The organism is Streptomyces sp. NPDC007856 (assembly GCF_042868225.1).
Lineage (GTDB): Bacteria > Actinomycetota > Actinomycetes > Streptomycetales > Streptomycetaceae > Streptomyces.
In genome coordinates this window covers 109,603-165,769 of the sequence record NZ_JBIAEC010000015.1, presented here as the reverse complement: position 1 = coordinate 165,769, position 56,167 = coordinate 109,603, and the positions used below count along the sequence as shown (strand labels likewise).

Annotated in this window: 52 protein-coding genes, 3 pseudogenes and 1 riboswitch (2 of these 56 running past the window's edge); of the genes and pseudogenes, 31 read left to right on the top strand and 24 right to left on the bottom strand. The window is 71.5% G+C overall.

Translation table 11 applies throughout. The features are described from left to right. From ACFYOH_RS31930 to ACFYOH_RS31895, 8 genes are all read right to left on the bottom strand, one after another. Nucleotides 1-1,374, bottom strand: the 5' portion of a protein-coding gene (locus tag ACFYOH_RS31930) for an alpha/beta hydrolase (RefSeq protein ID WP_388632770.1). Its footprint begins 225 nt before the window's first position; 1,374 of the gene's 1,599 nt are visible here — the first part of the coding sequence; its start codon is at nt 1,372-1,374; its stop codon lies beyond the left edge, outside the window. Nucleotides 1,375-1,520: 146 nt separating this feature from the next. Next, a complete protein-coding gene (locus ACFYOH_RS31925; RefSeq protein ID WP_388632767.1) occupies nt 1,521-2,279 on the bottom strand; it encodes an urease accessory protein UreD in 759 nt (252 codons plus the stop codon). Next, entirely contained in the window at nt 2,276-2,953 is a 678-nt protein-coding gene (ureG, locus tag ACFYOH_RS31920; RefSeq protein WP_388632764.1) for an urease accessory protein UreG, read from the bottom strand. Before ureG ends, ACFYOH_RS31925 begins: the two co-directional genes overlap by 4 nt. A 46-nt stretch (nt 2,954-2,999) precedes the next feature. Beyond that, nucleotides 3,000-3,674 carry an urease accessory protein UreF gene (locus tag ACFYOH_RS31915; RefSeq protein WP_388632761.1) on the bottom strand — a complete coding sequence of 225 codons (675 nt, stop codon included), beginning with the start codon at nt 3,672-3,674 and terminating at the stop codon, nt 3,000-3,002. Nucleotides 3,675-3,684: 10 nt separating this feature from the next. Next, a complete protein-coding gene (locus ACFYOH_RS31910; protein WP_388632759.1) occupies nt 3,685-5,406 on the bottom strand; it encodes an urease subunit alpha in 1,722 nt (573 codons plus the stop codon). Further along, on the bottom strand, nt 5,399-5,710 hold the full coding sequence (locus ACFYOH_RS31905) for an urease subunit beta (RefSeq protein WP_388632756.1): 312 nt from the start codon (nt 5,708-5,710) through the stop codon (nt 5,399-5,401). Before ACFYOH_RS31905 ends, ACFYOH_RS31910 begins: the two co-directional genes overlap by 8 nt. 11 nt (nt 5,711-5,721) lie before the next feature. Beyond that, entirely contained in the window at nt 5,722-6,024 is a 303-nt protein-coding gene (locus ACFYOH_RS31900) for an urease subunit gamma (RefSeq protein WP_388632753.1), read from the bottom strand. A gap of 226 nt (nt 6,025-6,250) precedes the next feature. Beyond that, a complete protein-coding gene (locus ACFYOH_RS31895; protein WP_388632750.1) occupies nt 6,251-6,556 on the bottom strand; it encodes a type II toxin-antitoxin system Phd/YefM family antitoxin in 306 nt (101 codons plus the stop codon). An 88-nt stretch (nt 6,557-6,644) separates the two neighbouring features. Between ACFYOH_RS31895 and ACFYOH_RS31890 the strand changes: the two genes are divergently transcribed. The 3 genes from ACFYOH_RS31890 (at nt 6,645) to ACFYOH_RS31880 (ending at nt 8,642) form a co-directional block, all read left to right on the top strand. Next, nucleotides 6,645-7,280: an ATP-dependent Clp protease proteolytic subunit gene (locus ACFYOH_RS31890; protein ID WP_388632747.1), complete on the top strand. Its 636-nt coding sequence runs from the start codon at nt 6,645-6,647 to the stop codon at nt 7,278-7,280. 7 nt (nt 7,281-7,287) lie between these two features. After that, complete coding sequence (locus ACFYOH_RS31885; RefSeq protein ID WP_388632744.1) at nt 7,288-7,593, top strand: hypothetical protein; 306 nt, start codon at nt 7,288-7,290, stop codon at nt 7,591-7,593. Between the two features lie 340 nt (nt 7,594-7,933). Beyond that, a riboswitch (cyclic di-AMP (ydaO/yuaA leader) is annotated at nt 7,934-8,165 on the top strand. 3 nt (nt 8,166-8,168) lie between these two features. After that, nucleotides 8,169-8,642, top strand: coding sequence for a C40 family peptidase (locus ACFYOH_RS31880; RefSeq protein ID WP_388632742.1), 474 nt, complete (start codon nt 8,169-8,171; stop codon nt 8,640-8,642). A 222-nt stretch (nt 8,643-8,864) separates the two neighbouring features. Here the strand turns inward: ACFYOH_RS31880 and ACFYOH_RS31875 are convergent, their stop codons facing one another. Continuing rightward, nucleotides 8,865-9,320 carry an ATP-binding protein gene (locus ACFYOH_RS31875; RefSeq protein WP_388632739.1) on the bottom strand — a complete coding sequence of 152 codons (456 nt, stop codon included), beginning with the start codon at nt 9,318-9,320 and terminating at the stop codon, nt 8,865-8,867. A gap of 214 nt (nt 9,321-9,534) precedes the next feature. Here ACFYOH_RS31875 and ACFYOH_RS31870 point away from each other — a divergent pair, with 214 nt between their 5' ends. Together ACFYOH_RS31870 and ACFYOH_RS31865 are read left to right on the top strand one after the other, a co-directional pair. Beyond that, nucleotides 9,535-10,395 (top strand): helix-turn-helix domain-containing protein, encoded by an 861-nt coding sequence (locus ACFYOH_RS31870; protein ID WP_388632737.1) that lies wholly within the window; start codon nt 9,535-9,537, stop codon nt 10,393-10,395. A 9-nt stretch (nt 10,396-10,404) separates the two neighbouring features. Next, nucleotides 10,405-10,626 (top strand): DUF397 domain-containing protein, encoded by a 222-nt coding sequence (locus ACFYOH_RS31865; RefSeq protein ID WP_388632734.1) that lies wholly within the window; start codon nt 10,405-10,407, stop codon nt 10,624-10,626. Nucleotides 10,627-10,736: 110 nt separating this feature from the next. Here ACFYOH_RS31865 and ACFYOH_RS31860 read toward each other — a convergent pair whose 3' ends face one another. Further along, the gene (locus tag ACFYOH_RS31860) at nt 10,737-11,864 is read right to left on the bottom strand and encodes an 8-amino-7-oxononanoate synthase (RefSeq protein WP_388632731.1); all 1,128 of its coding nucleotides are present in this window, start codon (nt 11,862-11,864) and stop codon (nt 10,737-10,739) included. Nucleotides 11,865-12,011: 147 nt separating this feature from the next. Between ACFYOH_RS31860 and bioB the strand changes: the two genes are divergently transcribed. The 4 genes from bioB (at nt 12,012) to ACFYOH_RS31840 (ending at nt 16,208) form a co-directional block, all read left to right on the top strand. Further along, nucleotides 12,012-13,187, top strand: a complete 1,176-nt coding sequence (gene bioB, locus ACFYOH_RS31855; protein WP_388632728.1) for a biotin synthase BioB — start codon at nt 12,012-12,014, stop codon at nt 13,185-13,187. Continuing rightward, nucleotides 13,180-14,478, top strand: coding sequence for an adenosylmethionine--8-amino-7-oxononanoate transaminase (locus tag ACFYOH_RS31850; protein ID WP_388632726.1), 1,299 nt, complete (start codon nt 13,180-13,182; stop codon nt 14,476-14,478). Before bioB ends, ACFYOH_RS31850 begins: the two co-directional genes overlap by 8 nt. 1 nt (nt 14,479) lies before the next feature. Beyond that, nucleotides 14,480-15,205 carry a dethiobiotin synthase gene (gene bioD, locus ACFYOH_RS31845; RefSeq protein ID WP_388632723.1) on the top strand — a complete coding sequence of 242 codons (726 nt, stop codon included), beginning with the start codon at nt 14,480-14,482 and terminating at the stop codon, nt 15,203-15,205. Nucleotides 15,206-15,515: 310 nt separating this feature from the next. Further along, nucleotides 15,516-16,208, top strand: coding sequence for a class I SAM-dependent methyltransferase (locus ACFYOH_RS31840; protein WP_388632720.1), 693 nt, complete (start codon nt 15,516-15,518; stop codon nt 16,206-16,208). A 6-nt stretch (nt 16,209-16,214) separates the two neighbouring features. On the opposite strand, the gene ACFYOH_RS31835 is transcribed toward ACFYOH_RS31840, so the two are convergent. After that, nucleotides 16,215-16,589 (bottom strand): fic family toxin-antitoxin system, toxin component, encoded by a 375-nt coding sequence (locus ACFYOH_RS31835; protein WP_388632717.1) that lies wholly within the window; start codon nt 16,587-16,589, stop codon nt 16,215-16,217. 4 nt (nt 16,590-16,593) lie between these two features. Further along, on the bottom strand, nt 16,594-16,833 hold the full coding sequence (locus tag ACFYOH_RS31830; protein WP_388632714.1) for a toxin-antitoxin system HicB family antitoxin: 240 nt from the start codon (nt 16,831-16,833) through the stop codon (nt 16,594-16,596). A 117-nt stretch (nt 16,834-16,950) separates the two neighbouring features. Here ACFYOH_RS31830 and ACFYOH_RS31825 point away from each other — a divergent pair, with 117 nt between their 5' ends. From ACFYOH_RS31825 to ACFYOH_RS31785, 9 genes are all read left to right on the top strand, one after another. Further along, a complete protein-coding gene (locus ACFYOH_RS31825) occupies nt 16,951-17,763 on the top strand; it encodes an ABC transporter ATP-binding protein (protein ID WP_388632711.1) in 813 nt (270 codons plus the stop codon). Between the two features lie 4 nt (nt 17,764-17,767). Then, a complete protein-coding gene (locus tag ACFYOH_RS31820; RefSeq protein ID WP_388632708.1) occupies nt 17,768-20,338 on the top strand; it encodes an ABC transporter permease in 2,571 nt (856 codons plus the stop codon). Between the two features lie 46 nt (nt 20,339-20,384). Beyond that, nucleotides 20,385-21,260, top strand: a complete 876-nt coding sequence (locus tag ACFYOH_RS31815) for an LLM class F420-dependent oxidoreductase (RefSeq protein WP_388632706.1) — start codon at nt 20,385-20,387, stop codon at nt 21,258-21,260. A 45-nt stretch (nt 21,261-21,305) separates the two neighbouring features. Continuing rightward, complete coding sequence (locus tag ACFYOH_RS31810) at nt 21,306-21,731, top strand: GNAT family N-acetyltransferase (protein ID WP_388632703.1); 426 nt, start codon at nt 21,306-21,308, stop codon at nt 21,729-21,731. Nucleotides 21,732-21,883: 152 nt separating this feature from the next. Then, entirely contained in the window at nt 21,884-23,227 is a 1,344-nt protein-coding gene (locus ACFYOH_RS31805) for a hemolysin family protein (protein WP_388632701.1), read from the top strand. Next, entirely contained in the window at nt 23,224-24,237 is a 1,014-nt protein-coding gene (locus ACFYOH_RS31800; RefSeq protein WP_388632699.1) for a hemolysin family protein, read from the top strand. Before ACFYOH_RS31805 ends, ACFYOH_RS31800 begins: the two co-directional genes overlap by 4 nt. Nucleotides 24,238-24,506: 269 nt before the next feature. Continuing rightward, nucleotides 24,507-25,355, top strand: coding sequence for an SGNH/GDSL hydrolase family protein (locus ACFYOH_RS31795; RefSeq protein WP_388632696.1), 849 nt, complete (start codon nt 24,507-24,509; stop codon nt 25,353-25,355). Nucleotides 25,356-25,971: 616 nt separating this feature from the next. Next, nucleotides 25,972-27,516 carry an FMN-binding glutamate synthase family protein gene (locus ACFYOH_RS31790; RefSeq protein WP_388632693.1) on the top strand — a complete coding sequence of 515 codons (1,545 nt, stop codon included), beginning with the start codon at nt 25,972-25,974 and terminating at the stop codon, nt 27,514-27,516. Nucleotides 27,517-27,535: 19 nt separating this feature from the next. Then, nucleotides 27,536-28,315, top strand: a complete 780-nt coding sequence (locus ACFYOH_RS31785) for an alpha/beta hydrolase family protein (RefSeq protein WP_388632690.1) — start codon at nt 27,536-27,538, stop codon at nt 28,313-28,315. 182 nt (nt 28,316-28,497) lie between these two features. Here the strand turns inward: ACFYOH_RS31785 and ACFYOH_RS31780 are convergent, their stop codons facing one another. From ACFYOH_RS31780 to ACFYOH_RS31765, 4 genes and pseudogenes are all read right to left on the bottom strand, one after another. Next, on the bottom strand, nt 28,498-29,190 hold the full coding sequence (locus ACFYOH_RS31780; protein WP_388632687.1) for a hypothetical protein: 693 nt from the start codon (nt 29,188-29,190) through the stop codon (nt 28,498-28,500). Continuing rightward, a complete protein-coding gene (locus tag ACFYOH_RS31775; RefSeq protein ID WP_388632997.1) occupies nt 29,190-29,507 on the bottom strand; it encodes a hypothetical protein in 318 nt (105 codons plus the stop codon). Before ACFYOH_RS31775 ends, ACFYOH_RS31780 begins: the two co-directional genes overlap by 1 nt. A 227-nt stretch (nt 29,508-29,734) precedes the next feature. Beyond that, a pseudogene (locus ACFYOH_RS31770) lies at nt 29,735-30,146 on the bottom strand (aminotransferase class V-fold PLP-dependent enzyme); the annotation flags it as partial. A gap of 395 nt (nt 30,147-30,541) precedes the next feature. Next, complete coding sequence (locus tag ACFYOH_RS31765; RefSeq protein ID WP_388632685.1) at nt 30,542-34,681, bottom strand: hypothetical protein; 4,140 nt, start codon at nt 34,679-34,681, stop codon at nt 30,542-30,544. 228 nt (nt 34,682-34,909) lie between these two features. Between ACFYOH_RS31765 and ACFYOH_RS31760 the strand changes: the two genes are divergently transcribed. Then, nucleotides 34,910-35,884, top strand: coding sequence for a helix-turn-helix domain-containing protein (locus ACFYOH_RS31760; protein ID WP_388632682.1), 975 nt, complete (start codon nt 34,910-34,912; stop codon nt 35,882-35,884). A 74-nt stretch (nt 35,885-35,958) separates the two neighbouring features. Here ACFYOH_RS31760 and ACFYOH_RS31755 read toward each other — a convergent pair whose 3' ends face one another. Then, a complete protein-coding gene (locus tag ACFYOH_RS31755; protein WP_388632680.1) occupies nt 35,959-36,237 on the bottom strand; it encodes a hypothetical protein in 279 nt (92 codons plus the stop codon). Nucleotides 36,238-36,597: 360 nt separating this feature from the next. Here ACFYOH_RS31755 and ACFYOH_RS31750 point away from each other — a divergent pair. Then, nucleotides 36,598-36,726 (top strand): annotated as a pseudogene (locus ACFYOH_RS31750) (SGNH/GDSL hydrolase family protein); the annotation flags it as partial. Between the two features lie 282 nt (nt 36,727-37,008). Here ACFYOH_RS31750 and ACFYOH_RS31745 read toward each other — a convergent pair. After that, on the bottom strand, nt 37,009-37,569 hold the full coding sequence (locus tag ACFYOH_RS31745; RefSeq protein ID WP_388632677.1) for a TetR family transcriptional regulator: 561 nt from the start codon (nt 37,567-37,569) through the stop codon (nt 37,009-37,011). Further along, a complete protein-coding gene (locus tag ACFYOH_RS31740; protein WP_388632675.1) occupies nt 37,566-39,092 on the bottom strand; it encodes an MFS transporter in 1,527 nt (508 codons plus the stop codon). Before ACFYOH_RS31740 ends, ACFYOH_RS31745 begins: the two co-directional genes overlap by 4 nt. Nucleotides 39,093-39,595: 503 nt before the next feature. Here ACFYOH_RS31740 and purB point away from each other — a divergent pair. The 3 genes from purB to ACFYOH_RS31725 all read left to right on the top strand — a co-directional run bounded on the left by purB (nt 39,596) and on the right by ACFYOH_RS31725 (nt 41,951). After that, on the top strand, nt 39,596-41,041 hold the full coding sequence (purB, locus tag ACFYOH_RS31735; RefSeq protein ID WP_388632672.1) for an adenylosuccinate lyase: 1,446 nt from the start codon (nt 39,596-39,598) through the stop codon (nt 41,039-41,041). After that, on the top strand, nt 41,038-41,583 hold the full coding sequence (gene mug / locus ACFYOH_RS31730; RefSeq protein WP_388632981.1) for a G/U mismatch-specific DNA glycosylase: 546 nt from the start codon (nt 41,038-41,040) through the stop codon (nt 41,581-41,583). The genes purB and mug overlap by 4 nt, the downstream gene beginning before the upstream one ends. Nucleotides 41,584-41,657: 74 nt before the next feature. Next, the gene (locus ACFYOH_RS31725; RefSeq protein ID WP_388632670.1) at nt 41,658-41,951 is read left to right on the top strand and encodes a hypothetical protein; all 294 of its coding nucleotides are present in this window, start codon (nt 41,658-41,660) and stop codon (nt 41,949-41,951) included. A 463-nt stretch (nt 41,952-42,414) separates the two neighbouring features. Here ACFYOH_RS31725 and ACFYOH_RS31720 read toward each other — a convergent pair whose 3' ends face one another. Next, nucleotides 42,415-42,858, bottom strand: coding sequence for a hypothetical protein (locus ACFYOH_RS31720; RefSeq protein ID WP_388632667.1), 444 nt, complete (start codon nt 42,856-42,858; stop codon nt 42,415-42,417). 64 nt (nt 42,859-42,922) lie between these two features. On the opposite strand from ACFYOH_RS31720, the pseudogene ACFYOH_RS31715 reads away from it, so the two are divergent. After that, a pseudogene (locus ACFYOH_RS31715) lies at nt 42,923-43,075 on the top strand (LuxR C-terminal-related transcriptional regulator); the annotation flags it as partial. 92 nt (nt 43,076-43,167) lie between these two features. Beyond that, the gene (locus ACFYOH_RS31710) at nt 43,168-44,322 is read left to right on the top strand and encodes an ROK family transcriptional regulator (RefSeq protein ID WP_388632664.1); all 1,155 of its coding nucleotides are present in this window, start codon (nt 43,168-43,170) and stop codon (nt 44,320-44,322) included. A 100-nt stretch (nt 44,323-44,422) separates the two neighbouring features. On the opposite strand, the gene ACFYOH_RS31705 is transcribed toward ACFYOH_RS31710, so the two are convergent. The 3 genes from ACFYOH_RS31705 to ACFYOH_RS31695 all read right to left on the bottom strand — a co-directional run bounded on the left by ACFYOH_RS31705 (nt 44,423) and on the right by ACFYOH_RS31695 (nt 47,666). Continuing rightward, nucleotides 44,423-45,184, bottom strand: coding sequence for a GntR family transcriptional regulator (locus tag ACFYOH_RS31705; protein ID WP_388632661.1), 762 nt, complete (start codon nt 45,182-45,184; stop codon nt 44,423-44,425). A 246-nt stretch (nt 45,185-45,430) separates the two neighbouring features. Next, entirely contained in the window at nt 45,431-46,717 is a 1,287-nt protein-coding gene (locus ACFYOH_RS31700) for an IS30 family transposase (RefSeq protein ID WP_388632658.1), read from the bottom strand. Between the two features lie 64 nt (nt 46,718-46,781). Next, nucleotides 46,782-47,666 carry an RNA polymerase sigma-70 factor gene (locus ACFYOH_RS31695; RefSeq protein WP_388632656.1) on the bottom strand — a complete coding sequence of 295 codons (885 nt, stop codon included), beginning with the start codon at nt 47,664-47,666 and terminating at the stop codon, nt 46,782-46,784. 122 nt (nt 47,667-47,788) lie between these two features. Between ACFYOH_RS31695 and ACFYOH_RS31690 the strand changes: the two genes are divergently transcribed. From ACFYOH_RS31690 to ACFYOH_RS31675, 4 genes are all read left to right on the top strand, one after another. Beyond that, nucleotides 47,789-48,442, top strand: a complete 654-nt coding sequence (locus ACFYOH_RS31690; RefSeq protein WP_388632653.1) for an NADPH-dependent F420 reductase — start codon at nt 47,789-47,791, stop codon at nt 48,440-48,442. 104 nt (nt 48,443-48,546) lie between these two features. Beyond that, nucleotides 48,547-49,377: an alpha/beta fold hydrolase gene (locus tag ACFYOH_RS31685; RefSeq protein ID WP_388632650.1), complete on the top strand. Its 831-nt coding sequence runs from the start codon at nt 48,547-48,549 to the stop codon at nt 49,375-49,377. A 375-nt stretch (nt 49,378-49,752) separates the two neighbouring features. Beyond that, complete coding sequence (locus tag ACFYOH_RS31680) at nt 49,753-51,336, top strand: alkaline phosphatase D family protein (RefSeq protein ID WP_388632647.1); 1,584 nt, start codon at nt 49,753-49,755, stop codon at nt 51,334-51,336. Between the two features lie 304 nt (nt 51,337-51,640). Beyond that, a complete protein-coding gene (locus ACFYOH_RS31675; RefSeq protein WP_388632645.1) occupies nt 51,641-53,104 on the top strand; it encodes a GNAT family N-acetyltransferase in 1,464 nt (487 codons plus the stop codon). 267 nt (nt 53,105-53,371) lie between these two features. Here the strand turns inward: ACFYOH_RS31675 and ACFYOH_RS31670 are convergent, their stop codons facing one another. Beyond that, nucleotides 53,372-54,574, bottom strand: coding sequence for a trans-sulfuration enzyme family protein (locus ACFYOH_RS31670; RefSeq protein ID WP_388632642.1), 1,203 nt, complete (start codon nt 54,572-54,574; stop codon nt 53,372-53,374). A 60-nt stretch (nt 54,575-54,634) separates the two neighbouring features. Here ACFYOH_RS31670 and ACFYOH_RS31665 point away from each other — a divergent pair, with 60 nt between their 5' ends. Together ACFYOH_RS31665 and ACFYOH_RS31660 are read left to right on the top strand one after the other, a co-directional pair. Next, nucleotides 54,635-55,120 (top strand): Lrp/AsnC family transcriptional regulator, encoded by a 486-nt coding sequence (locus tag ACFYOH_RS31665; RefSeq protein WP_351807920.1) that lies wholly within the window; start codon nt 54,635-54,637, stop codon nt 55,118-55,120. Nucleotides 55,121-55,172: 52 nt separating this feature from the next. Further along, a protein-coding gene (locus ACFYOH_RS31660) for a DUF885 domain-containing protein (RefSeq protein ID WP_388632639.1) crosses the window boundary here: on the top strand, nt 55,173-56,167 show its 5' portion. 697 nt of this gene lie beyond the right edge of the window; the window shows 995 of its 1,692 coding nt (coding positions 1-995); its start codon is at nt 55,173-55,175; its stop codon lies beyond the right edge, outside the window.

The window sequence follows — 56,167 nt, the reverse complement described above, 5'->3', positions numbered from 1 at the left end:
CAGCACCTGCGGCAGATCCTTGTGGGTCCGCACGTCGACCGGGGTCCGCTGCCTGACCGGCCAGGTGGCGCAGGGCAGGTTCATCCAGGCGTTGGCCCAGGTCATGAACGGGTAGCTCTTGTTGAGCTCGGTGTTGTCCCGGTCCCACCTCTGCCAGCTGGTGGGCCACTTGGCGTCGGTGCACTCGACGGCCGTGTAGACGGCGTTGCCGTTCTCGGCGGAGATGTTGCCGGCCGTGTTCGACATGTCGGGGGCGGCGGCGTCGACCAGTGCCTGGGTGTCACCGGCGACGTACTTGCTGAACACCGTGGCGACCGGCACCCACGAGGAGTCGTAGTACGGCGCGCTCTGGAAGAAGGAGATCAGCTCGGCCGGGCCGACGACCCCGCCGATGGGGTTCTTCTTGGCGGTGGCGCGCAGTTGGAGCCACTTGGCCTGGACGGCGTCGCGGGTGGTGCCGAGGTGGAAGGCGGCGTCGTTCGCGGCGACCCAGTCCTCCCAGTCCTTCCAGCGGCCCTCGAAGGCGATGTCCTGGCCCAGGTTGGCCTGGTACCAGATGTTCTCCCGGGCGGGGTTGACCACACTGTCCACGATCATGCGGCGCAGGTGGCCCGGGAAGAGGGTGCCGTAGACGGCGCCGAGGTAGGTGCCGTAGGACACGCCGAGGTAGTTGAGCTTCTTCTCGCCCAGGGCGGCGCGGATGACGTCCAGGTCGCGGGCGGTGTTCGGCGTGGTCATCTGCTGGAGCATCGCCCGGCCGGTGCGCTCCAGGCAGCCGTCCGCGTACTCACGGGCCAGTTTGCGCTGCGCGGTCTTGTCCGCCTCGGTGTCCGGCACCGGGTCCATCTTCGGCGCCTTCACGAACTCCTGCGGGTCCTCGCAGGAGATGGGCGCGGAGTGGCCGACGCCGCGCGGGTCGAAGCCCACGAAGTCGTAGGCCTTGGCGACGTTCGCCCAGACGGGGTTCTTGGTGGTGACCCGGCGCGGGAAGCGCAGGCCGGAGCCACCGGGACCGCCCGGGTTGTAGACGAGGGCGCCCTGGCGCTCCTCCTTGGTCCCCGTGTTGCCGATGCGGTCGACGGCGAGCTTGATCTGCTTGCCGTACGGGTGCGCGTAGTCGAGCGGCACGCTCACCCAGCCGCACTGGATGGGCTTCTCCAGCCCCCATCCCGCCGGGCAGTCCTGCCAGTCGATGCCGGCCTTGGCGGCGCGGGCGGCGGCAATCTCGGCGCCCTTGGCCTCCCGGTCCGGGCCGGGCCGGCCGGCGGCGCTGGCCGCGGGCGCCGAGACGGCACCGGCGATCAGGGTGGCGGTGACGAGCGCTCCCGCCGAACCGAGTGCCAGCAGGCGGCTCTTCGGTCTGTTGTCCCTCAAGTGGGCCCCTCCCCCTACATCAGGATCGCTGCGAGTGGTCAGTTCGGGGGATCCTCTCGGCTGTGAGCCGCCTGAGAACAGGGGGCGCCTGCCATCTTTACCAATCCGATAAACGGAAGGTCATGTTCGGTTGGGGGCCGCGTACTTCAGCCGAGGTAGGTCAGCGCCTCGTCCAGGACCCGCCGCAGGCGCAGTGCGTCCGGTGCCAGGGCACTGACCAGTGCCGCCGGACCGGCCAGCGGTATCAGGGCCGCGCACTCGTCCAGCATCCGCGGCTCGGCTGGCCGCCGGGCGAACTCCGGTCGCACGACGACAAGTTGGCCCACCGCGCGATGCCCCGCCAGCACCGCCGGTCCGTCCCAGCCGCCGGGCGCGCCGGGCCCGCAGGACAGCTGTTGGTCCAGCACCGCGCGGCCCGCGATCCGTACGGTGAGCCTGCTGGTGAGCCGCCCGGGTTCCTCTCCCGTCCGCCCGAGCACCTGCTCCTCGCGCAGCACGAGCCGGGCACCGGCGGCGAGTTCGGCGCGGGTGGTGATGCGCAGGTCGCTGCCGCGGGCCGAGATCAACTGCTCGGGGAGCCAGTGCAGTTCGGCGTCGTCGGCCACGTCCAGCCGTACGTCGTAGCGGGCCCCGCCCTTGGCCTGGCCGGGGAGGGCGAGGGTGGCGGCGGCCGAGCCGACGTGCAGCCGGGCGCCCTCCGCCACGCTCGCCGTGAGCGAGAAGCGGTCGCCGCCGAGCGGGCCGCTCATCGCGCCGACGACCATGACCCTCGCCTCGCGGCCGCTGGACCGGGTGCGGCGCAGGGCAAGCGGGCCGTCGCTGTCCAGTACGGGCAGCGCGGTGCCGCCGCGGCCGTCGGCGCGGGCCACGATCCGCGCGTCCGCCCGGACCCCGGTGGCCGTCACGCCGTCCACGCGGCGAGCCGCTCGCGCACCCAGGCGGCCACCTCGGCGACGCCTCGATCGCCGCGCAACGACTGGAACACGACGGGGAGTTCGGCCCGCTGGACCTTGGCGTCGGCGGCCATCCGGGCGAGGTCGGAGCCGACGTGCGGGGCGAGGTCGGTCTTGTTGACGACGAGCAGGTCCGCGGTGGTGACACCGGGGCCGCCCTTGCGCGGGATGTCGTCGCCGCCGGCCACGTCGATCACGAAGATCTGCGCGTCCACGAGCCCCTTGGAGAAGGTCGCGGTGAGGTTGTCGCCGCCGGACTCGACGAGGATCAGGTCCAGCGGGCCGACCGCGTCCTCCAGGTCCTCCACCGCTTCGAGGTTGGCGGAGATGTCGTCGCGGATCGCGGTGTGCGGGCAGGCGCCCGTCTCCACGGCCGTGATCCGCTCGGGCGGCAGCACGGCCTCCCGGAGCAGGAACTCGGCGTCCTCACGGGTGTAGATGTCGTTGGTGACGACGGCCAGCGACAGCTCGTCGCGCAGGGCCCGGCAGAGCGCGGCGACGGTCGCGGTCTTCCCGGACCCGACGGGCCCGCCGAGGCCGATGCGCAGGGCACGGCGCGAACCGTCGGGACGGCGCGCGTCCGCACCGAGGGCGGCGGGGCCGGAGTGGGTGTGGTCGAGGTGCATGTACGGCTCCAATGTCTGCCACGTTGTGTGGGGTGCGGCGCCGGGCTCAGGAGGCGAACAGCCGAACCGGCCAGGCCGCGTGCCATTCCGCACCGACCTCCAGCAAGGGACCCGACGCGGCCGGCAGCGCGTCGGCGCCCTCGTCGAACACCTTCCGCGCCGCCTCCACCGCCGCGTCCGCGACGCGGTCCAGCTCCGGCGCGAGCCGGGCCAGCACACCGGTCGCATCGAACGGGTCGAGGCTCAAGAGCCGTACCGTGGCCGTCGCCGGCCCGCTCACGCTCTCGTACGCCGCGCAGTACGCCGCGTCGGCAGGCCCCAGCCCGGCCGACCGCGCGGCAACGCCGAGGACCACCGGCTGGTGCGCGCCCTTCGGGAACTGCCCGGCCAGCGCGTCGAGTTCGGCCGACGGCCAGCTGGCCCGTGCCGCCCGCATCAATTGCCGCCCGAGCCTTCGCGCGGCGGTCCGCAGGGCGGGCGACGGTGTCCGGGCGTCCGCCGCCGCGTCCAGCTCCCCGGGATCCGCGCCGAGTACGGCGGCGGCCGCAAGCGCACCGGCGACCAGCCCTGCGGTGTGCAGCCGGCCCCGGCAGAAGTCCTCCAGGCCCGCGGCGGAGGTGATCCGGCCCGCCTTGACGGCGGCCTCCGCCCCGCCGGAGTGCGCGTGCCCTCCGGCGGGGAAACGGCCGTCAGCCAGGACGAGAAGTGCTGCCCGTGACATCACGACACCATCAGAAGAGGAAGTAGCGCTGGGCCATGGGCAGTTCGGCCGCCGGGGTGGCCTCCACCAGTTCGCCGTCGATGTGCACGGCGAAGCTGTCGGGGTCGATCCGGACATCGGGCCGGGCGTCGTTCTCGCGCATGTCGGCCTTGGTCACCGCGCGCGTGGACGCGATCGCCACGAACCGCTTGCCGAGCCCGAGCCGCTCCGGCAGCCCGTCCTCGATCGCCAACGGGGCCACGAAGTTCACCGAGTTGGCGGCCGGAGCCCGGCCGATCGCGCCGTACATCGGGCGGGGCAGGATCGGCTGCGGGGTGGGGATGGACGCGTTGGCGTCACCCATCTGCGCGTAGGCGATCTGCCCGCCCTTGAGCACGAGCTGCGGCTTGACCCCGAAGAACGCCGGCTCCCACAGCACGAGGTCGGCGAGCTTGCCGGTCTCCACGGAACCGATCTCGGTGGCGAGGCCCTGGGCGAGGGCCGGGTTGATCGTGTACTTGGCGACATATCGACGCACGCGGTGGTTGTCCGCGCGACCGTCACCGGGCAGTGCCCCGCGCCTGCGCTTCATCACATGGGCGGTCTGCCAGGTACGCAGAACGACCTCGCCGACCCGGCCCATGGCCTGGGAGTCGGAGGAGATGATGGAGATCGCGCCGAGGTCGTGCAGGACGTCCTCCGCGCCGATGGTGGACGGCCGGATCCGGGACTCGGCGAACGCCAGGTCCTCGGGGACGGTGGGGTTGAGGTGGTGGCACACCATCAGCATGTCGAGGTGTTCCTCGGCGGTGTTGACGGTGTAGGGGCGGGTCGGGTTGGTGGAGCTGGGCAGCACGTTGGGCTGTGAGACCACGGTCATGATGTCGGGCGCGTGCCCGCCGCCGGCGCCCTCGGTGTGGTACGAGTGGATGCCCCGGCCCGCGATCGCGGCCAGGGTGTCGCCCACGAAACCGGCCTCGTTCAGGGTGTCCGTGTGGATGGCGACCTGAATGCCGGTCCGGTCCGCCACGGTCAGCGCGGCGTCGATGACGGCCGGGGTCGAGCCCCAGTCCTCGTGCAGCTTCAGGCCGGCCGCGCCGCCCCGGATCTGGGAGAGCATCGCCTCGTGCGAGACGGTGTTGCCCTTGCCGAGGAAGCCGATGTTGACCGGGTAGGCCTCCATCGCCTCGAACATCCGGGCGAGGTGCCAAGGTCCGGGCGTGACGGTGGTGGCCTTGGAGCCCTCGGCGGGGCCGGTGCCGCCGCCCACCAGGGTGGTGATGCCGGAGGCCAGCGCCTCGTCGGCGATCTGGGGGCAGATGAAGTGGACGTGCGCGTCGATGGCACCGGCGGTGAGGATCCGCCCGTTGCCCGCGATGATCTCGGTCTCGGGACCGACGACCAGGTCGGGGTGGACGCCGTCCATGGTGTCCGGGTTGCCCGCCTTGCCGATCGCGGCGATCCGGCCGTCGCGGATGCCGACGTCCGCCTTGACGATGCCCCAGTGGTCGACGATGACGGCGCCGGTGATCACGGTGTCGGGGGTGCCGTCGGCCCGGGTGGCGCGGGACTGGCCCATGGACTCGCGGATGACCTTGCCGCCGCCGAACACCGCCTCGTCGCCGGAGCCGCCGGGTCCGCCGCAGCGGTCCTCCTCGATCTCGATCAGCAGGTCGGTGTCGGCGAGCCGGATACGGTCACCGGCGGTGGGGCCGAACAGGTCGGCGTAGGCGCCGCGCGAGATCTCAGGCATCGAGGGCACCTCCGGTCTCCCCGCGCAGCCCCGGCACGATCCGGGCGCCGGCGAGGGGGACGAGCTCGACGTCGACGGGGATGCCCGGCTCGAAGCGCACGGCGGTGCCGGCGGAGACGTTCAGGCGTTTGCCGCGGGCCGCGGCACGGTCGAACTCCAGGCCGGGGTTGGCCTCGGCGAAGTGGTAGTGGGAGCCGACCTGGACCGGCCGGTCGGCGGCGTTGAGGACGGTGAGTCGGGTGACCTCACGGCCCTCGTTGAAGACGACCGGGTCGTCCGCGAACAGGATCTCTCCGGGAATCATCGTGGGCCCCTTCAGATGATCGGGTCGTGGACGGTGACGAGCTTGGTGCCGTCCGGGAAGGTGGCCTCGACCTGGACGTCATGGATCATCTCGGGGACCCCCTCCATGACGTCGTCCCTGGTGAGGAGCTTGCGACCGGAGGACATGAGTTCGGCGACCGTACGGCCGTCACGCGCGCCTTCGAGGATGTGCGACGTGATGAGGGCGACCGCCTCCGGGTGGTTGAGCTTGAGCCCGCGGGCCCTGCGCTTCTCGGCCACATCGGCTGCCACATGGATCAGCAGCCTCTCTTGCTCGTGCGGGGTCAGTTGCACGTCCCACCTCACAGTCCTTGCTCCGGACCGTGCGGGGTCCGGTTTCCGCAGCCATCGCGACGGGGATAGGTGTAACACGCAGACAAATCCCCGGATCGTCCTCAATCCGGGCAGAAAAACCCCTGATGGCGTGGATCGGCAGGCTAGAACGCCGGAGTTTCAGCGACGTTAACCAGACCTTGATCCACAGCTGACCGTGCGATGGGGTCCCCGATACCCGCCCGGGTCAGGACCCGCCCGGGCCGCGGTGCTCGGCGGCCGTGCCGGGACCACGATGTTCGGCGGCGATCCCGAACCGCTGCTGTTCGCGCGCGGCGGAACCGACCTCGCGGACACCCGAGACCGAGCTGACGACCTGCTCCCCGGCCGGCTCCGCCAGGGCGTCCAGCCGCTCCAGATCGGCGGCCGACACCAGCGCGACCAGCGGCTTGCCGTGCCGCGTCACGACGACGCGCTCACCGCCGTACACCACGCGGTTGATCAGGTCGGCGAGCTCAGCCCTGGCTTGTGTCACCGGAATCTCGTACGCCATACCCCAACCTTACGTCACGTACGTCCTGTACATTTTTTACAGAAGCCGAGCCCGCGTCGGAGGCCCGTGCGATGAGAAGGGGTGTCCCATGTCCCGAGCGTTCGCCCGTCATGTCCTGCCCGAGTTCACCGAGCGCACCAGCAGCGGCGCCCGCACGCTCGATCCCTACGGCAAGTTGTTCGAGGACCGGATCGTCTTCCTCGGGACCGCGCTGGACGACGTGGCCGCGAACGACGTGATGGCGCAGTTCATGTACCTCGAACACGCGGCCCCGGACCGCGACATCACGCTGTACGTCAACTCGCCCGGCGGTTCGTCCAGTGCGCTGACGGCGGTCTACGACACGATGCGCTACGTCAGTTGCGACGTGGCCACGTACTGCCTGGGCCAGGCCGCCTCCCACGCCGCCCTGCTGCTCGCGGCCGGCACGCCGGGCAAGCGGTTCACCCTGCCCGGCGCCCGCATGGTCCTCTCCCAGCCCCAGCTCGCCGAACCGGTGCAGGGCCAGCCCAGCGACCTGCTCATCCAGGCCGAGGAGTTGGCCCGGGTCCGCGCGCTCACGGAGGAGATCCTGGTACGGCACACCGGGCGCACGGCCGAAGAGGTACACCGCGACCTGGAGCGGGACCTGGTCCTGGACGCCCCCGCGGCGGTGGCTTACGGGCTGGTGGACGCCGTCGTGCCCAGTCGGCGGCGCACCCCCGGCGCACCGGACGCGAGGTGAGCCGCCGATGCTGCCGGACCTGCCGCCGCTGCCCGCACTGACGCGAGCCGAGGGAGAGCTGATCGACCGTTACCTGGAAGCCGCCGACCTGCTGGGCCGCGTCAACCCGGCGCACGGCGGGGACACCTATCGCGGGCTGCGCGCCGCACAGGCCCTGGTACGCAAGGCCGCAGAGCTGCGTGACGCCCTCGCGTCGATGCACCGGCGGGGCGAGGCGGAGCTGCACGGGGACACGCTGGCACGGGCTTTGCGGGTGCTGGACGGTGAACGCCGTACCGCGCGCGTCGCGCTCCCGACCGACGGCGTCGGCTGATCCGGACGCCGGACCAGCCGGACGGGATCCGGTCGTCGACCGGCGCCGCGCGGGCGGGACTTGAAACGGGCCGAACGACGGACCGCCGACCGGTGTATATCCGGATCGTTCCCCGGGCCTCCCGACTTGCGTTCCACGCCGGTTCGTGGCTCGCGGAAAAGCGCATAGCCCCAGGTCGGGCGGTACGCACGGGATCTGACGATGTCTCGAACATCCCACGCTCCACCCGAACGGGTGAGTGGTGAGTAACGCCACAAATCCACGGATGCATTGGGATTTTCGGACCGGTGTGAGCGAAGATCCCGTCCGACGACAAGCCCCCGCCACCGCGGCGGGGCGGTCCGGGCGGACGCCGAGTCCTGCCGCCGCCCGGACGACCGGTCGACAGGAGTGGATCGGCAGGAGTGGAGGACCCAAGCAAGACGGGTCGCCGGTACGGATGTTCGTCTGCTCGTCGCAGACGGTCTGAGGTTCCGGGCAGCCCTTGGGGTGAAGCCGCGGCAACGCGGCCGGGCAACTTCGCCAGCCCGAATCCGACAGGTCATCCTTCACAGGCGGCTGACGAAGGGTTGCGCATGACTGCGCTCAATCGTGTCCCGTCGCTCATGGCCCGGGCCGGTACGGCCTCGGCCCTCACCCTCGCCGCCGTCGGCGGCTCGATCGCGGTCCCCGGCCTCGCCCCCGATGCCTCGGCCGCGACTCTCGCGGCGAAAGCACTGCAGGTCGCGGCCTCCAAGGAGGGGGCCCCGTACCAGTACGGGGCCACCGGGCCGCGCAGGTTCGACTGCTCGGGGCTGACGCTCTATGCGTTCAAGAAGGCGGGCAAGACCCTGCCGCGTACCGCCGCCCAGCAGTACAACAAGACGCACCACATCTCCGCCGGCCGTCGCCAGGCCGGTGACCTGGTGTTCTTCCACTATGGTTCCTACGTCTACCACGTCGGCATCTACGCCGGGCACGGCAAGATCTGGCACGCACCGAGGACCGGGGACGTGGTACGGCTCCAGAAGCTCTGGACCAAGAGCGTCTGGTACGGCCGGGTCAGCTGACCCGCCGTCAGGGCGGGAGCGGCTCCAGCAGCAGGGCCGCTCCCAGCTCCGTCAACGCCACCCCGGTGCCGCCTGGAGCCCACGGGCGTGCCCGGGGCCGGCGCGGTGATGTACCCAGGCGGTCCGCCTCGAGGCCCTGCACCCGTCGCAGCCCCCGCGCCCCCTCGCCCCCGCCCCCTCGTCACCCCATGTTCCCCCCTCACGGCACCCCCGCCCGGAGGGCTACGGCTCCTGTGGGCCCGCCGGGACCGGCTCGGCCGGGATGATCCAGGGGAGTTCGATGGAGACCGTCTTGCCGCCCTCTCGGGTGGGGCGGACGCGGAGTTTGCCGCCGCACTCCGCGGTGAGCCAGCGGATGATGACCATGCCGCGGCCGTTGTCCTGCTGGACGGCGGCGGGCAGTCTCTTCGGAAAGCGCGGATGACTGTCGGTGACACCGATGCGAAGGTGTTCGTCACGGTCCAGGGCGATGTCAACCGTGAAGGTGGGTGATTGACCGAAGGTGTGCTGTACGGCATTTGTGGCGAGTTCGGAGACGATGAGCCGCACGGTGTCAGCCGCGTCGGTGTCCGACGGCAGGCCCCACTCCGCGAGCGTGCCCACGACATACGTGCGGGCGGCGGAGACCGAAGCGGGATCGCTCGGCAGAGTGACGGATGCTTCCAGATGGTCTGCCATGGCGACGTCGTCCCTTTCCCACGGGACCGCGGTCCGACACGGAGCCGGATGGTTCGAGTACGGTCCCGGACTGGTGCTTGCTCGTCAGCCTGCCACCACGGGGCCGGTCACGGGGAGCCATCCACCAAGAAGTGCATATATCTGTCGCTCGAAGCGGTGAACTCTACGACGCGAAACCGTATTTGGGCGGCCCGGAAGGAGTAAGGAGGAGCCCATGCAGAACGGGCCGGCAGTGCGCCGCCGCAAACTGGGCGCCGAACTGCGCACGCTGCGCGCCGGTGCTGGGCTCACGAGCGGTGAGGCGGCCCGGCTGGTCGGCTGGCACCAGTCGAAGGTCAGCCGTATCGAGACCGGTGCCAGTGGTGTGAAACCAGCCGATGTGCGCTTACTGCTCGACGCCTACGAGGTGCGGGACGGGCAACTGCGCGAGCTGCTGCTGATACTGGCGGGCTCCGAGGACACGGGCGACCGGCACCGCTGGTGGCACGCCTACCGCGGGGTGCTCCCACCCGCGTACCGGGACTTCATCAGCCTGGAGTCGCAGGCGAGCACGATGCGCACCCTGGAAACCACGGTCGTACCCGGCCTGCTGCAGACGCCCGAGTACGCCCGCGCGGTGACCCGGGCGGCCGTCGCGGACCTGGACGAGGAAGGCCTGGACGCGCTGGTGGAGGTACGGCTGGCCAGGCAGGACGTGCTCCGCGCCGACCCGCCGCTGGAGCTGAGCGCGGTGCTGGACGAATCGGTACTACGGCGCGAGGTCGGCGGCCCCGAGGTGATGGCCCGGCAGCTTCGGCGGCTGATGCAGGCGGCCCGGTTGCCCCAAGTCCGGCTCCAGGTGCTGCCGTTCGGCGCCGGAGCGCATGTCGGCGTCAACGGAGCTTTCGTTATTTTCTCATTTCCGAGCACTTCTGATCTGGACGTGGTTGTTCTCGACCAGTTGACGAGTAGCCTCTACCTGGAGCGGAAAGAAGACCTCATGGCCTATGCGGAGGCCTTCGACACCCTTCGGATGCACGCCCTTTCCCCTGAGGACACGTTGGATTACATCGCCGGGATAGGTGACGGCGCGTAAGGAGGCACCATGTCAGCCATGCCTCGGAACGTCCCTGCCAGTACCGACCTGCACGACGTGCGCTGGCTGCGCAGCAGCTACAGCACGGGAGCCAACAACTGCGTGGAGACGGCCCGGCCGCGCTCCGGCCCCGGGGCCGGACTGCTCGCCGTGCGCGACTCCAAGAACCCGGCCGGACCCGCGCTGCTCTTCTCCGCCGAGAGCTGGGCCGGTTTCCTCACCGCCCTCTGACCCGAAGACGACCCCGGTCCGAAGACGACCCCGGTCCGAAGACGACCCCGACCCGTAGACGACCCCGACGCGAGGACGACTCGCGCGAAGCACGGCCGTGTCACGCCGACTCATGGTCGCGTTTCGCCGATCACCCGTACAGCGCGTTCGATCTCGGCCCCGGACAGGTCCGCGCGGGCGGTCAGCCGCAGCCGCGAGATGCCGTCGGGCACGGAAGGAGGACGGAAGCAGCCCACGGCCAGCCCCGCGGTACGGCAGTCGGCCGCCCAGCGCACCGCCTGCTCCGGGGACGGAGCCCGTACGGAGACCACCGCGGCGTCCGGACGCACCGCTTCCAGACCCGCGGCCGTCAGCCGTGCGTGCAGTTCCGCGGCCACCGCACGGGCGCGCGCCGCGCGCTCCGGTTCGCGGACGAGCAGCCGCAGTGCGGCGAGCGCCGCACCGGCCGCCGCCGGGGCCAGGCCCGTGTCGAAGATGAAGGTCCGGGCGGCGTTGACCAGATGGTCGATCACCCGCGCCGGGCCGAGCACCACTCCGCCCTGGCTGCCCAGCGACTTGGACAGGGTGGCCGTGACCACCACGTCCGCGGCGCCCGCGAGACCGGCCGCATACGGCGCGCCCCGGCCGCCGTCGCCCAGCACCCCGAGCCCGTGCGCGTCGTCCACGACCAGTCCCGCCCCGTGCTCCCGGCACGCCTGCGCCAGCTCGGCCAGCGGCGCCCGGTCGCCGTCCACCGAGAACACGGTGTCGGACACGACGATCGCCGGCCCCTGATGAGTGGCCAGCGCCTTGCGCACCGCTTCGGGGTCGGCGTGTCCGACGACCTGCCGCTCGCCCCGGGCGAGCCGGCAGCCGTCGATGAGGGAGGCGTGGTTGCCGGCGTCGGAGACGATCAGCGAGCCGTGCGGCCCGAGCGCGGTGACCGCGGCCAGGTTGGCGGCGTACCCGGAGGAGAAGACGAGCGCCGCCTCGAAACCGCAGAATTCGGCCAGCTCGCGCTCCAGCTCGGTGTGCAGCTCGGTGGTGCCGGTGACGAGCCGGGAGCCGGTGGACCCGCCGCCCCAGGTCCGGGCCGCCCGGGCGGCCCCTGCGGTGACCTCGGGGTGGTGTGCGAGGCCGAGGTAGTCGTTGCTCGCCAGGTCCAGCAGGGGCGAGTCGGCGGGGCGCGGACGCAGGGTGCGGACGAGTCCGGCGCGGCGGCGCGCCTCGGCCTGCTCGTCGATCCAGCCGAACGCCATGGGTCCTCCGGGGCTTTTGTAGGTAGCGGACAGACCCTAGCGGCACGAGCAGCCGCCCAGGGTGTGGCAATACCCACACGGTGAACCGTCTCCGTTGTGCAAACTCTCCTTGGCCCCAGGCGGTCCCGTAGGACAGGATCAGGCCTCATGGACCTGCTGAACACGCTGGTGGACAAGGGGCTTCGGCGCGAGCTGCCGACCCGCGAGGAAGCGCTCGCCGTTCTGGCCACCTCCGACGACGACGTACTCGATGTGGTGGCCGCGGCCGGAAAGGTGCGCCGGCACTGGTTCGGGCGACGGGTGAAACTCAACTATCTGGTGAACCTCAAGTCGGGCCTGTGTCCGGAGGACTGCTCCTACTGCTCCCAGCGGCTCGGCTCCAAGGCCGACATCCTGAAGTACACCTGGCTCAAGCCCGACGAGGCCTCTCAGGCGGCCGCCGCGGGCCTCGCGGGAGGCGCCAAGCGGGTCTGTCTGGTGGCCAGCGGGCGCGGCCCGACGGACCGTGACGTGGACCGGGTCTCGGAGACCATCCGGACCATCAAGGAGCAGAACGAGCACGTCGAGGTGTGCGCCTGCCTCGGTCTGCTCTCCGACGGACAGGCCGAGCGGCTGCGCGAGGCGGGCGCGGACGCCTACAACCACAATCTCAACACGTCCGAGGGGACCTACGCGGACATCACGACCACGCACACGTACGCCGACCGGGTGGACACGGTGCAGAAGGCGCACGCGGCCGGTCTGTCCGCCTGCTCCGGTCTGATCGCGGGCATGGGCGAGAGCGACGAGGACCTGGTCGACGTGGTCTTCTCGCTGCGCGAACTGGATCCGGACTCGGTGCCGGTGAACTTCCTCATCCCGTTCGAGGGCACCCCGCTGGCCAAGGAGTGGAACCTCACCCCGCAGCGCTGTCTGCGGATCCTCGCGATGGTCCGGTTCGTCTGCCCGGACGTGGAGGTCCGGATCGCGGGCGGCCGCGAGGTCCATCTGCGCTCGATGCAGCCGCTCGCGCTGCACCTGGCCAACTCCATCTTCCTCGGCGACTACCTGACCAGCGAGGGCCAGGCCGGCAAGGCCGACCTGGAGATGATCGCGGACGCCGGGTTCGAGGTGGAGGGCGCCGGCGAGGTGACACTGCCCGAGCACCGGGTCGAGGCCGGGTCCGGCTGCGGCTCGGTGTGCGGCTCGCACGAGGGCTGCGGCTCGCACGAGAGCGGCGACGCGTGCGGTACGGCGGCCGCGCCGACCGCGCAGGAGGCGCGCACCGACCTCGTCGCCGTGCGCCGCCGTGGCGCCGGAACGGACCTCGCGCCCAATGTCTGATCTGCCCGACCTGACCGACCTGACCGTGCCCGAGCTGCTGGAGCTGGACCGACGGCATGTGTGGCATCCGTACGGTCCGATGCCCGGCCGTGTCGAACCGCTCGTCGTGGAGTCGGCGAGCGGGGTCCGGCTGCGGCCGGCCGACGGCTCGGGCGAGTTGGTGGACGGCATGTCGTCGTGGTGGTCGGCGATCCACGGCTACAACCACCCGGTCCTCAACGAGGCGGCGCACGACCAGCTCGGCCGGATGAGCCATGTGATGTTCGGCGGGCTGACGCACGAGCCGGCGGTACGGCTGGCGAAGCACCTTGTCGACATGTCACCTGATGGCCTGGAACACGTCTTCCTCGCCGACTCCGGCTCGGTGTCGGTCGAGGTCGCGGTGAAGATGTGCCTGCAGTACTGGCGCTCGCTCGGCCGGCCCGGCAAGCAGCGGCTGCTGACCTGGCGGGGCGGCTACCACGGCGACACCTGGAACCCGATGTCGGTGTGCGACCCGGAGGGCGGGATGCACGCGCTCTGGTCGGGTGTGCTGCCGCGCCAGATCTTCGCGGACGCACCGCCGGCGGAGTACGAGGAGTCGTACGCAGTCCATCTGCGCGAACTGATCGCCCGGCACGCGGACGAGCTGGCCGCGGTGATCGTGGAGCCGGTCGTGCAGGGCGCGGGCGGCATGCGCTTCCACTCCCCCGCCTATCTGCGGGTGCTGCGCGAGGCGTGCGACGCACACGACGTCCTGCTGGTGTTCGACGAGATCGCCACCGGCTTCGGCCGTACCGGCGCGCTGTTCGCGGCGGAGCACGCGGGCGTCACCCCGGATGTCATGTGCGTGGGCAAGGCGCTGACCGGCGGCTATCTGACGCTGGCGGCCACGCTGTGCACCCCGCGGATCGCCGACGGCATCTCGCGGGGCGAGGTGCCCGTGCTGGCGCACGGCCCGACGTTCATGGGCAACCCGCTGGCCGCGGCCGTGGCCTGCGCCTCCATCGAACTGCTCCTGGCACAGGACTGGCGGGCGGAGGTCAAACGGATCGAGGCGGGCCTGTGGGAAGGCCTCACGCCCGCTCGTGAGCTGGCGGGCGTCCGCGATGTCCGCGTCCTCGGGGCGATCGGCGTCGTCCAGCTCGACCACGAGGTGGACATGGCCGCGGCGACCGCGGCCGCCGTCCGGGAGGGTGTCTGGCTGCGCCCCTTCCGCGACCTGATCTACACGATGCCGCCGTACATCACCTCGAACGAGGACGTGGCGAGGATCGCACGCGCGGTGTGCGCCGCGGCGCGGGAGGGATGACATGCCGGTACTGGTGATCACGGGCACGGGCACGGAGGTCGGCAAGACCGTCACCACCGCCGCCGTCGCCGCCACGGCGCTCGCGGCCGGGCGCTCGGTGGCCGTGCTGAAGGCCGCGCAGACGGGCCTACGGCCGGACGAGCGCGGGGACGCCGATGAGGTCGCGCGGCTGGCAGGCCCGGTCACGACCGCCGAACTGGCCCGCTACCCCGAGCCGTTGGCGCCGGGCACGGCGGCCCGACGGGCGGGCATGGCTCCCGTCAGCCCGCGCGAGGTGGCCGACCGGGCGGCCAAGCTGGCCGCCGAGCACGATCTGGTGCTGGTCGAGGGGGCGGGCGGACTGCTCGTCCGCTTCGACGCGGCCGGCGGCACCCTGGCCGACGCGGCCGGGTTGCTCGGCGCACCGGTGCTGGTGGTCGCCCACGCGGGTCTGGGCACCCTCAACACCACCGAGCTGACGGCGCTCGAAGTACGGCGCCGGGACCTGGAGTTGGCCGGCGTGGTGATCGGCAGCTGGCCCGACTCCCCCGACCTCGCGTCCCGCTGCAACGTGGCCGACCTCCCGGAGGTCGCGGAAGCCCCCCTCCTCGGCGCAATCCCCTCCGGAGCGGGCGCCCTGCCACCGGCCGACTTCCGCAAGACGGCACCGACGTGGCTGGCACCCCGCCTGGACGGGACCTGGGACAGGGAGGCGTTCCAGGTCCGGGAGGGACCGCAGCCGGGGTGACGTCCGGGGGTGGACCCGGGGCTGGGAGGCACCGCAGCCGGGCTCATCAACGGGGGTGGGCCCGGGTAGCACCGCGGCCGGACTGACGTACGCGGATGGGCCCGGGTCCGGGAGACACCGCAGTCGGGCTGACGTTCAGGGGTGGGACCGGGTGCGGGAAGCGCCGCAGCCGGGCTGGGCGAGGGAGGGGCAGGGGCGGAACCCTGGCGGAGTTCGGGGCGGAGCCCCGTGGTGTGGGCTGTCGCCGAGGGTGCGACAGGCGTCGTACGGGGGAAGCTCCTCCTAGGTCGTCCAGTTCCGGGAGGTCGCCATGCGGCTGCTGTCCTCCGGCTCCGACACCCTGACGCGGAGTCCCGTCCACCATCCCCTGTTCGCCCGTTACTACGCCCGCTTCAGCGTGAGCGCCGAGACCCGGCTGGGCATGGCCGGGATACGGGAGCGGCTGCTCGCCGGGCTGTCCGGGCGGGTGATCGAGATCGGCGCGGGCAATGGACTGAACTTCGCGCACTACCCCGGTACCGTCGCCGAGGTCGTCGCGATCGAACCGGAGCCGCTGCTCAGGCAGTTGGCACTGGAATCGGCCCTGCGTGCCGAGATTCCGGTCGACGTGGTGCCGGGCGCGGCGGAGGCGCTGCCGGTCAAGAGCGAAGCCTTCGACGCGGCCGTGCTGTCGCTGGTCCTGTGCAGCGTGCGGGACGTGCCACGGGCGCTGAGCGAGGTACGGCGCGTGCTCAAGCCGGGCGGCCAGGTCCGGTTCTTCGAGCACGGCCAGGGCGGCGGCCGGGTGATGCGACTGAGCCAGCGCACGCTGGACCGGACCCTGTGGCCGGCGCTGACCGGTGGCTGCCATCTGTCCCGGCGGCCGGTGGCCGCGCTGCGCGAGGCCGGGTTCACGCTCGGCCCGCAGCGTCGGGTGACGATGCCGGAGAAGGGTCCGGCACTGCCGTCGTCGTACTGCGCGCTCGGCGTCGCCTGGCGGCCGGACGAGCCCGATACGCGCTGACCGGCCTCACAGGCTCCAGCCGCGCAGCTCGCGCGCGATGTCGTCGACGCCGGCCGCGCCCTCCTTCACCAGTCGGGCGAGGTCCCGCACCTGCTCGGCCGTGGTGACCACCTTCACCCCGCTGGCGACCAGGTACGCATAGGCGACCGCCGAGGCGAACAGCGCGTTGGAGCGTTCCAGCGCCGGCACGTGGATCAGCAGCTGGAGCAGGGAGGCGGCACGGGCGTGCGGGTCGTCGTAGACGGGCACGCCGAATATGTCGGCGCGGTGCCGCGCGACAGCGGCGATGAGCGCGCCCCAGTCGGCGACCTGCGGGTCCCCGGGGGTGCGCTGTTCGGCGAGCATGAGCAGCCAGGCGAGGTCGATGCTGAGTTCGTTCAAGGGATCAGCGGCCGTCCCCGACGCCGGTGCCGCGGGTCTCGGTGAACTCCTCGGCGAACACGGACTCGTACTGCTTCATGAAGTCGGCGGCGGCCTCGACGAACGTACGGCCGGCCTCCCCGGTGTCCTGTCTGACCAGCTCTTCGATGTAGCGGTTGACGCTGATACCGCGGGCCAGGGCGCGTTCGCGGGCCGCGCGGGCGGTGCCCTCGTCCACGCGCACGTTCAGCTGGGTCTTCGCCATGCTTCGACGCTAGCGCCGGGATGCTAGCAAAGCAAGGGCGTGCGGAACCGGTGCGCCGGGTCGGCTTGTCGCCTACGCTCGCCCGGGACGGGCGGTTCAGGCGACCGGGAGGCGGTCTTGTCCACACCCACACCTGCTGCGCAGCACGCGCCGGACGGCGCCGTCGCGGCCCGCGCCCGCGGGCTGACCAAGGCCTACGGCTCCGGCGAGACGGCCGTCATCGCCCTGGACTCGGTGGACGTGGACATCGCGCGCGGCCGTTTCACCGCCGTGATGGGGCCCTCGGGGTCCGGGAAGTCCACGCTGATGCACTGTCTGGCGGGGCTCGACACGGTGTCGGCGGGTCAGGTGTGGCTCGGCGGCACCGAGATCACCGGGCTGCGGGACCGGGAGCTGACCCAGCTCAGACGGGACCGGATCGGATTCATGTTCCAGTCGTTCAACCTCATTCCGACGCTGACCGCCGCCGAGAACATCACCCTGCCCATGGACATCGCGGGCCGGAAGCCCGACCCGCGGTGGCTGGACCAGGTCATCGACACACTCGGGCTGCGCGACCGCCTCACGCACCGGCCCGCCCAGCTCTCCGGCGGTCAGCAGCAACGCGTCGCGTGTGCGCGGGCGCTGGCCTCCCGGCCGGAGCTGATCTTCGCCGACGAGCCGACCGGCAACCTCGACTCGCGGGCCGGGCTCGAGGTGCTGGGCTTTCTGCGCGGCGCGGTGGACGATCTCGGGCAGACGGTCGTCATGGTCACCCACGACCCCGGCGCCGCCGCCCACTCCGACCTGGTGCTGTTCCTGGCCGACGGACGCATCGTGGACGACATGGAACGGCCGACGGCGGACGCCGTACTCGAACGCATGAAGCGGTTCGACGTGGTCCGGGAGCGGCTCGGCGACGGCGACGACGACACCGTCCGAGAGGACTGACCGGGTGCTCAAGGCGACCCTGAGGAGTTTCCTCGCGCACAAGGGGCGGCTCGCGCTGTCCGCGCTGGCCGTGATCCTGTCCGTGGCGTTCGTCGCGGGCAGTCTGATCTTCTCCGACACCGTCACGCGTACGTTCGACCGGCTGTTCGCCTCCACCGCCGCCGATGTGACGGTCCAGCCGAAACAGCTGGATCTCAGGTCGGCCCGGGTGAGCGGTTCGGTGCAGACGCTGCCTGCCGCGCTGCGGGACCGCGTGGCGCGGGTCGACGGGGTCGCGGCGGCACGCGCCGAGGTGTCGGTGCAGAACGCCGTCGTGGTCGACGGCCACAACAAGTCCGTCGGCCCGACCACCGGCGCCCCGACCATCGCGATGGGCTGGTACGTCACCCACCGCAGTCCTGTGAAGCTCACCTCCGGCCATGCCCCGCGCGGGGCGGGTGAGGCGCTGCTGGACGCCGACACGGCGCACAAGAAGCACGTGGGCATCGGCGACACGCTGACCGTGCAGGCACAGCCGGGCATGTTCCGGGTGCGGGTCGTCGGCATCGCCACGTTCACCACCACCAACCCCGGCGCGGCCCTGGTCTTCCTGGACCCGGCGGTGGCGGGCCGCGAACTGCTCGGTTCCCCCGCCCGGGCGACCAGCATCGCGGTGGACGCGGCCAAGGGGGTGTCCGACCCGGAGCTCAAGCAGCGGGTCGGACGGGCGATCGGCACCGGCACGTACGACCTCAAGACCGCGAACGAGCAGGCCAAGTCGGCGGCGGCCAGCCTCGGCACGTTCCTCGACGTCATCAAGTACGTGATGCTGGGCTTCGCCGGTGTCGCCCTGCTCGTCGGCGTGTTCCTCATCGTCAACACCTTCTCCATGCTGATCGCCCAGCGCACCCGCGAACTGGGCCTGCTGCGGGCCCTCGGCGCGGACCGGCGCCAGGTGCGGCGCTCGGTGCTCACGGAGGCGCTGCTGCTCGGGCTGGTCGGTTCCACGCTCGGCCTCGCGGCCGGGATCGGACTGGCACTGGGACTGATCCGGCTGATGAGCGCGTTCGGGATGAACCTGAAGGCCACGGAGATGGTCATCGGCTGGGGCACGCCCGTCGCGGCGTACGTCGTCGGTCTCGGCGTCACGTTCGTGGCCGCCTATCTGCCCGCGCGGCGTGCGGCGGCCGTCTCGCCGATGGCGGCGCTGGCGGACGCCGAAGTCGCGGGTGTGGGCAAGCCGTTGCGGACGCGGGCGGTCGTCGGTGCGGTGATCGGGGCGGTCGGCGCGGCGGCGCTGGCCGGGTGTGCGGCGGCCACGAAGACCGCGCAGGCGGCCTCGCTGCTCGGTCTCGGCGTGGCCCTGACCCTGATCGCGACCGTCGTCGCCGGTCCGCTGCTGGTGCGGCCGGTGATCCGGGTGCTGGGCGCGGCCTTCCCCGCGCTGTTCGGCCCGGTCGGCCTGATGAGCCAGCGCAACGCCCTGCGCAACCCGCGTCGTACGGGCGCCACCGCCGCGGCGCTCATGGTGGGCCTGGCCCTGGTCGGCGGGATGTCGGTGGCGAGCGCCTCGATGTCCGCGTCCTTCGACCGGCAGATCGACAGGACGCTCGGCGCCGACTTCATCGTGCAGAACTCCAACTTCACCCCGTTCACCAAGCAGGTGCGGGACACCGTGGCCCACACCCGCGGCGTCGGGCTCGTCGTACAGCAGCGGCTCACCCAGGTCGCCGTACGGCTGCCGAACGGCGACCGGGTCACGACGGCCGCCGCCGCGTACGACTCCCGGCTCGACGACGTCGTGCACATCACCTACGCACAGGGCGGTTCACGGGCCGCCCTGGCGGACGGGCACCTCGCCATGGACGCCGACTTCGCCCGGGACCACGGGGTGCGCCTCGGCAGCGTCCTCCCGGTCGACTTCCCAGGCGGGCGGCACACCGGGCTGACCGTCTCCGCACTCACCAAACAGGAGACGGCCGACGGTTTCGGCGCCCAGGGCGGCCTCTACTTCGGCCTCGCCACCCTGGAGAGGTACGCGCCGGACGCGCAGGACTCCGCGCTCTACGTCAACGCGGCCAAGGGCACCGAACCCCAGGACCTGCGCCCCCGGCTGGAACAGGCGCTGAAGCAGTTCCCGCAGGTCCAGGTGCGCAACCAGACCGACTACAAGCAGCTCGTCCACGACCAGATCGCGGTCCTGCTCTACCTGGTGTACGCGCTGCTCGGGCTGGCGATCGTCATCGCCGTGCTCGGTGTGGTCAACACCCTCGCGCTGTCGGTGGTGGAGCGCACCCGGGAGATCGGGCTGTTGCGGGCGATCGGGCTGGGGCGGCGGCAGTTGCGCCGGATGATCCGGCTGGAGTCGGTGGTGATCGCGGTGTTCGGCGCGGTCCTCGGGCTGGCGCTGGGGCTCGTGTGGGGCGTGTGCATGCAGCAGGTGCTGGCCCTGCGCGGGCTGACGGCGCTGGCGTTCCCCTGGAGCACGATCGTCGCCGTCGTGATCGGCTCGGCGGTGGTGGGTGTGGTGGCGGCCCTGCTGCCTGCGCTGCGCGCGTCGCGATTGAACGTGCTGGCGGCGATCGCCCACGAGTGATGGAATCGCGGGGGTAGCCCAAGCCACCCGCCGGCGGGGAGAGTTGATGTCCCGTCCGTTCCGCTTCGGGGTCAATCTGCTCACGCCCGCGCCCGCCGCCGAGTGGCGCGCGAAGTGCCGGCGCGCCGAGGAGCTGGGCTACGACGTGATCCTCGTCCCCGATCACCTCGGGATGCCCGCTCCGTTCCCGGCCCTGGTCGCGGCGGCAGAGGCGACGCGCAGGCCCCGGCTCGGCACGTTCGTGCTCAACGCGGGGTTCTACAACCCGGCCCTGCTGGCCCGCGAGGTGGCGACCACGGACGCGCTCACCGGCGGGCGCCTCGAACTCGGACTGGGCACCGGGTATGTGCCGGCCGAACACGAGACGGCGGGGCTGCCGTACGGCTCACCGGGCGAGCGCGTGGACCACCTCCGGCACACCGTGGCGGAACTCGGCCGGCTGCTGGCCTCCGGCGAACTCCCCCGGTCCCGGGTGCCGCTGCTGATCGGTGCCAACGGCGACCGGATGCTGCGGCTGACCGCCGAGCACGCGGACATCGCGGCCTTCACCGGAGCCCGGCCGGGCTCCGCCCCGGGATCGCTGGAACCGCTCACCGCCGAAGAGCTGGACGAGCGGGTGGCGCGCTACCAGCGGCTTGCGGCGGGCCGGGCGGAACCGGCGGAGCTGAATCTGCTCATCCAGCTCGTGGCGGTCACCGACGATCCGCAGCCCGTGCTGAAGCCGCTGCTGGAACGGCAGCCGCAGCTGACCCTGGACGCCGCACTCGCCCTGCCCATCGTGCTGGCCGGCCCGCTGGAGGAACTCGTGGCGCGGGTGCGGGCGCAGCGCGAGCGGTTCGGCTTCTCCTATCTGACCGTGCTGGAGCCGTACATGGAGGCCTTCGCACCGGTGATGGAACGGCTGCGCGAGGAGTCCGCATGATGGAAATCCCCGCGCCGGACCGATCTCCCGTGATGCGATCAGCACATGACCGACCTGCGGACACGTCCTGCTCTTCATGACGATCTCGACGCCGTGCTCGCCTTCTGGAAGACGGCCGCCGAGGGCACCAGCATCAGCGACGACCGGGACGGGGTGGAGCGGCTGGTGGCCCGCGACCCCGAGGCGCTGATCCTCGCCGAGCTGGGCGGCGAGTTGGTGGGCACGGTGATCGCCGGCTTCGACGGCTGGCGCTGTCATCTGTACCGGCTCGCGGTGCATCCGGAGTGGCGCCGGCAGGGCATCGCCTCGGCGCTGCTGGCCGCGGCCGAGGAGCGGTTCGTACGGCTCGGCGGGCGGCGCGCGGACGCGATGGTGCTGGTCCGCAACGAGACCGCGCACCACGCCTGGGGCGCCGCCGGTTACGGCCCCCAGGAGCACTGGCGCCGCTGGGTGAAGCCGCTCACCGACTGAGGCACCGAACTCTCTTTGCCCATCCTTTACCATGGAGGGAGCACTCGGCCCTCTATGAAAGGTAGTGAGCGTCCGCCCATGGGCGAGCCTCCCGGTCCGCGCCACCGCGCATCCCGTCGCGCCCTGTCCGATCATGGGACGGGGGTGACCCGATGACCGAAGTGCTGCTCCTTCTGGTGGCCATCCTGCTGTCACTGGCCTGCGGCGCCTTCGTGGCGGCGGAGTTCTCGCTGACCACGGTGGAGCGCGGCGAGCTGGAGCGGGCCGCCGAGCGCGGCGAGCGCGGCGCCCCGGGTGCCCTGAAGGCCGCACGGAACCTGACCTTCCAGCTCTCCGGCGCCCAGCTGGGCATCACCGTCACCAACCTGGTCGTCGGTATGCTCGCCGAGCCGTCGATCGCCAAACTGCTGGCCGGCCCGTTCCGGGCGATGGGCCTCTCCGCCGGTACGGCGAGTTCGGTGGCGCTGGTGCTCGGTACGGCTCTGTCGACGGTGTTCCTGATGGTCGTCGGCGAGCTGGTGCCGAAGAACTGGGCGATCTCCGCGCCGCTGACCATGGCCAAGCGGGTCGGCAACCCGCAGCGCTGGTTCAGCGCGGTCTTCCGGCCCTTCATCACGCACCTGAACAACACGGCCAACCGTGTCGTGCGCCGGTTCGGCATCGAGCCCGCCGAGGAACTGGCCTCGGCGCGCGGCCCGCAGGAGCTGGCGGCGCTCGCCCGGCACTCCGCCAAGCAGGGCGCACTGGAGCCGGACACCGCCGAACTGTTCGTGCGGACGCTGAACCTGGCCGACCTGACGGCGGAGAACGTGATGACCCCGCGCGTCCAGGTCATCGCCCTCGAAGCCCAGGCGACCTGCGCGGACGTGGCGAACGCGACCCGGGCCACCGGTCTGTCCCGGTTCCCGGTGTACCGGGGCAGCCTGGACTCGGTCGTCGGCGTCGCCCACATCAAGGACGTCCTGGCCGTGCCGGCCGAGCAGCGCCGCCACCGCCGCGTCTCCCAGGTGATGCGCGAACCACTGATGGTCCCCGAGTCCCTGACCGTCGACCGGCTGCTGGACCGGCTCGGCGGCAAACGCACCATGGCCGTCGTCATCGACGAGTACGGCGGTACGGCCGGCGTGGCGACCCTGGAGGACATCGTCGAGGAGGTCGTCGGCGAGGTACGGGACGAACACGACCCGCACGAGACGCCCGACCTCGCCCCCGCCGGCGCGGACGAGCAGGGCCGCGCCCTGTACTCGGCCGACGGCTATGCCCGCACCGACCAGCTCGCACGCGTGGGGCTGCGGATGCCCGAGGGGCCGTACGAGACCCTGGCGGGCCTGGTCGCGACCCTGCTGGGCCGGATACCGGTGACCGGGGACACGGTCCAGGTCGCGGGCTGGCGGCTGGACGTGGTGGACGCCACGGGCCGCCGGGCGGCGCGGGTGCTGCTGCACGCGCCACTGGACGACGAGCAGGCCCACGAGACCGCGGAGGGGGCGCGATGACCGCCGTACAGCTGCTGATCGGTCTGGCGACCCTCGTCGTCAACGCCTTCTTCGTCGGCGCCGAGTTCGCGCTGATCTCCGTGCGCCGCTCGCAGGTCGAGCCGCTCGCCCAGGAGGGCGACCGGCGCGCGAAGAGCGTGCTGTGGGGTCTGGAGCACGTCTCCGCGCTCCTTGCCGCCGCCCAGCTCGGCATCACGCTGTGCACGCTGGTCCTGGGTGTGGTCGCCGAGCCGGCGATCGCACATCTGCTGGAGCCGGTGTTCCACGCCCTCGGTGTGCCCGTCAGCGCGGGTCACGCGGTGTCCTTCGTGATCGCGCTGGCCCTGGCGACGTATCTGCACATGCTGATGGGCGAGATGGTCCCGAAGAACATCGCGCTCGCCGAACCGGTGCGCAGCGCGCTGCTGCTCGGCCCGCCGCTGGTCACGCTGTCCCGGGCGCTGCGCCCGGTGATCTTCACGGTCAACGCCTTCGCGAACGGCCTGCTGAAGCTGCTCAGGGTAGAGGCGAAGGACGAGGTCGCGGCCACCTTCACGGACGCCGAACTCGCCGAGATCGTCAAGGACGCCAGCCAGGCGGGCCTGATCGACGACCGGGCCCAGGAGCGGCTGCACGATGCCCTCGAGCTGGGCAGCCGGCCGGTGCGGGATGTCGTGGTGCCGCTGAAGCGGGTGGTGTACGCGCACATGGGCGTCACCCCGGAGCAGCTGGAGCGGCTGTCGGCCGACTCGGGCTTCTCGCGGTTCCCGGTGGTCGACGTGGGCCGCCGGATCGTGGGGTATCTGCACGTCAAGGACGCGCTGGACGCCTCGCCGCGGGACGTGCCGTTCCGGCTGCGGGACATGCGGCCCATCGCGCGCGTACGGGAGCGGACCCCGCTGGACGACGTGCTCACCGCGATGCGCGGCAGCCGCACCCATCTCGCGGCGGTCCTCGGCGACGACGGCCGGCTGGCCGGCCTGGTGACCATGGAGGACGTGCTGCGACAGCTGTTCGGACAGCCTGCGTGAGCCTCCGGCGGATTCGGCGGACCGGCGGGGGCCGTGTCCGGCAGCGGAACCGCCTCCGCGTCCGGGACGTCGGCCGCCCGGGCCGGCGTCAGCACGTACTCCTCAACCGGACGCGGAGACCGGGCACGGGGAATCCCGGACGACCAACAGGGCGGTGAGGCCGGGCACGGGGGGAATCCCGGGCGACCGGCCGAACCCGGGGGCCGGTGCCGGGCGTTTCCGGGGTGACCGACCAGCGGGTATGGAGCCGGGATACCATCGCTCACGCCATGCAGACGAATCCCACACCTCCCCCTTACAGCAGCCTGGTCGCGGTCGGTGACTCCTTCACCGAGGGCATGTCGGACCTGCTGCCCGACGGCTCCTACCGGGGCTGGGCCGACCTGCTCGCCGCGCGGATGGCCGAGCGCACGCAGGGCTTCCGGTACGCCAACCTGGCCGTGCGCGGGAAGCTGATCGGACAGATCGTCGACGAGCAGGTGGACGCGGCGGCGGCCATGAACGCCGACGTGATCACACTGGTCGGCGGGCTCAACGACACCCTGCGCCCCAAGTGCGACATGGGCCGGGTCAAGGACCTGCTGACCGAGGCCGTGGAACGCCTCGCACCGTCCTGCAAGGAACTCGTGCTGATGCGCAGCCCCGGCCGCCAGGGCCCGGTTCTGGAGCGGTTCCGGCCGCGCATGGAGGAGCTGTTCGCCTGCGTGGAGGAGCTGGCCGGCAGGCACGGCGCGGTCGTCGTCGACCTGTACGGGGCGCCCGCGCTGGGCGACCCCCGGCTGTGGGACGTGGACCGGCTCCATCTGACGGCGGAGGGGCATCGCCGGGTCGCCGAGGCCGTCTGGCAGACGCTCGGGTACGAGCCGGAGGACACCGAGTGGCATGTGCCGATGCCGGCCACGGCGCCGCCGGACTGGGTGACACGCCGGATCGCGGACGTGCGGTTCGCCCGGGAGCACCTGCTGCCGTGGATAGGCCGGCGTCTGACCGGGCGCTCCTCCGGGGACGGCCGGACAGGCGCCCACTTTAGCGCTGAACTGGGCAAAGCCTTCTGGGTCACCCCTGCGGACCACACAAACCCCGGGCCTGTGACGGACTGGCGAGGGGTGGAGCCCTAACTCGGGACCCCGCCAGGCTGCCATGGCGAAGAGCCTCCGGTCCTGACCGAGGCGCATCGCGACGCGCAGACCGAGCCCATGAAAGCCGTCCGGTACCCCTTACCCGTGCGAGACCTGTACTCGGCCACCCGGTGGGGGCGCGCGGGCGACCCGCCGCAGTCCTGACTGCACCGTCTCGGCCGGCGTGCCCCCACGCCTGGCACGCGCCCACGAGGCGGGCAGCCACTGACACGAAACCCGTAATGGAAAGGCCCCCGCCTCGCTCGCCGAAAGGCTTCCGTTGCTCGTTCTTTCACGCGACGTTGCTCGACACCTCGAAGCGTGAAGAACGGCCGTCCTGCTGTCTCAGGAACGAACCAAGATCAGCAGGTCAGGGGAACCGGCGAGCTTGAACAACAGGTGGATGTCCGGCGCTGGTGTGCGGGCGAGGCCTGGGCCCGGTCATTTGGTGGTGTGATCGCCGTCGCTGTGCATATTCGTGTGGCCTTCTAGAGTCGGTTCGCCTTTCTTCGATGGCGCTGGCGCGGCCTTGACTGTGTGCGCCGTCGGGCGCCCGATGCGACACAAGCGGGCTCCACCGCGTGGCGATGGAGTCGTGCCTGGAGGAGGAACGTTCATGCAGGCCCGGAGGATCGGCGCCGTCGCCGCAACAGCAGTGGCGCTGGTGGCAGCCCGCGACCTTGTCCAGAAGCGGCACGCACTGCTGCGGAACTTCCCGGTGATCGGGCACGCCCGGTACCTGTTGGAGACGATCGGGCCGGAGCTGCGGCAGTACATCGTGACGTCCAACGAGGAGGAGCGCCCGTTCAGCCGGGACCAGCGCACCTGGATCTACGCGTCGGCGAAGGAGGAGAACAACTACTTCGGGTTCGGCACCGAGGTCGACGTCGAGCACGTGCAGGGGCACGCCTACCTGAAGCAGCGCACCTTCGCCGGCGCTCTGCCCGACGCGCACGACCCGCAGGCTCCGCTGCCCTCGGCCAAGGTGCTGGGCGGGCCGCGTGGGCGCGCCAAGGCGTTCCGGCCGGCGAGTGTGGTGAACATCTCGGCGATGAGCTTCGGCTCGCTCTCCGGCGCGGCCATCACGGCGCTCAACAAGGGGGCGGCGCTGGCGGGCACGATGCACAACACCGGCGAGGGCGGCCTGTCGCCGTACCACCGCAACGGCGGCGACTTGGTGCTGCAGATCGGCACCTCGTACTTCGGCTGCCGCAATGAGGACGGAAGCTTCAACCTCGACAAGCTCAAGGACGTGGTCGCGAGCGCCCCCGTCAAAGCAATCGAGATCAAGCTCTCCCAGGGTGCCAAGCCGGGGCTGGGCGGGATGCTGCCGGGCGCCAAGGTGACCCCGGAGATCGCCGAAATCCGCGGCATCCCCGTCGGCAAGGACTGCGCCTCCCCGTCGCGGCACACCGCGTTCAGCGACGTCGACTCGATGCTCGACTTCGTCGAGCTGCTCGCCACCGAGACCGGTCTGCCGGTCGGGGTCAAGAGCGCGGTGGGCGAGCTGGGCTTCTGGCAGGAGTTGGCCGCGCTGATGGCGCGTGGTGACCGTGGTGTCGACTTCGTGACCGTCGACGGCAGCGAGGGCGGCACCGGAGCGGCGCCGCGGATCTTCGCCGACTCGGTGTCGTTGCCGTTCCGGATGGGCTTCTCCCGGGTCTACGGCACTTTCGCCGAGCTCGGGCTCACCGACGAGCTGATCTTCATCGGCTCCGGCAAGCTCGGACTGCCCGAGAACGCCGCGGTCGCCTTCGCCCTGGGCGCCGACATGATCAACGTGGCCCGTGAGGCGATGCTGTCGATCGGCTGCATCCAGTCGCAGAAGTGCCACACCGACAAGTGCCCCACCGGCATCGCCACCCAGAACCAGTGGCTGGCCCGCGGCCTGGACCCGACCTCGAAGGCCACCCGGGCCGCCGTCTACCTGCGCACCCTGCGCAGGGAGCTGATGAAGGTCTCGTCGGCTGTAGGCGTCGCCCACCCGGGACTCATCACCGCCGACGACATCGAGATCATGAACGGCGACTACGAGGCCCGCACGCTGGCCGGCGTCTACGGCTACAAGGACGGCTGGGGCGAGCTCGGCCCGCACCTTGCCAAGGAGATCACCGAGCTGCTCGTCGGCACGCCGACCTCCACGAACAGCCGGCCGGAGTGATCGCAACGTGCCCGAAGAAGTGAGATTCAAGAGCGTCGTCGGCCCCGAGCTGGCCGGGTCGATCGACCTGCCGGAGGGCGAGGTGCGGGGCTGGGGGATCTTCGTCCACGGATTCACGCTCGGCAGGAACTCGCCGGCCGCGTCGCGGGTCAGCAAGCAGTTGGCCCGTGAGGGGATCGGCATGCTGCGCTACGACAACCTCGGGATCGGCGATTCCGACGGCGACTGGGGTGACGGTTCCTTCACCGTCAAGGTCCAGGACAGCGTCCGCGCGGCAAACCTGATGGCGGAGCGGGGGACTCCGGCGGATCTGCTGGTGGGTCACTCGTGGGGAGGCGCCGCCGCCATCGCCGCGGCGGCCGAGGCGACCGACGTCCGCGCGGTCGCCACGATCGGGGCGCCCGCCGACCCCAGCCACGTGGAGCACCAGTACGACGCGGTCGTGGATCGCGTGCTCAGCGAGGGGCAGCACGAGTGGTTCGTCGGCGGGCGGACCCTGGTCCTCAAACGCGCCTTCGTCGAGGACGTCCGCCGTGCCCGTCTGCACGACGGGGTCCGTGAGTTGGACCGGCCGCTGCTCGTGATGCACTCGCCCACCGACGACACCGTCGATATCTCCAACGCCGGGGAGATCTTCCGCACGGCGCGGCACCCGCGAAGCTTCGTCTCGCTCGAAGGAGCAGACCACCTCCTGACGGCACGAGGGCAGGCGCAGCGAGCCGCCCGCATCATCAGCGCCTGGGCCGACCAGTACATCCACGCCTCACGACCCGCAGGAAAGGATGTTTTGGGTGCTTGACAGGTAGCTTTCACCTGATCAGAGAAACTTCGGGCACCCCAGTACTGCGCTCTCGCCTCTCGCGTGACAGGCCCGTCCTAGGTAGTTCTGGCTGAGCTGTGAACGGTCAACGTGCCTGGCTGGCGTGCGGAACCCGGTCGTCGAGGCCCACGTATCTACCAGCGGATTACTGGCGCAGGACGCTAGCGCCGCTTGCGCTTCTTCTTGCTCCGGTTGTCCGCACTCGGCTTGGCACCGCTTGGCCGGCCGGGCGCCGTCGGGTTCGCCGCGGCCTCGCGCAGGCCGATCCGGCGAGTCTGCCAGACAGTCACCTCCCGCAACCCGATCGCGACGCCGACTCCCACGACGCCGACGGGGAGGGGGCTGAAGTCGGCATCGGCGGGCTGCGGGGCCAGCCAGCCGCTCGGGTCCACCAGCAGGTCCTCGGTGGTGCCCGCGTCCTCCGTGCCGTTGCAGCCCATGCCGACGATGTCGGCGTGGGCCATCGGCCTGCCGTCGGTCCGCTTCAGCCTGCAGTGGTAGATCGGGCCGGTCTTGCCCTTGGTGGTGTACACCGAGGTGATCCGCACCTCGGTACGCTGCCCCTGGCTCTGCATCAGCGCGGCCCAAAAGACCAGCCCGGAGCCGAGCACGACGGCTAGTCCGATGATCAGCCCGGCGAAGAACACCCACCCCTTGGTCGCGGTCGCCATCAGCACCGCGATCGCGAGAGCCACGGTCAGCACACCGAGGATCAGCGCCGCCGGAAACCAGTCCGGGCTGGTGCCGAGCACGCCGATGCCCACCATCAGCAGGGGGACGAGCGCGGCTATGCGGGCGAGCCGCCGCACCACGTGCGGGGGCCAGGCCACGTTCTTCCGGGACCCGGGCGCCATCAGCGGCCCTCGAACCGGCGCAGCCCGACCCGCCGGGACAGCCAGACCAACAGCTCGAAGAGCACCAGTACCACCGGCAGGGCCCACGCGGCGATGTCGATCCCGCTGTAGTCCGTCTCGGCCGGCTCCGGCGCCGTCCAGCCGTGCGGGTCGACGAGCACGTCCTCGGTCTGCCCGACTTCCATCGGCCCGTCGCAGGAGTCGTTGCCCAGCTCGGCGTGCTTGAGCGGCTTGCCGTCCACCCGCCCCAGAAGGCAGGTGTACTCCGGCCCGTGCTTGCCCTGGTACGTCTTCACCGAGGTGACCCGCACCTCCACCCGCTGCAGGGCTGCTCCATCCCGCCCGCAGCCGTGGCCGGTCGAGTCCCTCGCGGGTGAAGCGCTCGCACAGCGGCTCGACCAGTCGGGCGTGCAGGGCCGCGCGCTCCTTGCTGGGCGGCTCCTTGGGGTGGACACACGCCTTTCAGGCAAAGCCCCGATGCCGAGGCCGCCGAGGACTCGGTGGGCGGCGGTCTCGCGGTCGCCGAGCAGGTCGCGAAGAACCCCGGGCCCGCGGCGGCGCGGATACGGTGCACGTTCATGTTGCCGCAGTACACGTGATGGACGTGCGTGGCAGCGACGAAACGGGTGCGCGGGCCGACGACCCCGTCGAACGCCCTGTGGTCGTAGTCGCCCGACTCGGTCTGGTACGGCAGTGGCCCGCACGTGGACGCGGATTCCCCAGTCGGCCAGCAGCCGCTGGGTCTCCAGCCAGGGGTCCAGGTTCGCCCGGTGATCGGTGAACGGGACGAGAATCTCGTCGCCGTCGATGAGACGGGTGGTGAGCCAGTCTCGGGCGATGGTGCGCAGTCCTTCGGTGGGTGTGCCGGTGAAGTGGACAGCTGATCGCTCAGGACCAGGATCGCCCAGGAACTCCTTGACCCGCCTTCGAGTCCGTTCCACCAGCTCCGGTATACGGCTGGACCAGCGCACACGCCGACACGTACGGCTCTTCCCGGTGCCGTTTCGGCTCCTCGCCGAGGACGCCCGGTTCTCCAAGTACTCGATCATCGAGGTGGACGTCGATCCGCACGGCAAACGGGATTCGCGGTCTCCTCCCATCGGATCGGGGAGATCCATGGAGGGGCAACCACGGGAGCGCGAGACTGGCTGTGTGGCGGGACCGTCTCCAGGACGACCTGCCGGTGACAGCGACTCCCCCGAAGATCCTCTACGTCCGGTCCAGCAATCGCCCATGCCGGGCGTACCAGCACTTCGCCCCGCCGCACGGCGGCGGGGCGAAGCAGCAAGGCCCGAATCAACCAGCAGCGTCTCAGAAGGACTCCGGGCCCCAGCCTGCTTGTACTGGATGGTTACTTCATGTCCGCCAGGGCCGCGTCGACACCCGCGACGGGCGAGCCGAGGCCGGTGACGGTGTCGTAGCCGGGTCCGGCTGTGCACTCGGCGCCGCACCGGCCGTTGGAGCCGGCAGTGATGTCCCGCAGGGCACTGCTGCCGAGGGCGTAGACATCGGTGTGCGCCGTGTCCCCGTCCGGGCCGTCCGAAGCCAGGTGCGGCTTGCCGGCGGCGGCACGGAGCTGGTCGGCCGAGGCGATGATCGCACCCCAGATCGGGGCGGACAGGCTGGTGCCGCCCACCCTGAACCACATGGAGTGGCTGGTGCCGCCATAGGTCATGGTCATGTACACCGGCACTCCGGTCGCCGGGTCGGCCACGAAGCTGACGTCGGGCGTGGCCCTGAGCGGCGAGGACTGCACGCCGTCCTGGTAGGCCGGGCGCGGCTCGAAGTAGCTCAGGCCGCCGCCGGTGGACCTCCACGCCGTCTCGTCGAGGGTGTTTCCGTCGGCGTCCAGTCGGAGGCTGGTGCCGCCGATGGCCAGGGCGTAGGGATTGGTGGCGGAGTAGCTGCCGGGGTAGCCGGAGTCTCCGGTGGACTGGACGCAGACCGAGTCGGCCAGCTTGCAGGAGCCGTCATAGAAAGCCTCCTCGGAGAACTCGCGGGCGCCCCAGCTGTTGCTGACCGCGGCCGGGTGCAGTGCCGCGGCCGCGTCTTCGGCCCGGGACAGCGCGGCCATGCTCGGGTCCTTCCCCTCGACCAGGACGATCTTGGCGTGCGGGGCCACCGAGTGCGCCCACTCGATGTCCAGCGCCTCCTCCTCGTTCCAGCCGGTGTCGACGTCGGGCTGGGTGCCGTCCGCGTAGACCTGCTGGAAGTCGAAGCAGTCCTCTCCCGCGCCGGCCGTGTCGCAGGTCTGCGGCAGGTGGAAGTGCGCGGAGAAGTGGTTCAGATCGGCCTTCGCCGTCGGGTAGTGGTAGGCGTCGACGATCGCGATCGTCTGGCCCGTGCCATCGCCCTTGAGGCCCAGGCGTGCCTGGATCTGCTGCGGGGTGTAGCCGGGGGCGACCTCGTCGGCGTTGTCCTGGCCCACGCTCAGCTTCGTGGCTGCCGGGGTCTTCTTCTGGATCTCGATCGGGACCGAGGCGGTGCCGATCGGCATGCCGAGGTCCTTCAGCGGGCTCGCGCTGCGCATCCGGTCACCCTGGGCCTGACCGGTCTTGGGGGCGGCCAGCGGGGCCGCGAGGGACGTGCCGCCGCTCGGAGGCGCCGGGATCCGGGTGGGCTCGTCCTCGGAGAGCTTGTAGGTGGTCAGGCCGTGCGGGAAGTAGTCGATGTCGTTGACGGCGTCACCGATCGCCTGGGCCGAGATGTTCAGGGCCCGCCAGTCGAGCGCGAGACCGATCATGTCGTCGCCCGGGCCGTCGCCCAGCTCCGCTGGTTCCACCTGGCTCGCCCCCAGGGCGAAGTCCGTCGCGCTATAGCGGAGGTACCCGTCGTTGTCCGCGAAGGGCGTGTCGTAGGACCACAGGTTCTGGTAGGCGCCGACGAACGCCTCGGTCCCGCCGACGGACCTGGCGAACACTCCGGAGTGGAAGCCGAAGAAAGTGGGCACGTCGTAGGGCGCGCCGCCGTCCGCCGGGTACACGTAGTCGTTGAACTCGCGCATCTCGACCAGACCGGTCTTCTTGGACGCGACGAAGCCCTGCGACATCCCGGGACTCTCGTAGTTCTTGATCACGGCGCCGGTGCGGGAATCCAGGATCTGGACCAGGTGCTGGTAGGTCGTGTGATCGCCGGTGTACGCGAAGGCGACACCATGCCCGCCCGCGCCGGGGATGTTCGGGTCGGCCAGGGCGGGGTCGGTCGGCACGATCGCGACGGCGCCGGAGTCGGTCGGGGTCTCGGTCCAGACCGGGGTGCCGGTGGCGGCGTCCAGGCCGACCGCCGTCGGCGCCGGATCGGTGACCTCCGTGGGCAGGCCGATGCCGTGGTGCGTGCCGCCGTACTCGAGGAAGAGGTGTCCGGCGTCGTCCGTGGTGACGCTGGAGAAGACCAGGCTCTTGCCCGCCGTGCCCTTCGGCCGGTACGTCCACAGCTTCTTGCCCTGCGCGGTGTACGCGGTCAGGGTGCTGCCCGGGACGACGATCTCGGAGCCGCCGCGGCCGTCGCCCACGACCGTGAGCGAGGCGACATAGCCGCCGGTGCGCACGTTCGCGCGTACCTCACCGCTGTGCGTGTCCAGTACGGCGAAGCCGTGGTCGGTCGCGGCCACCACCGAGTCGCCGGTCGCGTCCTTGCCGGAGTTCGGCAGGAGGCGCAGGGCGTGCACCGAACTGTCGACGGTGGCCCGCCACAGGACGGTCGGCGCCGCCTTCTTCAGGGTCCTGCCGTCGAGGGCGAAGACACCGCGGCTCTGGCCGGCGACGACCAGGTCCTTGGTGCCGTCCCGGTTCACGTCCGTGGCGACGGCCGCGTAGGGGTCGCCGGCCAGGGGCATGGCGTGCGACGCACCGCTGTGGGGGTTGACCGTGTAGGCGGTGTCGTCATAGCCGACGGTGAGGAGTCCGCCCTGGTACCGGGTGAGCGTGTCGCCGGAGACTGCGCCCTCCTGTCGCCAGTCGAGGTGACCGCTCGCGGCGTTCAGTCCGATGAGCTGGGTGTGCTCGGGACCCGCGGGGGTGGCGGCGGTGGCGGTCGTCGGGTCGGAGAGCGAGGCGAACACCTCGCTGCCCTTCGCGTCGGAGGACAGCGCCATGGTCGGGGCGTTCGGCCCGCCGATCGTGGAGGCCGTGGTGTACGACCAGACAGTGTGGCCCTGAGCGTCCCAGCCGGAGACGGTGCTCTGACCGTCGGACATGTCGGCGCCGATGCCGAGCTCCGCGACAGCGAACCGGGGTCGGCCGTCCTTCGCGTTCGGCAGGACGTGGAAGGCCTCCGGCACGGTGCCCTCACGCGAGGCCAGCACCGCACGCTCACCGCTGTGCGCGTCGATCGCGGTCAGGTCCCAGCGCACCTTGTCGAAGGGGTCGTTCTGCTCGGCCACCAGAACTCGGTCCGCGCCCGGATCCTTGACCAGCATGCGCGGGTAGCCGGGGGTCTTGGTGTGCGCCGCGACGCTGCCGTCGGAGGTCTTGAGCACCAGCACGTTGCCGTCGGCCGGGTGCGGGCTGCCCAGGTCCATCGGGGTGTCGGACCACGACGCTGCGATCCGGCCGCTTCCCATCGACGTCAGATCGCCCCAGTACGCCCAGGGCGCGTGCGTCGAGTAGGTCCAGTCGGCGGTTGCGGTGAGCTTGCCGTCACTGGCGCGGCCGAAGCTGTAGGCGGTCAGATTGCTGCGGCTGTCACCCTGTTCGGCCACCGGATCGCCGCCCCAGTCCGGGCCGACCATGTTGGCGACGATCAGCTTGCCGTCCTGGAACAGCATGGTGCCGACGTAGCCGGGAACCAGCTTGCTCCACGCCGTCTTTCCGGTACGGCCGTCCAGGACGGTGACGAAGGTGCCGTAGTCCACTTTCGAACCGGGTGAGGAGAACGGCCGGAACGGCCAGTCGCCCACGGCGTAGGCGACGGCGACGTCCTGGACACCGTCGCCGTTGAAGTCGCCCGTCACATACGGCTGCTTGCCGGCGGCCGACATCTGGTACGGGTTGTAGCCGGCATAGAGGTTCGGCAGATACGGGTACGGCTGGAACCAGTTGTTCGGGGTGACCTGCCAGTCCTTGTACAAGGAGGTGGCTCCGCGGCTCCACACCTGCTTGCCCTGGGCGTCGTACCGGGCGACGGTGCCGCCGCTGAAGACGCCCACCCAGTCCTTGGTGCCGCCGAGCGCCACGCCCTCGGCGAAGCCCCGCGCGGTCTCCCACCGGCCGGTCCGCTCGAAGCCCGGGGCGGCGGACGAGGTGTCGGTGTGCATGCCGGAGTCCGCCGTCACGCCGGGCTTGGTGCCCGACAGCGCCGGGGCGGCATCGGCCGGGCCCTCCTGGGCGGCGACCTGCCCGGGCGTGCCGTCGATCCGGGGTTGGTACCGCTTGCTGAGTCTCTCGATCGCGGCAGCGGTCAGCCGGACGCCCTTCGCGCCGTGCGGAGGGTCCGCCTGAGCCTGCGGTGTGACCAGCAGGCCGGCGGCCAGCCCCAGCACGGTGGCAACCATGCCGGAGCGTATGCCCTTTCCACGCATTCTCAATGGACCTCGCGCCTCTCGGGTGGGGAACAGGGCGGTCGGCTCACGAAGAGCACTGGTGAACGGCCCTGCGGGGGATGCCGGTACTGTTTCAGCGAACCCGGCTCAGCGGGTGGACAATGGCTGGCCGCTACCGGCCGGCTGCCGGAAGCGGCCACGCGCCATCTCCGCCGAAGAACACAGGAGGGAGGCGAACCTGTGCTGGAGTCCCTGGGTCTCGACGATCCGACCGAGCGCACCTACCGCCATCTGCTGACCTCACCGCCGCTGACGGCGCCCGAATTGGCCAGGCAGCAGTCCTGCAGCCCGCCGCAGGCCCGCCGCATGCTGGACGACCTGGTCGCGGCGGGCCTCGCGGTCCCCTCGGCGGGACGGCCCACGCGTTACGCCCCGGTGGACCCGCGTATCGGCCTGGCCGCCCTGATCCGCGTGCGCAGTCTGGAACTTGAACGCGCGGCGGCCGCGTTGGACGCCTACGGCGCCGAGTTCAGCGAGCGCAAGCTGAGCTCCGATCCGAACCGGCTGGTCGAGATCATCGAGGGGCCGACCGCGATCAGCGCCTGGCTGACCGAACTGATGGCGGGCGCCGAGCAGGAGGTCCTGTGCTTCGACACCCCGCCCTATCTCACCGCCGACGCGAGCGCGTTGCAGTTCGAGGAGGAGCTGCTGGCCCGTGGCGTGCGGGCACGGGCGATCTACTCCAGTCAGGTCCTGGCCATCCCCGAGCGCGCGGAACTGCTTCAGCACCTCGTCCTTCTCGGGGAACAGGCCCGGGTGCTGCCCCATGTGCCGCTGAAGCTGCTGGTGTTCGACCGCCGCGACGCCCTCGTTCCGCTCACCGCCGGAGCCGACGGCGTGCGCAGTACCGCCGCCCTGGTCCACCAGTCACCGCTGTGCGACGCCCTGGTCGACCTCTTCGAGGCGAGCTGGCAGCAGGCCACCCCCGTCTTCGGCAGCCAGGCCCGGGAGACGGAGGACCATCCCGACCTCAGCGAGGCCGACCGCGCTCTGCTCCACCTACTCCACGCCGGGCTGAAGGACGAGACCATAGCCCGCCAACTCGGCCTCAGCGAACGCACCCTGCGACGCCGGATCGCCGACCTGACCACCCGCCTCGGGGCGACGAGCCGGTTCCAGGCGGCCGCACAGGCGGTCCGCCGCGGGTGGCTCTGAAACGAGCGAGCAGGCCGCCGAGTGTCGGGACCGTAGTTCGGGGGGGAGTGACAGACGTAACCCCCGACGCCCACTCACCCCTGTGTACGTCGGGCGACGCGGCACGCCTCGTGCTCCGCGTCGTTGTAGGCGCCGCGGTTGTACCTCTCCGTGGCGACCTCTGCGATCTTCGGATGCAGGATGCAGCTGACAGACATGGGTTTCGGCGATCCGGCGCCGGGGGCGGCCGGGGCAGGATGCGCCACCGGCACGGGAACCGCGTGCAGTGTGGGTCGCTTGCCGAAGGGCCGGTTGTCGGCCTCGGACCGCTCGAGCCCCAGCACCTGGTTGCGGATGCGCCAGTAGTCCTCCACCGGTGCACGTCAGCGAACGTCCGAATGCCCCGGTCGAAGGTGAGCGACCAGTCCAGCCCCTCCCGGTTGATACTTCCACCGCGGAAGCAGGTTTCACGCTGCCCGAGAGCACAGGGGCGCACGTGATCTCCGTAAGGATTGCCGCGGCTTTCGTGCGCGCCGGGAGGCCGTGTGCAACGTCTCCGGACTGCCTCCATGACAGCTCACCGCGATCCGCGGGCATGCCCGCAGACTACTGTCGGAGCCGCTGCGATACTGGATGGGGGCGTCCGCGCACCCGTGCATCCACATTACGTACCGCAGGCTGTGCTGCTCCGAGCCCAACAGGTTGTCGCACGCGGCCTGGCACTGCTCATCGTGGGGCGTCTTTCCGGGGACGGCCGGACAGGCGCCCAGTTCAGCGATGAGCTGGGCAAAGCCTTCTGGGTCACCCCTGCGGATCACACCAACCCCGGCCCTGTGACGGACTGGCGACGGGTGGAGCCCTGATGTGTAGGGCGCTGTGTCAAGTGGAGCAGGGTCGGTCCTGCCCCGGCGTGTGAGATGGGGGCGAGCGGGCCGCGAGAACCCGCCGGGCGACGCATGGCCCACATCGCTCACGCCTTGTGGACCGGCGTGTCGAGAACCGGCACGATCGTGTCGACACTGGCTGCGGTGAACTCGGCCCTGAACCCGGGCGGCACGAACGCAAGATCGTTTGCGCTCTTGATTCGGGGACGAACCCCGCGTGGTGCTGGTCCCCGCTCAGTCTCCCGCGGCACTGCCGACTGGTCAGCTCTGGCCGGTGAGGGCGTCTCGCAGCAGGGGGACCAGGTCACCGGGCTGGGCGTCGCCGAGTTCGTCGAACGCGCCCGAACGCTGCCCCAGCAGGACCCCGATGACCGCCGCCACCACGATCTCGGCCCGCAGCCGTGGCCGGTCGAGTCCCTCGCGTGTGAAGCGCTCGCACAGCGGCTCGACCAGTCGGGCGTGCAGGGCCGCGCGCGCTCCTTGCTGGGCGGCCGGGTCGCTGAGCGGCTGTACGGCGACCTGGACGAGGGGGACGGCACCGCGGCGGTCGATCCGTTCGAGCACGTCGAGCAGCCGGTCCGGGTCGAACAGATCGGCCGGAACAGCGTCGCCCCTCTCGGCGTGCAGCGCGGCGAGGTACAGCTCAGTCTTGCTGCCGAAGTAACGGGCGATGAGTGCGGGGTCCACGCCGGCCCGCTGTCCGATGTCGCGGGTGGTGGTGCGGTCGTATCCGCGCTCGGTGAACAGTTCGCTCGCCGCCTGCAGGAGCAGGTCGCGGCTGCGGGCGGCGTCGCGGCGGCGCCCGGCCCGGCCGACGCTCACCGGTCACCCCGGGTGGGGTGCGGAGTCATGCCGCCCTGGGGCGGCACCGGGCCGGTGTCCGCCTGCTGCGTACCCGCGCTCGCGACGGTCCGGGTGCCGGGCGGGTGCGGACGCAACAGGAGGTAGGCCACCAGAGCCGTTACCACCCACACTGCGCAGCCCAGCACTCCGGCCGTCCCGTAGCCGTCGTCGGTGGGCAGGGTCCGACCCGCGGTGGTGTGGGCCTGGAGCACCACCGCACTGAGCGCGCTGCCGATCGAGTAGCCGATGTACTTCACGACTTGATTGAAGCTTATTGCGCTGCCGGTTTCCTGGGCCGGTACGGCGCCCACGATCAGCGCCGGCATGACGGAGAAGATGAAGCCGACGCCGAGCCCGGTGATGCCCGTGGTGACGAACACCTGCCACAGGCTGCTCCGGGCGAGCACGAAGAGGACCATGCCGACCAGGGAGATCAGGCAGCCCAGGGGCAGAAGCCGGGCGAGTGGGATGGTGCGGGCCAGCAGGCGCACCAGTCGGCCGGCCACCATGCTGGCCGCCGAGAACGGCACCAGCACCAGGCCGGCGACCACGACCGAGGCGCCGAAGCCGTAGCCGGCGCCGGCCGGGGTCTGTACGAAGCGGGTCACCAGCGACATCAGCAGGTACAGCCCGACACCGGACAGCACCGCGGTGAGGTCGGCCGCGAGCACCGCCCGGTGCCGGACCAGTCGGACGTCCACCAGCGGATGCGGTGTGCGCAGCTCGTGGGCGGCCCACCAGACCAGCAGCAGGACCGACACGGCGGCCAGTGCGAGCAGGCGGGCCGAGGTCCAGCCCCAGCGCTCGGCCTGGGTGATCGCGAACAGCAGCCCGGCCAGACCGAGGCCGAGCAACACGGCGCCGAGCAGGTCCAGCCGGTGCGCCGGGCGCTTGGGGGACGGGGGCAGGACGACGGTGGTAGCGGCCAGGGTGGCGGCAGCGGCGATCGCCGCGAACCAGAACCCGGAGTGCAGCCCGAAGTACCGCGCCAGCAGCCCGGTGACGGGGTAGCCGAGTCCCACGCCTGCGGCGGAGGTGAGCGACAGCGTCGCCAGCGCCGGCCGGGCCCGCTCCGGTGGCACAGCATCACGGACGGTGGCCATGGCCAGCGGCATGAGCCCGATGCCTGCACCCTGCAGCGCCCGGCCTGCGAGCAGCCAGGCGAAGCCGAGCGGCAGAGCCGCCAGCACACTGCCCACCAGGACCACGGCCAGACCGGTGAGGATCGCCTTCCGGCGGTGCGGTCCGTCGCCCAGGCGCCCCATCACGGGGGTGGCGACGGCACCCACCAGCATCGTTACCGTCAGCGACCACTGGGCGCTGGACATAGAGACGTGGTCCACGGCAGCGATGGTCGGGATCAGCGGAGCGCCGAGGCTGCTGATGACCGCGACCAGCATGCCGAGGAAGAGCAGGACCGGGACCAGTGCCCGCTGCCGCCGGAAAGAGGGGGTGCGCGTGGGCTGCACAGAGAGGCCAATCTTGTCATCGATCGATGTCATCACTTGATGTCATCATAGGGGACCACTGTGAGCGACAGGCCCCGGGGGCACGTACCTGCGGACGGGCGGCTCGCGCTGGTCGAGGGCGGGGAAAGACTCGGCCGAGCCGTGCGGCGGCCTCGCAGTACTGGGTCCTGCCATGACCGTGGCCTGGCATCCGAAGCGAGCGACTCGTCTTCGGGGGGAACCCGGCCGCGATGGCCTGCATCTTCGGGGTGGACACACGCCTTTCAGGCGAAGCCCGGATGCCGAGACCGCCGAGGACTCGATGGGCGGCGGTCTCGCGGTCGCCGAGCAGGTCGCGAAGAAGTCGCACGCGGCCTGGCACTGCTCATCGTCGGGCGTCTTTCCGGGGACGGCCGCCCGCCGAAGCGCCCGGAACTGCTGCCGTACGAGGCTCAGGCGTAGCGTCACGGTCATGACCACGTGACGGGCCTCTCGTAGCTTCCGCCGAACAGGGCCATGGCGTTGGCCTGCACAAACCACCAGTAGAATCCGTACACGTGACTTCCGCCGCGCCCGCCAAGCCCCGCATCCCGAACGTCCTCGCCGGACGCTACGCCTCCGCCGAGCTCGCCACGCTCTGGTCCCCCGAGCAGAAGGTGAAGCTGGAGCGGCAGCTCTGGCTCGCCGTGCTGCGGGCCCAGAAGGACCTCGGCATCGAGGTGCCGGACGAGGCGATCGCCGACTACGAGCGTGTCCTCGACACCGTCGACCTGGCCTCGATCGCCGAGCGCGAGAAGGTCACCCGGCACGATGTGAAGGCGCGGATCGAGGAGTTCAACGACCTCGCCGGGCACGAGCACGTGCACAAGGGCATGACCTCCCGCGATCTCACCGAGAACGTCGAGCAGCTGCAGATCCGGCTCTCGCTGGAGCTGATGCGCGGCCGTACGGTGGCCGTGCTGGCGCGTCTGGGCAAGCTGGCCGGCGAGTACGCCGAGCTGGTCATGGCCGGCCGCTCGCACAACGTGGCCGCACAGGCCACGACGCTGGGCAAGCGTTTCGCGACGGTCGCCGACGAGCTGCTCGTCGCGTACGGCAGGGTCGAGGAGCTCCTCGCCCGCTACCCGCTGCGCGGCATCAAGGGCCCGGTCGGCACGGCGCAGGACATGCTGGACCTGCTGGGCGGGGACGCTGCGAAGCTGGCGGACCTGGAGAACCGGATCGCCGGGCACCTCGGCTTCTCCCAGGCCTTCACCTCGGTCGGCCAGGTCTACCCCCGCTCGCTGGACTACGAGGTCGTCACCGCGCTCGTCCAGCTGGCCGCAGCCCCCTCCTCCCTGGCCAAGACGATCCGTCTGATGGCCGGGCACGAGCTGGTCACCGAGGGCTTCAAGCCGGGTCAGGTCGGCTCCTCCGCCATGCCGCACAAGATGAACACCCGCTCCTGTGAGCGCGTCAACGGCCTCATGGTCATCCTGCGCGGCTACGCCTCCATGACCGGCGAGCTGGCGGGCGACCAGTGGAACGAGGGCGACGTGTCCTGCTCGGTGGTGCGCCGGGTCGCGCTGCCCGACGCGTTCTTCGCACTGGACGGTCTGCTGGAGACCTTCCTGACGGTCCTGGACGAGTTCGGCGCCTTCCCGGCGGTCATCGCCCGCGAGCTGGACCGCTACCTGCCGTTTCTGGCCACCACCAAGGTGCTCATGGGCGCGGTGCGGGCCGGTGTCGGCCGCGAGGTCGCGCACGAGGCGATCAAGGAGAACGCCGTCGCCACCGCGCTGGCGATGCGCGAGCAGGGCGCCGAGCGCAACGACCTGCTCGACAAGCTCGCCGCCGACGAACGGCTGCCCCTCGACCGCGACGAGCTGGCTGCCCTGATGGCCGACAAGCTGTCCTTCACCGGCGCCGCCGCCGACCAGGTCGGTGTCGTCGTCGGCCGGATCGAGGAGCTCGTCAAGCAGCACCCGGAGGCGGCCGGCTACACCCCGGGAGCGATCCTCTGACCCGCTTCACCCCAGCCCAACTGGAGGCCGCCCGCAACCGTCTCGTACCGGACGTGGTCGTGGGCGGCCTCCAGGTGCTGTTCTGCGGGATCAACCCCGGTCTGATGACGGCGGCCACAGGCCACCACTTCGCCCGCCCCGGCAACCGCTTCTGGCCGGTGCTGCACCTGTCGGGCTTCACCCCGAGGCTGCTGAAGCCTGCCGAGCAGCAGGAGCTGCTGTCGTTCGGGCTGGGCATCACGAACATCGTGGCGCGGGCGACCGCGCGGGCCGACGAGCTGACGGCCGAGGAGTACGTCGAGGGCGGGCGGCTGCTGACGGTGAAGGTGACACGGTGGAAGCCGAAGTGGCTGGCCCTGGTCGGGGTGACCGCGTACCGGGCCGCCTTCGGGGACCGAAAGGCCCAGGTGGGACCGCAGGAGCGGGTCATCGGGGAGACGCGGGTGTGGGTGCTGCCCAATCCCAGCGGGCTGAACGCACACTGGACGGCGGCGACGATGGCGGAGGAGTTCGCGCGGCTCCGGGTCGCTGCGCAGACCTAGGTGGTCATGGCAGGGGTGTCCCTGTGCCCGTAGCCAGGGGATCCAGTCCTGGGAGTAGTGGCAGGATCGGTGACATGAGCACCGAGACGGACTGGGTGTACCGGGTGGACGAGCCGCACGGCTCGGCCGGATGGCGGCCCTACGGTGACCGCCCCGACCGGTGGCGGGGGACCATCACCACCGACGACCCGGCCGAGAACGCCGAGTACGTCGCCGCCCTCGTCGTCACCGACCTGGTGACCGAGTGGACGGTGAGCGGCACCGGCCAGCAGCACGTGCGCGTGACCGTCTGGGAGGGCCAGGAAGGTGCCGGCCCCGAAGACGCCGCCTTCACGGTGCAGGTCCGGCCCCACATCGACGGGGCGTGATGTGTGGCGGCCGACCGGGCTGATCTTCCGGTGGACGTTGCCCGCCAGGGCGGAGGAGACGGTGGCCCCGGCCGATCACGCGACCGCTACTCAGGGCCCCGGCAAGGAGCAGCACCACCAGCTGCCCGGGGGCGCTCCCCCGCTGAGTGACCACCGGCCCGGCGAATCGGCACACCATCGGGACCGGCCCGGGGCAGCGAGGGTCTCAACGCCGGCCCGTGACGCTGATCCGCTCCACGGTGACCGGACAACACCGCCGACAACTGCGCCCCACCCGGGTCCGTCCCCGGCTGCACCGGCTGATCGCACGCGGGGAATCGGGCGCTGCTCACCGAGTCCACCTCTCGTCAAAGGGCCCTTGTCCGAACGGGGTCAAGCAGGTTCGCAAGGAGTGGCTGTACGACTGAACCGACTCCACGGAGACGGTCAAGCTGCCCGCCGAGGAGTACGTCAAGTCCGGTGGTCACGGCGGAGGTATCTCCGTGACGGCGGCCAGGAGCCGTATCTCGTCCGCACGGTCCCGGTCGGCGACGCCGACGGCGACCCAGCGGCCGGCCCCCGCCAACGGCCAGACGTCCAGCTCGTCGGTGAGCAGGCTGAGGGTGGCCCAGGGTTCCGGTATCTCCTCGCCCCGGCTCAGGCGCAGACGCACCGTGAGCTGACCCCACGGCGGCTGACGGCCCCAGCGGTCGTGCAGCCGCTCCGCTACGGCCTCCCGGTACGCCTGGAAATCGGCGGCGGTCCGCTCCCGCACCGAGGCATGGCCCACTCGCACCCCGTGGCTCGTCGCTAACACCACTGTGGCGTAACCGGGTCCTGCCGTGCCCGACTCGGACCGGCCCTGCTCCGCCGGGAACTCCCGGCCGCACAACCGGTCGATCACAGCGAGGTGAATCGCGATGTCCATGTGATCCAGTAAAGCGGTCACCACTGACAATTGGCGGGCTGTCAGGCGCCCGGGCGGTCCAGGACGCGGGCCGTCGAACGCCGAGTTCGCCGCCCGGCTGGTCGTGGCACGGAGACGGTCGAGTCGCATGTGAGCGCCGTGCCGGCCAAACTCGGCGCGCGACCGAACCCAGGCGGTGATCACGGCGTACGAGTCGGGCTTCGTCGAGGCGGGGTGAGCCGGGCCGGCCAGGCGGAACCCGGCACTCGCCGGGGTGCGCCGGGCCGAGTACGATCCGCCCAACACGCCCGCGAGCTGGAAGGACGGACGGTGGCGCAGCTGACCGGCGGCGATCCCTCACTGCTGCGGAGGATCAATTCCGCGGTGGTGCTGCACGCCCTGCGTACCACGGACTGCGCGACGCTCACCGAGATCACGCGGGTCACCGGACTGTCCCGGCCGACCGTCGAGGGTGTCGTCGAAGGGCTCATCGAGGGCGGGCTCGTCGTGGAGACCGCGGCCGACGAGGGCACAGCGCGCCGCCAGGGGCGGCCCGCGCGCCGGTTCCGCTTCCGGGCCGAGGCGGGGCATCTGCTGGGCCTGGAGATCGGGCCGCACCGGGTCGCCGCGCTGCTGGCCGACCTGGACGGGCGGGTGCTGGGCGCGCAGGCCAAAGAGGTCGGCGAGACCGCGCCGGCGGACGAGCGGCTGGAGAGGCTGCGCGGCGCGGTCGCCGAACTGCTGCGCCGGGCCGGGGTCGCCCGCAGCTCGCTGCGGGCCGTGGGCGTGGGCACGCCGGGGATCGTGGAAGCCGACGGCACCGTACGGCTGAGCACGGCGCTGCCGCAGTGGACCGGCCTGAACCTGGGTGAACGGCTCAGCCGCTCCTTCAAGTGCCCGGTGCTGGTGGAGAACGACGCCAACGCGGCGGCCGTCGCCGAGCACTGGAAGGGCGCGGCGACCGAGTCGGACGACGTGGTGTTCGTGCTGGCCGGGCTGAGTCCGGGCGCGGGTTCGCTGATCGGCGGGCGGCTGCACCGCGGTTACGGCGGGGCGGCCGGGGAGATCGGTGCGCTGCATCTGCTGGGCCGGGAGGCGACTCCGGAGACGCTGCTGTCCACCACCGACGAGCCGCTGCACCCGCTGGACGAGCAGGCGGTCGCCGAGGTGTTCGCGCTGGCCCGGGAGGGCGACCAGCGCGCGCGGGCGGCGGTCGATCGGTTCATCCAGCGGCTGGTGCACGACGTGGCCGCGCTGGTGCTGGCGCTGGATCCCGAACTGGTGGTGATCGGCGGGTGGGCGGCGGGCCTGGACGGCGTCCTGGAACCGCTGCGCCGCGAACTGGCCCGCTACTGCCTGCGTCCGCCCCAGGTGGCGCTGTCCCTGCTGGGCGAGGCGGCCGTGGCCACGGGGGCGCTGCGCTTGGCCTTGGACCACGTCGAGGAGCAGTTGTTCGCGGTGGACGGCTCGGCGACTCGGCGCTGAGCCTTCACCCTGCCTGCGCGGCAGTCTCGTGGCCGGTCGCGCAGTTCCCCGCGCCCCTGGGGTCGGCTGCCACGCCCGGCGGTCAAGAGGTGTCCGGTGTTCAGGAAGCCTGGCGTTCCGGGTCGTGGTGTATCTCGACGTCCGGGGAGTCGCCGAAGGTCAGCCGGCAGGTGTCGGCACGGTAGGTGGCGACGGACAGGGCGGCGGTGCGGCCCCCGGCGAAGAAGCGGGTGGTGACGACGAGGACCGGGGAGCCGGGGAGCCGGTCGAGGTCCTTGGCGTCGTCGGCGCGGGCGGAGCCCAGCTCGACGGCGCGGTCCTGGCCCTCGAGCGTCAGGTGCTGGAGCTCGCGGAGCACCGCACGCGCGCGTGCCGGGCCGGACGGGGCGTCGATCGCGGTGAGGTCGGGGACGGAGGTCACCGGGATGTAGAGGAGTTCGGTGGCGACCCGCTGAGCGTGGGACATCCGGGAGCGGCGCACGATGTGCACGGGCTCGTCCGCGCCGGTCTCCAGGGCCGTGGCGACGGCGGCGGGCGGCAGCGCCTGCTCGGAGTCGACGGGCTGCCAGGCGTCCGAGGCGGCGCCCGGCCAGACGTGCTGCTCGGTGCCGACGGCCACGCCGACCCGCGGGGGCGCAACGGTCGTACCGACGCCGCGGCGGCGCTGCAGCCGGCCCTCCAGCTCGAGCTGTTCGAGGGCCTGGCGGAGCGTGGCGCGGGCCACGCCGAAGCGGGCGGCGAGGTCACGCTCGTTGGGCAGGATCTCCCCGACCGAGAACTCGGAGTCCAATGCCTCGCTGAGCACGGTCCTGAGATGCCAGTACTTCGGTTCCGGCACCGATTCCAGCTGCGTGGTCCCCACCCTGTCCTCCGCAAGAGCCGTGGTCCGGCGGTTTTTAGCGCCCTTGTTTATTAAAGGTTGTTGCACTTCTCTGCGACCATAGGGCGGCCTGCACCCTTGGTCAAGACCAATCCTCGATCCCCTGGGCAATACGCGCCCGACCTGCCGCAACGTGTTCATGAGGCGTTCGTGGGCCGCGGTCTGTGTGACATCGCGGCAAAGCCCCCGTCACAGGGCAGATTCCAGGGGTCGTTGCAACACAGGTGATCAACTGGCTGTTGCCAGGAGCTTAGCGAGGCGCTCGGCTGGGGTTTCCCAGCCGAGCGTTTTGCGTGGGCGGCTGTTGAGTTCGGCGGCGACGGCCGTCAGGTCCTCGGGGGTGTGGGCTGCCAGGTCGGTGCCCTTGGGGAAGTACTGCCGCAGCAGACCGTTCGTGTTCTCGTTCGAGCCGCGCTGCCAGGGGCTGGCCGGGTCACAGAAGAAGACCGGGATGTCGGTGGCGACGGTGAACGCCCGGTGGGCGGCCATCTCCGAGCCCTGGTCCCAGGTCAGGGACCGCCACAGGTGACGCGGGAGAGTCTGGACGGTCGTGGCGAGCGCGTTGCGGGTGGCGATGGCGCTGTGCTCGACGGGCAGGTGCACCAGCATCAGGTAGCGAGTGGAGCGTTCGACCAGCGTGCCGATGGCGGAGCGTCCGTCCTTGCCGATGATGAGGTCGCCTTCCCAGTGGCCGGGGACAGCCCGGTCCTCGGCTTCCGCCGGCCGGTCGCTGATCATCACCATGTCCTTCACGGCTCTGGACGTGCGCTTGTGGGCATGGCGGTGCGGGCGTCGCAGAGCCCGTCCGGTGCGAAGGGCTCGGGTCAGCTCCCGACGCAGTTCTCCGCGGCCCTGGACGTAGAGGGCCTGGTAGATCGTCTCGTGGACCACGTGCATCTCCGGTCGGCCGGGGAATCGGGTCCGCAGAGCCTGGCAGATTTGCTCGGGGCTCCATCGGCGTTCGAGGTGGTCCTGGATGAAGTTCCGCAGCTCGGGATTCTGGCCGATCTTGCCGGGCTTGGGCCGGGGGCGGCGCCGCTCGGCCCGGCGGTGGGCATGGAAGGGCTGGTAGGCGAAGCCACCTTTGGGCATGGGGCGCCGGTTGCGGCGTATCTCCCGGCTGATCGTTGAGGGGCTGCGGTCCAGCTCAGCGGCGATCTGCCGGACGGACGCCTTCTCACGCAGCCGGTCGGCAATGTGGATTCGCTCGTGCTCCTGGAGATACCGCGACGCGGCGGGCGGTTCCTCCGGTCCCGGCGGCTCGGGCGTGTGCCCGTGGCCGGGGTAGATCGGAGGAACCGCCTTGCGGCCCTTGCCCGGCGAGTGGTGGCCGTTACGCCACTTCTTGCCGGTGCGCAGGTTGATCCCGACGATCCGGGCCGCTTCCCGGGTGCTGTAGCCCTGCTCCATGAGCTGGAAGTATGCGGCCCGCTCCTGGGTCAGCTTGCCGCCCCCCGGCTTCCTGTTCTTACGGATCTCGAAGTCCATCGCACCCCTTGAACTGGGGTGTTGCAACGACCACTAGAACGGAAGCAGGGACGGGGGCCGGCGTGGCGCGTGTGGTGCGGCGGAGTACGGCTCAGCCGTCGGCGAGGTGCCGTAGCTTGTCCGGGTTGCGGACGATGTACACGGTCGTGACGCGGCCGTCGACGACGTCCACCTGGACCAGGCTCTCCGGCTCTCCGGCGGACACGACCAGCAGCGCCGGGCCGCCGTTGGCCTCCAGGAAGCGGTAGGACAGGGCCGCCGCGGACTGCTGCGCGACGGCGACGAGGAACCGGCCGACCTTGTCGGCGGTGTGCAGGATCCGCAGGGGCGCCTTGGCCTTGCCGCCGCTGTCGCCGACCAGGCGGACGTCCGGGGCGAGCAGGGACATGAGCCCGTCGAGGTCGCCGCCGGCCGCGGCGGCGAGGAAACGTTCGGTCAGCTCGCGTCGCTGCGCGGGGTCGACGTCGTAGCGCGGCCGCCGCTCGTCGACGTGCCGGCGCGCCCGCCCGGCCAGTTGCCGTACCGCCGGCTCGCCGCGGTCGAGCAGGGCGGCGATCTCGGCGTACGGGTAGCCGAACGCCTCCCTGAGCACGAAGACGGCCCGCTCCAGGGGCGACAGCGACTCCAGGACGACCAGCAGGGCGAGGGAGACGCTGTCGGCGAGCACGGCGTGCTCCGCCGCGTCCGGGGCGGCGTCGCCGAACTCGGTGAGATACGGCTCCGGCAGCCACGGCCCGACGTACGCCTCGCCGCGCGTCTGCACCTGGCGCAGCCGGTCGATGGCCAGTCGGGTGGTGATGCGCACCAGGTAGGCGCGCGGTTCGCGGACCTCCGCACGGTCGGCGCGGGACCAGCGCAGCCAGGCGTCCTGGACCACGTCCTCGGCGTCGGCCACACGGCCGAGCATGCGATAGGCGACGTACACGAGCAACGGGCGGTGCTCTTCGAAGACATCGGTCGCGGTCCGTGTGGTCACCGCTCCATCCCATCCGACACGCGCCGGGGCTGTCCACCCGGAATCGAACCGTCCGGCGCCGGTGCGGGATCACAATGACCATGGGCCGCCGGAAGTCGGCGGCCGACAACGGGAGGTGGCCGATGCGGTATGCGGTGCTGGGCACGGGCGAGGTGGGCCGCACACTGGGCGGCAGACTGCTGGAGCTGGGGCACGAGGTGACCCTGGGATCGCGCGTGAAGGACAACCCGGTGGCGCTGGCGTGGGCCACGGCCTGCGCCGAGCGGGCTCGCGCCGGCACATTCGCGGAGGCGGCCGGCGGCGCCGAGGTGGTCATCAACGCGGTGGGCGGCCGGGTGGCGCTCGACGCCCTGCGCGCGGCCGGCGCGGAGCACCTCGACGGCAAGGTCGTGGTGGACGTCTCCAATCCGCTGGCCTTCGAGGACGGCCAGCCGCGGCTGGACCCGGTGGAGTCCGACAGCGTGGGCGAACAGATCCAGCGGGCCTTTCCACACGCGTGCGTGGTGAAGACGCTGAACACGGTGAACTGCCAGGTGATGGTGGATCCGGGCCGGGTGCCGGGCGCGCACAATCTGTTCGTGTGCGGTGAGGACGCCGGGGCCAAGGAGCAGGTGACGGCGCTGCTCGGGGAGTTCGGCTGGCCGGCCGAGCGGGTGCTGGACCTGGGCGGGATCCAGGCGGCGCGGGCGACGGAGATGTATCTGCCGCTGTGGCTCACCATGATGCGGCAGTTGGGGACCGCCGACTTCAACATCGAGGTACGCCGGGCGGGTTGACCTCCACCGGAACGCGGACGTACGCCCACCGGGGGCTACCGGCCGGTAGCAATTGCTGACAAGCTGTCTACGGCGTCCGCAGCACCCAGACGAGGAGCACCCCCATGTCCGCCACCGCCTCCTTCCAGGTCCCCACCGAGCACGGCCCGAAGGACGTGACCGTGTCCTACGCGCGCGTGGGACGCGGCGAACCGCTGGTCCTGCTGCACGGCATCGGGCATCACCGGCAGGCCTGGGACCCGGTCGTGGACATCCTCGCGACCGAGCGCGACGTGATCGCCGTCGATCTGCCGGGTTTCGGCGCGTCCCCGGCCCTGCCGGACGGCCTCACCTACGACCTGCCCACCACCAACTCGGTACTCGGCGCCCTGTTCGAGGCGCTGGAGCTGGACCGGCCGCACATCGCCGGCAACTCGCTGGGCGGCCTGCTCGCCCTGGAGCTCGGCCGGGACAAGCTCGTACGGTCCGTCACCGCCCTCTCACCGGCAGGCTTCTGGACGGAGGCCGAGCGCCGGTACGCCTTCTCGGTGCTGCTCGCCATGCGGGGCATAGCCCAGCGGCTCCCGCTGCCGCTGGTGGAGCGGCTGTCGCGCACGGCGGCCGGCCGTACCGCGCTGACGAGTACCATCTACGCGCGGCCCGCGCGCCGCGCACCCGAGGCCGTGGTCGCCGAGACGCTCGCGCTGGTGGGGGCCACGGGGTTCGACGCGACGCTGCGAGCGGGCACCACCGTCCGGTTCACCGACGCCCTGCCCGGTCTGCCGGTCACGGTGGCCTGGGGCGCCCGGGACCGGCTCCTCGTCCGCCGCCAGGGCGTGCGCGCCAAGCAGTTGATCCCGCACGCCCGGCTGATACGGCTGCCCGGCTGCGGCCACTGCCCGATGAACGACGACCCGGCGCTGGTCGCCCGGGTGATTCTGGACGGCAGCCGCTGAACGGCCGGCCGGCGGCGATTCCCTGGCGGCGGGCGGCACCGGGCTTGCCGAAGGGGACCGGTACCGGCCGTCGGTGGGGCGGCCGCACTGTGGGACCGACCGTGGCCGCCGGCGTCGAAGGGTTCCGAATGGGCCGGGCCCGGCCTGCGCAGGCGAACCGTGTGCGGGTACGGGCACCGGGCCGACCGGAACGTGCCCCCGCCTGACGGGCCCGGCGAGCGTCGGCTCCGGCTCCGGGCACAGTCACGCGCGCGTGGGTGCGGTCGTACGGAGTGGCCATGTCTCGTTGTTCACTCTGGGTTTCCGCACGCGCCGCAGCGTCCCAGTAGGTGTGGCTCTGCACACTGGCCGGATCCCTTGCCTGGAGGCGCAGCCATGTCAGACCGTCCGTTCCCCGGCCGCCGCAGTGTTCTGCGCGGCTCCCTGGCCGCGTCGGCGGCCCTCACCCTGCCCGTCGGCCTCGGCGCGGCCCCGGCATTCGCCCGCTCCGGGCGCCCCCAGGCGAGCTGGGGTGTGCAGGCGGGCGATGTGACCACCGACTCCGGCCTGGTGTGGGTGCGTTCGGACCGGCCGGCCCGGATGATCGTGGAGACCTCGGCCACCGAGTCGTTCCGCAACCCGCACAGACTGCAGGGTCCGCTGCTGGGCCCCGGCACGGACTTCACCGGCACCACCCGGCTGCACGGCCTGCCCTCGGGCGAGCAGATCCACTACCGCGTGCTGCTCGCCGACCCGGACGACCCGCGCCGCACGAGCGAGCCGGTCACCGGCACCTTCCGTACCGCGCCCGCCCGGCGCCGCCAGGGCGTGCGGTTCGTCTGGTCCGGTGACCTGGCCGGACAGGGCTGGGGCATCAACGAGTCCATCGGCGGCTACCGCATCTTCGACGCGATGGCGAAGGTCGACCCCGACTTCTTCCTGTGCAGCGGCGACAACATCTACGCCGACGGCCCGATCGCGGCGACCGCGACCCTGCCCGACGGCAGCGTCTACCGGAACGTCACGACCGAGGAGAAGTCGCACGTCGCGACCACCCTGGCCGACTACCGGGGCAACTTCCGCTACAACCTGATGGACTCGGCACTGCGCCGGTTCAACGCCCAGGTGCCCAACATCATCCAGTGGGACGACCACGAGGTCCGCAACAACTGGTACCCGGGCGAGGTCATCGGCTCCGGCACCCCCTACCCGGTCGGCACCAGGCTCGACGATCTGGCGCTGCGCTCCCGGCAGGCGTTCTCCGAGTACTTCCCGATCTCGACCATCAGCGAGCGCCCCGACGGCCGGATCTACCGGGTCGTCCACCACGGCCCGCTGCTCGACGTGTTCGTGCTCGACATGCGCACCTACCGCAACGCGAACTCCCCCGACAACCAGACCACGGACCCGGTGGGCATCCTCGGCCGGGAGCAGTTGGAGTGGCTGAAGCGGGAGCTGGCGAAGTCCCGTGCGGTGTGGAAGGTGATCGCCAACGACATGCCGCTCGGCCTTGTCGTGCCCGACCCGGTCGAGGGCAAGCCGAACTTCGAGGCCGTCGCGCAGGGCGACCCGGGCGCTCCGCTCGGCCGTGAGCTGCAGATCGCCGAGCTGCTTCGGTTCATCAAGCACCAGCGGATCACCGGCACGGTATGGCTGACGGCCGACGTGCACCACACCTCCGCCCAGCACTACGACCCCTCGCGGGCCGCGTTCAAGGACTTCGAGCCGTTCTGGGAGTTCGTCTCCGGCCCGCTCAACGCCGGTGCGTTCCCTGCCAACGCGCTGGACGGCACGTTCGGCCCGGACCGGGTGTTCGTCAAGGCGCCCACCGCCTCCAACGTCTCGCCGGCTCAGGGCTACCAGTTCTTCGGCGAGGTGGACATCGACGGCGACAGCGGCGACCTGACGGTACGGCTGCGCGAGTACGACGGCACCGTACTGTTCACCCAAACGCTCCAGCCGGGCCGGGTCGGTCAGTAGGCGCAGGCGGGCCCGCCGGTCCCGTACCCTTCATCCGTGCCGCGCGCCGGCGTCATCCCACGGGGCGCGGCACGGTCAAGTCCTCTGTCATGCGGCCCTCTTCGCAGGTCAGGCCGATTGTCAGTGGTCGCCTCTACGGTTTTCGTATGACGCGAGCACTGGATGACGACAACGCCACGATCTGGGGCCGAGCGGCTAGGAGCCAGCAGACTCTAGAAAATGCTACAAAACGGACGGAGCATGCTTTACCCATCGGTCACAAGCAGTTCGTGATCACGCAACACCCTTCCTTCACAGTGGCTGCATGACTCCAGAGATGTCTGATGTGACCCGGGCGAAGCACGGACGCCCCGTGCACCACTGGCGGCGGGACGTCGTCGAGCTCGCCGCGCTGTTCACGGCCGTGGCCGTCGCCGACGGGGTGGCGAACCTGGTCGGGCACGGCCCCGACGGCCCGGCCCTGCTGGTGATCTCGGCGCTTGTGCTGGCCGCGACGGCCGGCTTCCACACATGGTGGGCACGGCGCCACGGACACGCACCGCCGACCCGTGATACCGGCGCCCGGCCGGCCGCCGAGACGCGGCCGGCCGGGCCCTCCGGATCCTCCGGGCAGCCGGGTGACGACGATGACACGGACGACGTGGCCGACTCCGGTGCGCTGTGGCGGATGCGGACCACCGTGAAGGACGAACCGGGCTCGCTGGCGGCACTGTGCACGGCACTGGCCGAGCGGCGTGTGGACATCCTGAGCCTCCAGACGCACCCGCTGGCCGACGGCACGGTGGACGAGTTCCTGCTCCGGGCGCCGCGCGCGCTGGAGGCGGCCGAGATCACCCGGGCGGTCTCGCAGGCCGGCGGAAAGTCGACGTGGATCGAGCGGGCCGACGCCCACGACCTGGTCGACGCCCCCACCCGGGTGCTCGGGCTGGCCGCGCGCACCGCGCTGGACGCCGCCGAACTGCCACTGGCTCTGCGCCAGTTGCTGGGCCGGTGCACGATCCGTTCGCTGCCCGGGGCTCCGGCCGGCGGGGGCCGCGGGCCCGAGCCGGTGCCGGTCGAGGGTGTGCTGGAGGACACCGTGATGCGGCTGCCGGCGCCGGAGGGCGGGGTACTCACCGTGGAGCGGCCGTATCTGCCGTTCACCCCCACCGAGTTCGCCCGGGCCCGGGCGCTGGTGGATCTCGACAACCGGCTCGGTCCGCGGATCCCGCGCGGCAAGGACGTGCTGACCCTGCCCGAGGGCAACGACATCACCGTCCGCCGGGTGGACACCGGGGACCTGACCGCGGCGAAGGCGATGCACGAGCGGTGCTCGCCGCGCACCCTCGGCATGCGCTACCACGGCCCGGTCGGCGACGCGGACCGCTATCTGAACCATCTGCTCAGCCCCCGTTTCGGCCGGACGCTTGCCGCGCTGACCACCTCCGGCCGCATCGTCGGCCTCGGGCACCTGCTGTGGGACGGCGACGAGACGGAGATCGCGCTGCTGATCGAGGACGACTGGCAGCAGCGCGGCATCGGCGGTGAACTGCTCGGCCGGCTCGTGGCGATGGCCGTGGAGGCCGGCTGCGAGAGCGTGTACGCCGTGACGCAGGCGTCCAACACCGGCATGGTCGCCGCGATGCGCGGCCTCGGCCTGCCCCTGGACTACCAGATCGAGGAGGGCACGCTCGTCATCACCGCCCGCCTGGACGCCGCCCCGACCCCCGCCCGGCGGCCGTACGACACCGGCCTCCGCCACCTCGGCACCCCGGCCCACCGAGACTGACGCACGGCACACCCCGCGACGCCTCTTTACGCGCCCCGGCCCACAGCTGGCGGCAGGGCCGGGGCCGGTCGGCGGGCCAGGATCTGCGGCCCGGGCCCGGGATCTGCGGCCGGGGTCGGGGCCTCCCGCCGGGGCGAGTGTCGGCGGTCGGGCCCCGGGCGCGCTATATGGGCGACCGGGCCATGGATCCGCCGCGACGGCGACCAGCCACAACCGTGGTGTGCGGCAGTGCCCGACTCACCCGCGCCCGGCACCGGCCGCCACCCCTCAGCGCACCGCCTCCCGCAGTGGTACCGGCGTCCGGGCGGCGGGCTCGCCCAGCGCCCGGTCCAGGTCCGCCCACAGATCGTCCACGTCCTCCAGACCCACCGACAACCGCAGCAGCCGGTCGCTCACCCCCGCCCCCCGCCGGTCGTCGGCGTCGACGATGCGGTGGCTGATGGACGCGGGATGCTGGATGAGCGTGTCGACACTGCCCAGGCTCACCGCCGGGGTGACGAGCCGGACCCGGGAGATGACCTCGTGCGGATCGCCGTCCACCTCGAAGGCGATCATCGCGCCGCCGATGCGCGGATAGTGGACGCGGGCCACGCGCGGGTCGGCGGCGAGCCGGCCGGCCAGTTCGGCGGCGGTCGCGGAGGCGGCCCGCACCCGCACGGGGAGCGTGGACAGTCCCCTCAGCAGCAGGTAGCCCGCCAGCGGATGCAGGACCCCACCGGTGGCGAACCGTATCTGCCGTAGCCGGCCCGCGAACTCCTCGTCGCAGGCGACCACTCCGGCCAGCACATCGCCGTGGCCGCCGAGGTACTTGGTGGCGCTGTGCAGCACCAGGCGGGCACCGTGCTCGGCCGGGCGCTGCAGCACAGGCGTGGCGAAGGTGTTGTCGGCGAGCAGCGGAACCGACCCACAGGCGTGCGCGACGGCCCGCAGATCGACCTCGGCGAGGGTCGGGTTGGCCGGGGACTCCACCATCACCAGGCCGGTGTCCGGGCGCACCGCGTCGGCGATGCCGGCCGGGTCGGTCCAGGTGACCTCGGTGCCGAGCAGCCCGGCGGTCAGCAGATGGTCGCTGCAGCCGTACAGGGGTCGTACCGCCACCACATGGCGGAGGCCCATCGCCGAACGGGCCAGGAGGACCGCGCTCAGGGCCGCCATCCCGCTGGCGAAGGCGACCGCGGACTCGGTGCCCTCCAGGCGGGCCAGGGCGGTCTCGAAGCGACCGACGGTCGGGTTGCCGAGACGGCCGTAGACGGGCGGCCCGACCGGGTCGGCGCCGTCGGTGGCGAAGGCGTCGATGCGGGCGGCCTCACCGCGGCTGTCGTACGAGGGGTAGGTGGTCGACAGGTCGATCGGCGGGGCGTGCAGGCCCTGGCGGGCGAGATCGTCGCGGCCGGCGTGCACGGCCTCCGTGTCCAGGGCTCTCGATGCGGTGCGTACGCCGTCGTAGGCACCTGTGCTCGCTGTGTCCATGCGCGGAAGGGTGAACAGTGAACGGTTCACGGGATTCGAACACCGTGCTACGTTCGGCCCATGGCCGAATCTGTCGTACTGGATCCGGTGGATCTTCATCTGCTGCGGCTGCTGCAGAACGACGCCCGGACCACCTACCGCGATCTCGCCGCCCAGGTGGGCGTGGCGCCGTCGACGTGCCTGGACCGGGTGACCCGGCTGCGCCGCTCGGGCGTGATCCTCGGCCACCAGCTGCGTCTGGATCCGGCCAAGCTGGGGCGCGGGCTGCAGGCCCTGCTGTCGGTGCAGGTACGGCCGCACCGGCGGGAGCTGGTCGGGCCGTTCGTGGAGCGGATCCGGGCTCTGCCGGAGACCTTGACCGTGTTCCATCTGACCGGGCCGGACGACTATCTGGTGCATGTGGCCGTCGCGGACATGGCCGACCTGCAGCGCCTGGTGCTCGACGAGTTCACCGCGCGGCGCGAGGTGGCGCGGGTGGAGACCCGGCTGATCTTCCAGCAGTGGGACTGCGGGCCGCTGCTGCCGCCCGGCCACGCCCAGAGCTGAATCCCCCCATACGTGGGTGACGGGGTGATCCTTCTCGTACGAGGATGGGCCCATGTCTGAGACCAAGAGCCCGCTGCCCCGTCAGGTGGCAGACGCGTACGTGGACGACCTCATCGCCCTCGACCCGGTCACCGGTACCTACCTCGGTGTGAAGGAGAGTTCGAGCCGGCTGCCCGACTACTCGCCCGCGGGCCAGGCGGCCCTCGCGGAGCTGGCGCGGACCACGCTCGCGAAGCTGGACGAGGCGGAGCGGCAGCCGGGGGCGGACAGCGACGCGGAGCGGCGCTGCGGGCGGCTGCTGCGGGAGCGGCTGACCGCCGAACTCGCCGTGCACGAGGCCGACGAGCACCTGCGCGCGGTCGGCAACATGGCCACGCCGGGCCACTCGGTGCGGGACATCTTCACGGTCACGCCGTCGCAGACGGACGAGGACTGGGCGGCGATCGCCGAGCGGCTGCGCGCGGTGCCGGGAGCGCTCGCGGGCTACCGTGAGTCGCTGCAACTCGGCCTGGACCGCAAGCTGTTCGCGGCGCCGCGGCCGACGGCGACGTACATCGAGCAGCTCACCGAGTGGACGGACACGGACGGCAAGGGCCGTGGCTGGTACGAGGACTTCACCGCCGCCGGGCCCCAGGCGCTGCGCGCGGAGCTGGACGAGGCGGCACGCGCGGCGACCGGCGCCCTGGTGGAGCTGCGGGACTGGCTGCGGGACGTGTACGCGCCCGCGATCGAGGGCGCCCCGAACACGGTGGGCCGCGAGCGGTACGCGCGCTGGTCCCGCTACTTCAACGGCACCGATCTCGACCTGGACGAGGCGTACGCGTACGGCTGGTCGGAGTTCCACCGCATCCTCGGCGAGATGAGGCAGGAGGCGGAGAAGATCCTGCCCGGCGCCGAGACCCCCTGGGTGGCGCTCGCCCACCTCGACGAGCACGGCCGGCACATCGAGGGCGTGGAGGAGGTGCGGGAGTGGCTGCAGGGCCTGATGGACAAGGCCATCCAGGACCTGGACGGCACGCACTTCGAACTCGCCGAGCGGGTGCGGAA

Bases quoted from the DNA above. Each gene is read 5' to 3' on its own strand.
- ureG (WP_388632764.1), bottom strand. From the start codon at position 2,953: ATGCACCTCGACCACACCCACTCCGGCCCCGCCGCCCTCGGTGCGGAC.
- ACFYOH_RS31915 (WP_388632761.1), bottom strand. From the start codon at position 3,674: ATGTCACGGGCAGCACTTCTCGTCCTGGCTGACGGCCGTTTCCCCGCC.
- ACFYOH_RS31910 (WP_388632759.1), bottom strand. From the start codon at position 5,406: ATGCCTGAGATCTCGCGCGGCGCCTACGCCGACCTGTTCGGCCCCACC.
- ACFYOH_RS31905 (WP_388632756.1), bottom strand. From the start codon at position 5,710: ATGATTCCCGGAGAGATCCTGTTCGCGGACGACCCGGTCGTCTTCAAC.
- ACFYOH_RS31895 (WP_388632750.1), bottom strand. From the start codon at position 6,556: ATGGCGTACGAGATTCCGGTGACACAAGCCAGGGCTGAGCTCGCCGAC.
- ACFYOH_RS31890 (WP_388632747.1), top strand. From the start codon at position 6,645: ATGTCCCGAGCGTTCGCCCGTCATGTCCTGCCCGAGTTCACCGAGCGC.
- ACFYOH_RS31885 (WP_388632744.1), top strand. From the start codon at position 7,288: ATGCTGCCGGACCTGCCGCCGCTGCCCGCACTGACGCGAGCCGAGGGA.
- ACFYOH_RS31880 (WP_388632742.1), top strand. From the start codon at position 8,169: ATGACTGCGCTCAATCGTGTCCCGTCGCTCATGGCCCGGGCCGGTACG.
- ACFYOH_RS31875 (WP_388632739.1), bottom strand. From the start codon at position 9,320: ATGGCAGACCATCTGGAAGCATCCGTCACTCTGCCGAGCGATCCCGCT.
- ACFYOH_RS31870 (WP_388632737.1), top strand. From the start codon at position 9,535: ATGCAGAACGGGCCGGCAGTGCGCCGCCGCAAACTGGGCGCCGAACTG.
- ACFYOH_RS31865 (WP_388632734.1), top strand. From the start codon at position 10,405: ATGTCAGCCATGCCTCGGAACGTCCCTGCCAGTACCGACCTGCACGAC.
- ACFYOH_RS31860 (WP_388632731.1), bottom strand. From the start codon at position 11,864: ATGGCGTTCGGCTGGATCGACGAGCAGGCCGAGGCGCGCCGCCGCGCC.
- bioB (WP_388632728.1), top strand. From the start codon at position 12,012: ATGGACCTGCTGAACACGCTGGTGGACAAGGGGCTTCGGCGCGAGCTG.
- ACFYOH_RS31850 (WP_388632726.1), top strand. From the start codon at position 13,180: ATGTCTGATCTGCCCGACCTGACCGACCTGACCGTGCCCGAGCTGCTG.
- bioD (WP_388632723.1), top strand. From the start codon at position 14,480: ATGCCGGTACTGGTGATCACGGGCACGGGCACGGAGGTCGGCAAGACC.
- ACFYOH_RS31840 (WP_388632720.1), top strand. From the start codon at position 15,516: ATGCGGCTGCTGTCCTCCGGCTCCGACACCCTGACGCGGAGTCCCGTC.
- ACFYOH_RS31830 (WP_388632714.1), bottom strand. From the start codon at position 16,833: ATGGCGAAGACCCAGCTGAACGTGCGCGTGGACGAGGGCACCGCCCGC.
- ACFYOH_RS31815 (WP_388632706.1), top strand. From the start codon at position 20,385: ATGTCCCGTCCGTTCCGCTTCGGGGTCAATCTGCTCACGCCCGCGCCC.
- ACFYOH_RS31810 (WP_388632703.1), top strand. From the start codon at position 21,306: ATGACCGACCTGCGGACACGTCCTGCTCTTCATGACGATCTCGACGCC.
- ACFYOH_RS31805 (WP_388632701.1), top strand. From the start codon at position 21,884: ATGACCGAAGTGCTGCTCCTTCTGGTGGCCATCCTGCTGTCACTGGCC.
- ACFYOH_RS31800 (WP_388632699.1), top strand. From the start codon at position 23,224: ATGACCGCCGTACAGCTGCTGATCGGTCTGGCGACCCTCGTCGTCAAC.
- ACFYOH_RS31795 (WP_388632696.1), top strand. From the start codon at position 24,507: ATGCAGACGAATCCCACACCTCCCCCTTACAGCAGCCTGGTCGCGGTC.
- ACFYOH_RS31790 (WP_388632693.1), top strand. From the start codon at position 25,972: ATGCAGGCCCGGAGGATCGGCGCCGTCGCCGCAACAGCAGTGGCGCTG.
- ACFYOH_RS31780 (WP_388632687.1), bottom strand. From the start codon at position 29,190: ATGGCGCCCGGGTCCCGGAAGAACGTGGCCTGGCCCCCGCACGTGGTG.
- ACFYOH_RS31765 (WP_388632685.1), bottom strand. From the start codon at position 34,681: ATGGTTGCCACCGTGCTGGGGCTGGCCGCCGGCCTGCTGGTCACACCG.
- ACFYOH_RS31740 (WP_388632675.1), bottom strand. From the start codon at position 39,092: ATGACATCGATCGATGACAAGATTGGCCTCTCTGTGCAGCCCACGCGC.
- ACFYOH_RS31725 (WP_388632670.1), top strand. From the start codon at position 41,658: ATGAGCACCGAGACGGACTGGGTGTACCGGGTGGACGAGCCGCACGGC.
- ACFYOH_RS31720 (WP_388632667.1), bottom strand. From the start codon at position 42,858: ATGGACATCGCGATTCACCTCGCTGTGATCGACCGGTTGTGCGGCCGG.
- ACFYOH_RS31690 (WP_388632653.1), top strand. From the start codon at position 47,789: ATGCGGTATGCGGTGCTGGGCACGGGCGAGGTGGGCCGCACACTGGGC.
- ACFYOH_RS31685 (WP_388632650.1), top strand. From the start codon at position 48,547: ATGTCCGCCACCGCCTCCTTCCAGGTCCCCACCGAGCACGGCCCGAAG.
- ACFYOH_RS31680 (WP_388632647.1), top strand. From the start codon at position 49,753: ATGTCAGACCGTCCGTTCCCCGGCCGCCGCAGTGTTCTGCGCGGCTCC.
- ACFYOH_RS31675 (WP_388632645.1), top strand. From the start codon at position 51,641: ATGACTCCAGAGATGTCTGATGTGACCCGGGCGAAGCACGGACGCCCC.
- ACFYOH_RS31670 (WP_388632642.1), bottom strand. From the start codon at position 54,574: ATGGACACAGCGAGCACAGGTGCCTACGACGGCGTACGCACCGCATCG.
- ACFYOH_RS31665 (WP_351807920.1), top strand. From the start codon at position 54,635: ATGGCCGAATCTGTCGTACTGGATCCGGTGGATCTTCATCTGCTGCGG.